The organism is Pseudomonas lijiangensis, assembly GCF_018968705.1.
GTDB classification, from domain to species: Bacteria; Pseudomonadota; Gammaproteobacteria; order Pseudomonadales; family Pseudomonadaceae; genus Aquipseudomonas; species Aquipseudomonas lijiangensis.
Window position 1 is genome coordinate 4,356,948 of the sequence record NZ_CP076668.1, and the last position, 56,551, is coordinate 4,413,498.

Annotated in this window: 56 protein-coding genes and 1 pseudogene (2 of these 57 only partly in view); 24 read left to right on the top strand and 33 right to left on the bottom strand. The window is 56.8% G+C overall.

The window, feature by feature from the left end:
- A protein-coding gene (locus tag KQP88_RS18140) for a ribonucleoside-diphosphate reductase subunit alpha (RefSeq protein ID WP_216703809.1) crosses the window boundary here: on the top strand, positions 1-1,540 show its 3' portion. The gene continues 1,373 nt to the left of window position 1, outside the view; only the last 1,540 of its 2,913 coding nucleotides appear in the window; its start codon lies off the left edge, out of view; it ends in the stop codon at positions 1,538-1,540.
- Positions 1,541-1,773: 233 nt separating this feature from the next.
- Here KQP88_RS18140 and KQP88_RS18145 read toward each other — a convergent pair whose 3' ends face one another.
- Positions 1,774-2,652 carry a LysR family transcriptional regulator gene (locus tag KQP88_RS18145; protein ID WP_216703810.1) on the bottom strand — a complete coding sequence of 293 codons (879 nt, stop codon included), beginning with the start codon at positions 2,650-2,652 and terminating at the stop codon, positions 1,774-1,776.
- Between the two features lie 99 nt (positions 2,653-2,751).
- Here KQP88_RS18145 and KQP88_RS18150 point away from each other — a divergent pair, with 99 nt between their 5' ends.
- Together KQP88_RS18150 and dctA are read left to right on the top strand one after the other, a co-directional pair.
- Entirely contained in the window at positions 2,752-3,921 is a 1,170-nt protein-coding gene (locus KQP88_RS18150; protein WP_216703811.1) for a mandelate racemase/muconate lactonizing enzyme family protein, read from the top strand.
- A gap of 93 nt (positions 3,922-4,014) precedes the next feature.
- On the top strand, positions 4,015-5,322 hold the full coding sequence (dctA, locus tag KQP88_RS18155) for a C4-dicarboxylate transporter DctA (protein WP_216703812.1): 1,308 nt from the start codon (positions 4,015-4,017) through the stop codon (positions 5,320-5,322).
- Between the two features lie 146 nt (positions 5,323-5,468).
- On the opposite strand, the gene KQP88_RS18160 is transcribed toward dctA, so the two are convergent.
- Entirely contained in the window at positions 5,469-6,059 is a 591-nt protein-coding gene (locus KQP88_RS18160) for a TetR/AcrR family transcriptional regulator (protein WP_025261367.1), read from the bottom strand.
- Between the two features lie 100 nt (positions 6,060-6,159).
- Here KQP88_RS18160 and KQP88_RS18165 point away from each other — a divergent pair, with 100 nt between their 5' ends.
- Both KQP88_RS18165 and KQP88_RS18170 read left to right on the top strand, forming a co-directional pair.
- Positions 6,160-6,918 (top strand): SDR family oxidoreductase, encoded by a 759-nt coding sequence (locus KQP88_RS18165; protein WP_025261368.1) that lies wholly within the window; start codon positions 6,160-6,162, stop codon positions 6,916-6,918.
- A gap of 695 nt (positions 6,919-7,613) precedes the next feature.
- Positions 7,614-8,861, top strand: coding sequence for a ribonucleotide-diphosphate reductase subunit beta (locus KQP88_RS18170; RefSeq protein ID WP_025261369.1), 1,248 nt, complete (start codon positions 7,614-7,616; stop codon positions 8,859-8,861).
- Positions 8,862-9,770: 909 nt separating this feature from the next.
- Here KQP88_RS18170 and KQP88_RS18175 read toward each other — a convergent pair.
- From KQP88_RS18175 to speB, 6 genes are all read right to left on the bottom strand, one after another.
- A complete protein-coding gene (locus KQP88_RS18175) occupies positions 9,771-11,372 on the bottom strand; it encodes a 5-guanidino-2-oxopentanoate decarboxylase (RefSeq protein ID WP_216703813.1) in 1,602 nt (533 codons plus the stop codon).
- Positions 11,369-12,886 (bottom strand): amino acid ABC transporter permease/ATP-binding protein, encoded by a 1,518-nt coding sequence (locus tag KQP88_RS18180; protein WP_216703814.1) that lies wholly within the window; start codon positions 12,884-12,886, stop codon positions 11,369-11,371. Before KQP88_RS18180 ends, KQP88_RS18175 begins: the two co-directional genes overlap by 4 nt.
- Positions 12,887-13,040: 154 nt before the next feature.
- Positions 13,041-13,838: a transporter substrate-binding domain-containing protein gene (locus KQP88_RS18185; protein WP_200992666.1), complete on the bottom strand. Its 798-nt coding sequence runs from the start codon at positions 13,836-13,838 to the stop codon at positions 13,041-13,043.
- Between the two features lie 32 nt (positions 13,839-13,870).
- Entirely contained in the window at positions 13,871-14,908 is a 1,038-nt protein-coding gene (locus KQP88_RS18190; RefSeq protein ID WP_200986155.1) for an isopenicillin N synthase family dioxygenase, read from the bottom strand.
- Positions 14,905-15,765, bottom strand: a complete 861-nt coding sequence (locus KQP88_RS18195) for a sugar phosphate isomerase/epimerase family protein (RefSeq protein ID WP_216703815.1) — start codon at positions 15,763-15,765, stop codon at positions 14,905-14,907. The genes KQP88_RS18190 and KQP88_RS18195 overlap by 4 nt, the downstream gene beginning before the upstream one ends.
- Before the next feature lie 85 nt (positions 15,766-15,850).
- Positions 15,851-16,810, bottom strand: coding sequence for an agmatinase (gene speB / locus KQP88_RS18200; RefSeq protein WP_216703816.1), 960 nt, complete (start codon positions 16,808-16,810; stop codon positions 15,851-15,853).
- A 190-nt stretch (positions 16,811-17,000) separates the two neighbouring features.
- Here speB and KQP88_RS18205 point away from each other — a divergent pair, with 190 nt between their 5' ends.
- From KQP88_RS18205 to KQP88_RS18215, 3 genes are all read left to right on the top strand, one after another.
- Entirely contained in the window at positions 17,001-17,891 is an 891-nt protein-coding gene (locus KQP88_RS18205; RefSeq protein WP_216703817.1) for a LysR family transcriptional regulator, read from the top strand.
- A gap of 538 nt (positions 17,892-18,429) precedes the next feature.
- Entirely contained in the window at positions 18,430-19,383 is a 954-nt protein-coding gene (locus KQP88_RS18210; RefSeq protein ID WP_253950500.1) for a DNA cytosine methyltransferase, read from the top strand.
- Positions 19,384-19,620: 237 nt separating this feature from the next.
- Positions 19,621-20,427, top strand: a complete 807-nt coding sequence (locus KQP88_RS18215) for a NaeI family type II restriction endonuclease (RefSeq protein WP_216703818.1) — start codon at positions 19,621-19,623, stop codon at positions 20,425-20,427.
- 277 nt (positions 20,428-20,704) lie between these two features.
- Here KQP88_RS18215 and KQP88_RS18220 read toward each other — a convergent pair whose 3' ends face one another.
- Positions 20,705-21,967 carry an McrC family protein gene (locus KQP88_RS18220; protein ID WP_216703819.1) on the bottom strand — a complete coding sequence of 421 codons (1,263 nt, stop codon included), beginning with the start codon at positions 21,965-21,967 and terminating at the stop codon, positions 20,705-20,707.
- Positions 21,964-23,517, bottom strand: a complete 1,554-nt coding sequence (locus tag KQP88_RS18225) for an McrB family protein (protein ID WP_216703820.1) — start codon at positions 23,515-23,517, stop codon at positions 21,964-21,966. The genes KQP88_RS18220 and KQP88_RS18225 overlap by 4 nt, the downstream gene beginning before the upstream one ends.
- A 352-nt stretch (positions 23,518-23,869) precedes the next feature.
- Here KQP88_RS18225 and KQP88_RS18230 point away from each other — a divergent pair, with 352 nt between their 5' ends.
- The 5 genes from KQP88_RS18230 to KQP88_RS18250 all read left to right on the top strand — a co-directional run bounded on the left by KQP88_RS18230 (position 23,870) and on the right by KQP88_RS18250 (position 26,460).
- Positions 23,870-24,442 carry a BRO-N domain-containing protein gene (locus tag KQP88_RS18230; RefSeq protein WP_216703821.1) on the top strand — a complete coding sequence of 191 codons (573 nt, stop codon included), beginning with the start codon at positions 23,870-23,872 and terminating at the stop codon, positions 24,440-24,442.
- A gap of 173 nt (positions 24,443-24,615) precedes the next feature.
- The gene (locus tag KQP88_RS18235) at positions 24,616-25,098 is read left to right on the top strand and encodes an Hcp family type VI secretion system effector (RefSeq protein ID WP_216703822.1); all 483 of its coding nucleotides are present in this window, start codon (positions 24,616-24,618) and stop codon (positions 25,096-25,098) included.
- A gap of 4 nt (positions 25,099-25,102) precedes the next feature.
- Positions 25,103-25,813 carry a DUF4225 domain-containing protein gene (locus KQP88_RS18240; protein WP_216703823.1) on the top strand — a complete coding sequence of 237 codons (711 nt, stop codon included), beginning with the start codon at positions 25,103-25,105 and terminating at the stop codon, positions 25,811-25,813.
- Positions 25,810-26,115 carry a hypothetical protein gene (locus KQP88_RS18245; RefSeq protein WP_216703824.1) on the top strand — a complete coding sequence of 102 codons (306 nt, stop codon included), beginning with the start codon at positions 25,810-25,812 and terminating at the stop codon, positions 26,113-26,115. Before KQP88_RS18240 ends, KQP88_RS18245 begins: the two co-directional genes overlap by 4 nt.
- A gap of 24 nt (positions 26,116-26,139) precedes the next feature.
- Positions 26,140-26,460 carry a hypothetical protein gene (locus KQP88_RS18250; protein ID WP_216703825.1) on the top strand — a complete coding sequence of 107 codons (321 nt, stop codon included), beginning with the start codon at positions 26,140-26,142 and terminating at the stop codon, positions 26,458-26,460.
- Positions 26,461-27,009: 549 nt separating this feature from the next.
- Here the strand turns inward: KQP88_RS18250 and KQP88_RS18255 are convergent.
- Together KQP88_RS18255 and KQP88_RS25645 are read right to left on the bottom strand one after the other, a co-directional pair.
- The gene (locus KQP88_RS18255; RefSeq protein ID WP_407681841.1) at positions 27,010-28,044 is read right to left on the bottom strand and encodes a methyl-accepting chemotaxis protein; all 1,035 of its coding nucleotides are present in this window, start codon (positions 28,042-28,044) and stop codon (positions 27,010-27,012) included.
- A 249-nt stretch (positions 28,045-28,293) separates the two neighbouring features.
- Positions 28,294-28,575: pseudogene (locus KQP88_RS25645) on the bottom strand (PAS domain-containing protein); the annotation flags it as partial.
- Positions 28,576-29,434: 859 nt separating this feature from the next.
- Between KQP88_RS25645 and KQP88_RS18265 the strand changes: the two are divergent.
- Entirely contained in the window at positions 29,435-30,022 is a 588-nt protein-coding gene (locus KQP88_RS18265) for a DcrB/PsbP domain-containing protein (protein ID WP_216703828.1), read from the top strand.
- A gap of 80 nt (positions 30,023-30,102) precedes the next feature.
- Here KQP88_RS18265 and KQP88_RS18270 read toward each other — a convergent pair whose 3' ends face one another.
- The gene (locus KQP88_RS18270; RefSeq protein WP_216703829.1) at positions 30,103-31,008 is read right to left on the bottom strand and encodes a LysR family transcriptional regulator; all 906 of its coding nucleotides are present in this window, start codon (positions 31,006-31,008) and stop codon (positions 30,103-30,105) included.
- Positions 31,009-31,119: 111 nt separating this feature from the next.
- Between KQP88_RS18270 and KQP88_RS18275 the strand changes: the two genes are divergently transcribed.
- Both KQP88_RS18275 and KQP88_RS18280 read left to right on the top strand, forming a co-directional pair.
- A complete protein-coding gene (locus KQP88_RS18275) occupies positions 31,120-32,325 on the top strand; it encodes an MFS transporter (protein ID WP_216703830.1) in 1,206 nt (401 codons plus the stop codon).
- A 325-nt stretch (positions 32,326-32,650) separates the two neighbouring features.
- Positions 32,651-33,727 carry a diguanylate cyclase gene (locus tag KQP88_RS18280; protein ID WP_216703831.1) on the top strand — a complete coding sequence of 359 codons (1,077 nt, stop codon included), beginning with the start codon at positions 32,651-32,653 and terminating at the stop codon, positions 33,725-33,727.
- An 18-nt stretch (positions 33,728-33,745) separates the two neighbouring features.
- On the opposite strand, the gene KQP88_RS18285 is transcribed toward KQP88_RS18280, so the two are convergent.
- The 5 genes from KQP88_RS18285 to KQP88_RS18305 form a co-directional block, all read right to left on the bottom strand.
- On the bottom strand, positions 33,746-34,465 hold the full coding sequence (locus KQP88_RS18285; RefSeq protein ID WP_216703832.1) for a hypothetical protein: 720 nt from the start codon (positions 34,463-34,465) through the stop codon (positions 33,746-33,748).
- 267 nt (positions 34,466-34,732) lie between these two features.
- The gene (locus KQP88_RS18290; protein ID WP_200992682.1) at positions 34,733-34,981 is read right to left on the bottom strand and encodes a helix-turn-helix domain-containing protein; all 249 of its coding nucleotides are present in this window, start codon (positions 34,979-34,981) and stop codon (positions 34,733-34,735) included.
- A gap of 465 nt (positions 34,982-35,446) precedes the next feature.
- On the bottom strand, positions 35,447-35,887 hold the full coding sequence (locus KQP88_RS18295; protein WP_200992683.1) for a YybH family protein: 441 nt from the start codon (positions 35,885-35,887) through the stop codon (positions 35,447-35,449).
- Positions 35,888-36,165: 278 nt separating this feature from the next.
- Entirely contained in the window at positions 36,166-37,479 is a 1,314-nt protein-coding gene (locus KQP88_RS18300) for an MFS transporter (protein WP_216703833.1), read from the bottom strand.
- 199 nt (positions 37,480-37,678) lie between these two features.
- Positions 37,679-39,850, bottom strand: coding sequence for a TonB-dependent siderophore receptor (locus tag KQP88_RS18305; RefSeq protein ID WP_216703834.1), 2,172 nt, complete (start codon positions 39,848-39,850; stop codon positions 37,679-37,681).
- Positions 39,851-40,113: 263 nt separating this feature from the next.
- Here KQP88_RS18305 and KQP88_RS18310 point away from each other — a divergent pair, with 263 nt between their 5' ends.
- Complete coding sequence (locus tag KQP88_RS18310) at positions 40,114-40,419, top strand: PepSY domain-containing protein (protein ID WP_117166122.1); 306 nt, start codon at positions 40,114-40,116, stop codon at positions 40,417-40,419.
- 67 nt (positions 40,420-40,486) lie between these two features.
- On the opposite strand, the gene KQP88_RS18315 is transcribed toward KQP88_RS18310, so the two are convergent.
- From KQP88_RS18315 to KQP88_RS18340, 6 genes are all read right to left on the bottom strand, one after another.
- Positions 40,487-41,659, bottom strand: a complete 1,173-nt coding sequence (locus KQP88_RS18315; protein WP_200992686.1) for a PQQ-dependent sugar dehydrogenase — start codon at positions 41,657-41,659, stop codon at positions 40,487-40,489.
- Positions 41,660-41,709: 50 nt separating this feature from the next.
- Complete coding sequence (locus KQP88_RS18320) at positions 41,710-42,024, bottom strand: hypothetical protein (protein ID WP_216703835.1); 315 nt, start codon at positions 42,022-42,024, stop codon at positions 41,710-41,712.
- Between the two features lie 298 nt (positions 42,025-42,322).
- Positions 42,323-43,492 (bottom strand): PAS domain-containing sensor histidine kinase, encoded by a 1,170-nt coding sequence (locus KQP88_RS18325; protein WP_216703836.1) that lies wholly within the window; start codon positions 43,490-43,492, stop codon positions 42,323-42,325.
- Positions 43,482-44,303, bottom strand: a complete 822-nt coding sequence (locus tag KQP88_RS18330; protein ID WP_200992689.1) for an alpha/beta fold hydrolase — start codon at positions 44,301-44,303, stop codon at positions 43,482-43,484. Before KQP88_RS18330 ends, KQP88_RS18325 begins: the two co-directional genes overlap by 11 nt.
- An 82-nt stretch (positions 44,304-44,385) precedes the next feature.
- The gene (locus tag KQP88_RS18335) at positions 44,386-44,823 is read right to left on the bottom strand and encodes a nucleoside deaminase (RefSeq protein WP_200992690.1); all 438 of its coding nucleotides are present in this window, start codon (positions 44,821-44,823) and stop codon (positions 44,386-44,388) included.
- A gap of 35 nt (positions 44,824-44,858) precedes the next feature.
- Positions 44,859-45,365 (bottom strand): hypothetical protein, encoded by a 507-nt coding sequence (locus KQP88_RS18340; protein WP_374011474.1) that lies wholly within the window; start codon positions 45,363-45,365, stop codon positions 44,859-44,861.
- Between the two features lie 162 nt (positions 45,366-45,527).
- Between KQP88_RS18340 and KQP88_RS18345 the strand changes: the two genes are divergently transcribed.
- Entirely contained in the window at positions 45,528-45,941 is a 414-nt protein-coding gene (locus tag KQP88_RS18345) for a GNAT family N-acetyltransferase (protein WP_216705993.1), read from the top strand.
- 1 nt (position 45,942) lies between these two features.
- On the opposite strand, the gene def is transcribed toward KQP88_RS18345, so the two are convergent.
- The 3 genes from def to KQP88_RS18360 all read right to left on the bottom strand — a co-directional run bounded on the left by def (position 45,943) and on the right by KQP88_RS18360 (position 47,867).
- A complete protein-coding gene (gene def / locus KQP88_RS18350) occupies positions 45,943-46,482 on the bottom strand; it encodes a peptide deformylase (protein WP_095067525.1) in 540 nt (179 codons plus the stop codon).
- 46 nt (positions 46,483-46,528) lie between these two features.
- Positions 46,529-47,491 carry a YihY/virulence factor BrkB family protein gene (locus KQP88_RS18355; protein WP_095067526.1) on the bottom strand — a complete coding sequence of 321 codons (963 nt, stop codon included), beginning with the start codon at positions 47,489-47,491 and terminating at the stop codon, positions 46,529-46,531.
- 184 nt (positions 47,492-47,675) lie between these two features.
- Complete coding sequence (locus KQP88_RS18360; RefSeq protein ID WP_198727421.1) at positions 47,676-47,867, bottom strand: CsbD family protein; 192 nt, start codon at positions 47,865-47,867, stop codon at positions 47,676-47,678.
- Between the two features lie 220 nt (positions 47,868-48,087).
- Here KQP88_RS18360 and KQP88_RS18365 point away from each other — a divergent pair, with 220 nt between their 5' ends.
- Positions 48,088-48,468 carry a hypothetical protein gene (locus KQP88_RS18365; RefSeq protein ID WP_025261414.1) on the top strand — a complete coding sequence of 127 codons (381 nt, stop codon included), beginning with the start codon at positions 48,088-48,090 and terminating at the stop codon, positions 48,466-48,468.
- Between the two features lie 5 nt (positions 48,469-48,473).
- On the opposite strand, the gene KQP88_RS18370 is transcribed toward KQP88_RS18365, so the two are convergent.
- Together KQP88_RS18370 and KQP88_RS18375 are read right to left on the bottom strand one after the other, a co-directional pair.
- Positions 48,474-48,875 carry a DUF2177 family protein gene (locus tag KQP88_RS18370; protein ID WP_216703837.1) on the bottom strand — a complete coding sequence of 134 codons (402 nt, stop codon included), beginning with the start codon at positions 48,873-48,875 and terminating at the stop codon, positions 48,474-48,476.
- Between the two features lie 14 nt (positions 48,876-48,889).
- On the bottom strand, positions 48,890-49,726 hold the full coding sequence (locus KQP88_RS18375; RefSeq protein WP_216703838.1) for a CvfB family protein: 837 nt from the start codon (positions 49,724-49,726) through the stop codon (positions 48,890-48,892).
- Positions 49,727-50,023: 297 nt separating this feature from the next.
- Here KQP88_RS18375 and KQP88_RS18380 point away from each other — a divergent pair, with 297 nt between their 5' ends.
- The 4 genes from KQP88_RS18380 (at position 50,024) to KQP88_RS18395 (ending at position 52,746) form a co-directional block, all read left to right on the top strand.
- Entirely contained in the window at positions 50,024-50,212 is a 189-nt protein-coding gene (locus KQP88_RS18380; RefSeq protein ID WP_025261417.1) for a hypothetical protein, read from the top strand.
- Positions 50,213-50,364: 152 nt separating this feature from the next.
- Positions 50,365-50,880, top strand: a complete 516-nt coding sequence (locus KQP88_RS18385; protein ID WP_216703839.1) for a hypothetical protein — start codon at positions 50,365-50,367, stop codon at positions 50,878-50,880.
- Between the two features lie 144 nt (positions 50,881-51,024).
- On the top strand, positions 51,025-51,753 hold the full coding sequence (locus KQP88_RS18390; protein WP_216703840.1) for a TorF family putative porin: 729 nt from the start codon (positions 51,025-51,027) through the stop codon (positions 51,751-51,753).
- 108 nt (positions 51,754-51,861) lie between these two features.
- A complete protein-coding gene (locus KQP88_RS18395; protein ID WP_200992694.1) occupies positions 51,862-52,746 on the top strand; it encodes a DUF6279 family lipoprotein in 885 nt (294 codons plus the stop codon).
- Here KQP88_RS18395 and KQP88_RS18400 read toward each other — a convergent pair.
- Both KQP88_RS18400 and KQP88_RS18405 read right to left on the bottom strand, forming a co-directional pair.
- Complete coding sequence (locus tag KQP88_RS18400) at positions 52,734-53,123, bottom strand: transcriptional regulator (protein WP_216703841.1); 390 nt, start codon at positions 53,121-53,123, stop codon at positions 52,734-52,736. The two genes, KQP88_RS18395 and KQP88_RS18400, sit on opposite strands and share 13 nt — an antisense overlap.
- 186 nt (positions 53,124-53,309) lie before the next feature.
- Positions 53,310-54,650, bottom strand: a complete 1,341-nt coding sequence (locus KQP88_RS18405; protein ID WP_216703842.1) for a DEAD/DEAH box helicase — start codon at positions 54,648-54,650, stop codon at positions 53,310-53,312.
- A gap of 199 nt (positions 54,651-54,849) precedes the next feature.
- Between KQP88_RS18405 and KQP88_RS18410 the strand changes: the two genes are divergently transcribed.
- Positions 54,850-54,993 carry a DUF2256 domain-containing protein gene (locus tag KQP88_RS18410; RefSeq protein ID WP_216703843.1) on the top strand — a complete coding sequence of 48 codons (144 nt, stop codon included), beginning with the start codon at positions 54,850-54,852 and terminating at the stop codon, positions 54,991-54,993.
- 38 nt (positions 54,994-55,031) lie between these two features.
- Here the strand turns inward: KQP88_RS18410 and KQP88_RS18415 are convergent, their stop codons facing one another.
- The gene (locus KQP88_RS18415) at positions 55,032-55,907 is read right to left on the bottom strand and encodes a carboxylate/amino acid/amine transporter (RefSeq protein ID WP_216703844.1); all 876 of its coding nucleotides are present in this window, start codon (positions 55,905-55,907) and stop codon (positions 55,032-55,034) included.
- A 190-nt stretch (positions 55,908-56,097) separates the two neighbouring features.
- Positions 56,098-56,551, bottom strand: partial view of an FMN-dependent NADH-azoreductase gene (locus tag KQP88_RS18420; protein WP_200992698.1) — the 3' portion only. Its footprint extends 146 nt past the window's final position; only the last 454 of its 600 coding nucleotides appear in the window; its start codon lies beyond the right edge, outside the window; its stop codon occupies positions 56,098-56,100.

Here is a 56,551-nt window from a genome sequence, read left to right on the forward strand (position 1 = left end):
GGACATTGAAGAGTTCATCGAGCTGCGCAAGAACACCGGTGATGACCGTCGTCGTACCCACGACATGAACACCGCCAACTGGATCCCTGACCTGTTCATGAAGCGCGTCTTCGATGACGGCAAGTGGACCCTGTTCTCGCCATCGGAAGTGCCGGACCTGCACGACCTGACCGGCAAGGCCTTCGAAGAGCGCTACGAGTACTACGAAGCCCTGACCGAGTACCCAGGCAAGATCAAACTGTTCAAGACCATCCAGGCCAAGGATCTGTGGCGCAAGATGCTCTCGATGCTGTTCGAGACCGGCCACCCGTGGCTGACCTTCAAGGACCCGTGCAACCTGCGCAGCCCGCAGCAGCACGTGGGCGTGGTCCACAGCTCGAACCTGTGCACCGAGATCACCCTGAACACCAACAAGGACGAGATCGCGGTCTGCAACCTGGGCTCGATCAACCTGCCGAACCACATCGTCAACGGCAAGCTGGACACCGACAAGCTCAAGCGCACTGTCGACGTCGCGGTTCGCATGCTCGACAACGTGATCGACATCAACTACTACTCCGTGCCGCAGGCCAGAAACTCCAACCTGCGCCACCGTCCGGTCGGCCTGGGCATCATGGGCTTCCAGGACGCGCTGTACCTGCAACACATCCCGTACGGTTCCGATGCGGCCGTGCAGTTTGCCGACACGTCCATGGAAGCGGTCAGCTACTACGCCATCCAGGCTTCCTGTGACCTGGCCGACGAGCGCGGTGCCTACGAGACGTTCCAGGGTTCGCTGTGGTCCAAAGGCATCCTGCCGCTGGATTCGCAACAGATCCTGATCGAAGCCCGTGGCCAGAAGTACATCGATGTCGACCTGAAGGAAACCCTGGACTGGGCGCCGGTACGTGCCCGCGTGCAGAAAGGTATCCGTAACTCGAACATCATGGCCATCGCACCGACCGCAACCATCGCCAACATCACCGGCGTATCGCAGTCGATCGAACCGACCTATCAGAACCTATACGTGAAATCTAACCTGTCGGGCGAATTCACCGTGATCAACCCGTACCTGGTTCGCGACCTCAAGGCTCGCGACCTGTGGGACTCGGTCATGATCAACGACCTGAAGTACTACGACGGTTCCGTACAACAGATCGAGCGCATTCCGCAGGAGCTCAAAGAGCTTTACGCCACCGCGTTCGAAGTGGAAACCAAGTGGATCGTCGACGCCGCCAGCCGCCGTCAGAAGTGGATCGATCAGGCTCAGTCCCTGAACCTGTACATCGCTGGCGCTTCGGGCAAGAAGCTGGACGTGACCTACCGCATGGCCTGGTACCGTGGTCTGAAAACCACTTACTACCTCCGTGCCCTGGCCGCGACCAGCACCGAGAAGTCGACCATCAACACCGGCAAGCTCAACGCCGTATCGAGCGGCGGCCACGGCCCGGACGACTCCGCGATCACCGCGCCACGTCCAGCCGAAGCAGCACCTGCCGGCCCGGCCCCAGTGCCAAAAGCCTGCGCCATTGACGAGCCGGATTGCGAAGCTTGCCAATAACACTCAGGTAACAAAGCACTGAAACACCATCAACCCTCTGCTCATGCAGGGGGTTTTTGGTTTATGGCAGCCTGAAAAACGCGATCCGTCAGGGTCATAAATCACTTTGTGGGAGGCAGCTTGCTGGCGACGCTTCTGTGTACAGACGCAGAGTTTCTGCCGGCTCACAGGCCCTTTCGCCAGCAAGCTGCCTCCAACAAGTTTTGTTTGGACCTTAATTGATCGGTGTTAAATCAGTTGCTGCCGATCCGTGCCCAGAACTCTTCGGCAGATTGGCTGAGTGGCGCTGCCGGGCGGGTCAGATGGATTTCCAGAGGTATATCCCAGCTTTCGTCGAGGGCTCTGACCAGACGCCCATCGAGTATTTCCTGCTCGGTAAGGCTTTTGGGCAACCACGCCACGCCTTTGCTTTCCAGGGCCATGGACATCAGCACCGCCGCGAGGTGGGTGCTGAAAAGCGGTTTGAGGTGCAGGTAATCTTCCTTGCCACGCAGGCGGTGAGCGACGATGCGCCCCAGACCCGACTCATGGGTGTAAGCAAGGTAAGGTAACGCCGCTGGAGATGTACCGAAATTGGCAGAAGCACTCGCCAGCGGCACGAGCACGTCCTCACCCACTTTCTTGCCGATGAACTGATCAGGTGCCAGCAAAGGCGGTACATCGGGGTGGCGATGGCAGAGCAGAAACTGCACCTGTCCATGTATCAGCATCTGCTCACAGACCGCCATGCTGTCGGAGTGCAGTTGCACCGACTCGATGGGGGCACCGTTTTCCGAGCTGCGAAGCCACTTGGGGAAAAATGTAAACGACAGGGAGTGAGTGGCCGCAAATTGCAGGGACCTGGCGGCCACACCCGCTAGCTCTTGAGCCTCGTTGCGTATCCGGTACAAACGCCTGGCAGCCTCCTGGACAGCGGGCAGAATCTGCCTTCCCGCCTCTGTCAGAAACGCTCCCTGAGGTGTGCGCACGAACAGCTCAACCCCCATCCAGTTTTCCAGCGAACGAACTCTGCGGCTGAAAGCCGGCTGAGTGACGTGGCGTGCTTCAGCGGCACGGACAAAGCTGCCGTACTCCGCAAGCGCTGAAAAGTCTTCGAGCCAGACGAGTTCCAAGGGCAATGCCTCCTGTGCATAGGGCGCGGCATTAATAGCATTGGGCGGGTGTCATCGCAAAGCATAACGTGGGGTCATCAACAACAAGAGGAACCCGCCATGCGTATCGTGGACATTCGTGAAAAAACTGTCTCTATTGCTTCCCCTATCGCCAACGCCTACATCGATTTCTCGAAGATGACCTGCTCGGTTGTCGCCGTGGTCACGGATGTGATCCGCGATGGCAAGCCTGTCATTGGTTACGGTTTCAACTCCAATGGCCGTTATGGCCAGGGTGCCCTGATGCGCGACCGGTTCCTGGCGCGTATCACGGAGGCGGATCCCGACACCCTCATCGATCATGAGAACAACAACCTGGACCCGTTCGCCATCTGGAAAACCCTGATGACCAACGAAAAGCCAGGCGGCCACGGCGAACGTTCGGTTGCCGTGGGCACCATCGACATGGCGGTATGGGATGCCGTCGCCAAGATTGAAGGCAAACCGCTGTATCGCCTTCTGGCCGACCGCTACCGTAACGGCGTGGCCGATGACAAGGTCTGGGTCTATGCAGCGGGCGGCTACTACTATCCCGGCAAAGACCAGAGCAAGCTCAAGGCAGAAATGCAGAGCTATCTGGATCGTGGCTACGACGTCGTCAAGATGAAGATTGGTGCAGTGCCACTGGACGAAGATATCCGTCGTATCGAAGCGGTGCTTGAAGTGGTTGGGGACGGTCGTCGACTGGCGGTCGATGCCAATGGCCGCTTCGATCTGCAGACCGGTATTGCGTACGCCGAAGCCATCAAGAAGTACAACCTCTTCTGGTACGAAGAGATTGGCGATCCGCTGGACTATGCACTGCAGGCCGAGCTTGCCAATCACTACGAACTGCCCATGGCGACGGGTGAAAACCTCTTCTCCCACCAGGATGCCCGCAACCTTCTGCGCCACGGCGGCATGCGCCCGGATCGCGATTACCTCCAGTTCGACTGCGCCCTGTCGTACGGGCTGGTGGAATACATGCGTACCCTGAAAGTGATGGAAGACATGGGATGGTCGTCGCGCCGCGTGGTGCCCCACGGTGGTCACCAGATGTCCCTGAACATCGCAGCGGGCCTTCACCTGGGCGGTAACGAATCGTATCCGGACGTGTTCCAGCCTTTCGGCGGCTTCGCTGACGGAATCCGCGTGGAAAACAGCTTTGTAGGCCTGCCGGATATTCCAGGTGTCGGCTTCGAAGCGAAGTCCGCCTTGTATGCCGTCATGCGCGAGCTGGGCGAAGGCTGATCCCTCTATCTGCGGCCCCTGTCCAAGAGGCCGCGGATCAATCTCCAGACCTCAAGCCACATGCCCATCACAACAATAAAATGAGGTGCTTCCGTGGAAATCTCCAAGTCCCGCTGGTACAGCCAGCTGTATGTGCAGGTGCTGATCGGCATCGTGATCGGTGCCGCAATCGGTTACTTCGTGCCCGATATCGGAGCCAAGCTCCAACCCTTCGCCGATGGTTTCATCAAGCTGATCAAGATGCTGTTGGCGCCCATCATTTTCGGTACGGTCGTCGTGGGTATCGCAAAGATGGGCAGCATCAAGGAAGTCGGACGCATTGGCGTGAAAGCGCTGATCTACTTCGAGATTCTTTCGACCATTGCCCTTGTTCTCGGCCTTGTTGTAGTCAACATCGTGAAACCTGGCGTCGGGATGAACATCAACGCCAGCGCGCTGGATGGAAGTGCGATCAGCAAGTACAGCCAGGCGGCAAGCGAGCAAGGCGGCACCATTGAATTCTTCCTCAACATCATCCCCCATACCTTCCTGGGCGCATTCTCCAACGGGGTCATGCTTCAGGTCATTCTGCTCTCGGTCCTGATGGGGGTAGCTCTGGTTCAGATGGGCGAAACCAGCAAGCCGCTGATCAACACCATTGATCTGTTCCTGCAAGGCCTGTTCAGGATCGTTGCAATGGTCATGCGCCTGGCTCCGCTCGGTGCCGGTGCCGGCATGGCGTTCACCATTGGCAAGTACGGGATTGGTACCCTGCTTTCACTGGGCCAGTTGCTGGTCGCGCTCTACATCACGACCCTGATTTTCATCGTGGTCATACTGGGTGCGGTTGCACGGTGGTCGGGCATGCCCCTCATGCAGTTTCTGCGTTATTTCAAGGATGAAATCCTCATCACCCTCGGAACCTGCTCCACTGAAGCCGTGCTGCCGCGAATGATGGTGAAACTTGAAAAGCTCGGCTGCAAGAAATCCGTGGTGGGGATGGTGCTGCCAACGGGGTACACCTTCAATGCCGACGGCACCTGCATCTATCTCACCATGGCCGCCATCTTCATCGCCCAGGCGACCAACACGCCCCTGACCTTCATGGATCAGATGATTCTGCTGGGGGTATTCCTGCTGACCTCAAAAGGCTCGGCCGGCGTGGCGGGTGCGGGCTTCGTGACACTGGCGGCAACGCTCACCACCATCCACTCCATTCCTCTGGTAGGCCTGGTCTTGCTCCTGGGCATTGACCGGTTCCTCAACGAAGCCCGAGCCGTGACCAACCTGATCGGCAATGGCATCGGCACCCTCGCCATTGCCAAGTGGGACAACTCGTTCGACGTAGAGGCCTGCGAGCGTGAAATCGCTGCCATGAAGCACGACAAGGCAGCAAGAAAGGCATTACTGACGCAAAAGTAATCGGCAAGGCACACACAAACGTGTAGGAGGCAGCTTGCTGGCGAAAAAGACTTCAAAACCGACAGATATTCTGTGTCTGTACTGAAGTCGCCAGCAAGCTGCCTCCCACACAGTGATGTATGGCCTTAACTGATCGGCATTAAAGGCTACGCATCGTCCTTTTTCAGGCTTTGAGGGCTGCCGGCGCATAGACCATCCATCACCAGATTCATCAATCTGGCCAGGCGTGGGCGCCATTCGCTCTGGGAATCTATCTGCCATATGCCGGCAATGGCCAGGAAGAAGTCGTCATTGGTCACCCCGCAACGAATCGTTCCGGCCTTTTCATTCGCCTTCAAAAGCAATTCGGCTGCTGACTGGATTGGCGCGTACCCCGACTTCCCCGGAAATTCATATGCAGAGGCGGCCTGTCGTATCGCGGTCGCAAGCCCGGCCTTTGTCATTGCGTATTCAGCGAGGCAGCCCATCCATTCCCGCAGGGCCTCCTCAGGTTTTTTTGTCGCGAGCAGCTGTTCTGCCAACGCGGCCACCTGCTGCATTTCGAATTGATAGACCTCGAATACCAGGCTCTCCCTGGTCGCGAAATGACGATAGAACGTGCCCTGCCCTACCCCGGCCTTTTTCGCAATCGCGCTCAGCGCAACTGCAGGATCGAGTGTCAGCTCGACCACCGCGACCTCCAGGATCCGCTCCCGGTTTTTCCGGGCGTCAGAACGCATCACCAATTCGTCACTCATGAACAAAGTTTTTCCTTCATCGCCTTGCAAAGCGGACAACTGTCCGATAGCTTCCACAAGTGGACAATCGTCCGAATAAACACCATCATTGGATTTTACTATGAACAGCACTGGCAATACGATTCTGGTCACCGGCAGCACCTCAGGCATAGGCCTCGGCCTGGCGCTCGGGCTTCACAAGGCGGGCAACACCGTCATCATCGCGGGACGTCGCAAAGCGCTGCTCGACAAGATCGTATCGGAACATCCGGGCATCGAATCCGTAGTGCTGGACGTCTGCGATCCGCAGTCCATTCAGCGCACCAGCGAAGCGCTTGCGATCAGTCACCCGAACCTCAACGTCCTCATAAACAACGCTGGCATCATGCACTGGGAGGATCTGACCGCCCCGCAAGACCTGAGCACTGCCGAAGACATCGTGACGACAAACCTGCTGGGCACGATCCGCATGGTGTACGCATTCATCCCTCAACTGATCAAACAGCCCAAGGCAACGATCATCAATGTCAGTTCGGCCCTGGCATTCGTCCCGCTGCCTGCCACACCGACCTACAGCGCAACCAAAGCAGCCGTTCATTCGTTCACTCAAAGCCTGCGGGTTCAACTGGAAAGCTCGTCGGTCGAAGTGATCGAGCTTGCGCCGCCGGGTGTGCGCACCACGTTACTCGGCCAGGAAAACGACGAACACGCCATGCCCCTGGACGAGTTTCTGAATGAGATATTCGACCTGCTCAAGGTCACTCCGACCCCGAGCGAACTGGTCGTCGAGCGCGCCAAGCCGTTACGGTTTGCTGAAGCAAGCGGCTCACATGCTGATGTACTGAAAATGCTTTCGGGATACAAACCACCGGCAGAATGATGCTGACCCGCACCTGATGCCATCGGTGGTCGGGCGACATCGCCTTGATGTAAACCGATGGCACTCGCTAGTCTGAATACTGGCCATTCGTCGATTTACCGACAGCAAAACCGACAGCATTCAGGCGCCTGAAATTTTCGCATTCCTCTGAGAGCCACTGTCTACGGGCAGGTGCAACTCTTGACCCAGGTCATGCTCTAACCAAACGCTCGAACATCGTTGCCAATGAGCCATTGCCGGAAAAGCCGAGGCACTATATCCTGCGTTTCTGATTGTAAAAAACACTACATAAGGGATTTCCGCTTCGTTTGCCGCCCATTTTCGGTGCAATGAAAATGAACGTGCAAACCTGAAAAAAAGCGCGAAATCACACAGCAAATTCAATGACGGATGAACAAGCTGCGGAGAAAAATCTGTATACTCCCGCGCTTGCTCCAGGGCACTCAAATGACCATTTGCAAATGCAAAGCTGGCTCACCTGAAAGCAACCCCGAAAACCCGTATTGCTCGCGTGTGAGCCGACCTCACAAGCGCACTGAACGACCGACAATTTCATAGATCGGCGATCACTAAAGACTCCGAGTAAACCTCGAACATTCACTGCCAGCGTGCACCTGTCGCAACGCTGGCGATCCACAATTGAAAATCCAACCGCGGTTGCCGCAGGCACCCTCACGCACAGGAGCTTTACCACCATGCTGAGCTGGGACGAATTCGACAAAGACGAAGGCGAAGTAGCCTCCAAACCCAACCAGGCTGCACAGGCTCACGAAGCCACGATGGATCGCCTGGACAGCGCCGGTGGCGCTGCCGCACTGGAAGCCCGCGCAATTACCGCCAGCGACTCTGCCGCCCTGATCCGCGCCAAGAAAGCACTGGACGCTCTGGACGTTGCCGAAGGTCTGGCTGAACTGGAAGGTGCTTCGGCCCGTGTCGCTGTCGATGAAAAGCGCATGATCAACTGCCGCGCCGACCTCAACCAGCTCGTGCCTTTCAAATATGACTGGGCCTGGCAGAAGTACCTGGACGGTTGCGCAAACCACTGGATGCCGCAAGAAGTCAACATGACCGCCGACATCGCCCTCTGGAAAAACCCGGAAGGCCTGACCGACGACGAGCGCCGCATCGTGATGCGCAACCTGGGCTTCTTCTCCACCGCCGACTCGCTGGTTGCCAACAACCTCGTGCTGGCCGTGTACCGCCTGATCACCAACCCCGAGTGCCGCCAGTACATCCTGCGCCAGGCCTTCGAGGAAGCGATCCACACCCACGCTTACCAGTACTGCATCGAATCGCTGGCCATGGATGAAGGCGAGATCTTCAACATGTACCACGAGATTCCATCGGTCGCCAAAAAGGCAGCCTGGGGCCTGAAATACACCCGCTCGATCTCCGATCCGAAGTTCGAGACCGGCACCGTCGAAACCGACAAGGAACTGCTGCGCAACCTGATCGCCTACTACTGCGTTCTGGAAGGCATCTTCTTCTATTGCGGCTTCACCCAGATCCTCTCCATGGGTCGCCGCAACAAGATGACCGGCGTTGCCGAGCAGTTCCAGTACATCCTGCGCGACGAATCCATGCACCTGAACTTCGGTATCGACGTGATCAACCAGATCAAGATCGAAAACCCGCACCTGTGGGATGCCGAGATGAAGGAAGAAGCCACGCAGATGATCCTGCAAGGCACCCAGCTGGAAATCGAATACGCCCGCGACACCATGCCTCGCGGCGTACTGGGCATGAACGCTGCGATGATGGAGGACTACCTCAAATTCATCGCCAACCGTCGCCTGTCGCAGATCGGCCTGAAAGAAGAATACCCGGGCACCAACAACCCGTTCCCATGGATGAGCGAAATCATGGACTTGAAGAAAGAGAAGAACTTCTTCGAGACTCGGGTTATCGAGTATCAGACTGGCGGTGCGTTGAGCTGGGATTGATCGGTTCTTCTTCTCCCCCTCTTCGCGAATGAATTCGTTCCCACTTCATGTGTGCACAGTGTGTGTATGTGTGGGAGCGAATTTATTCGCGAAAACCCAGGAACATCCATCACCCGCGGATAAAGCCGCACCTCTCCCTGAATTTGATGTACGCCTTACGTGGCTGAGATCAGGGCAGCTCCCCTCCCAGATAACTGCGATGCGTTTTACCGATACGCTCAATAGACGCTTGAGCGACCCCGGCTTGCGCCGCATACAAGGGCCATTGCATTACGGCATCGTGTACCTGCCGGATGACCTTACTAGCATCCATACCTCGAACCAGCCTTGCGACAGACAATAGATCGTCGAGGGTGAAGGCATCGCGCTTCCCGTTAATGGTCATTTGGTGAACATTCCAGTTCAAAGCGCCAACATAGACGTCCCTTTGCCATCTGGATCGGACTCGCCCGAAGTACAGCTATCACATTCTATTAGGAGATCACCCGGTGCCGCGCTGTCGCGCTCCTACATTAAGCTTGCAATTCATGATGTTGCGTTATTTTTGATGAGAGCAATCCATAAAAATGTATAGCGCCTGCATTTCTAGGCACAAACACCAATTCACGACTATAACGCCTATAAATCTATGCATTAAACACCGCAAACCCGAGACAGCAGGATTTACGATTCCGACTCCCTGAAAAATTGAGTCAAGCTGCCCGATCTACATGGGGCAGTTTGGTGATGAGTTACTGATTCACCTTTGAATACTCACCAGTCGTGGTGAGTGAAAGATTGCCCAACAGCTTCACGCCGTCGAGAAAGCGGTGTGTCAGGCAAAGTGAGGCTGAAAATGTGTTGCCTGTCACTGGGTCGTCGCGGCCAAGGCCCCTCCCACAAGTGACAGTTATGACTTAACTGATCAGCTCACGGCACAAACGGCGGCGCCTCGTTGATTTCGATGATCAGCGGGCGGTCATTCGGGGCTTGGCGTAGCAGGGTTTTCAGGTGGGTATGGTCGCGGGCGCGTTCTGCGGCGCAGCCGAAACCTCGGGCCAGGGTGATGAAGTCCGGGGTGTAGATGTCCACGCCCAGCGGCGTGATGTCACGACGTTCCATGTAGCGCTTGATCTCGCCATATCCCTGGTTGTTCCACAACAGCACGATGATCGCGATTCCCGCTTCCACGGCGCTGGCCAGTTCCGGCAGGGTGAACTGGATGCCGCCATCCCCCATCAAGCTGATGACCGTTCGTTCAGGCTCTGCCAGTTTTGCGCCCAGGGCAGCAGGCAGGCCGTAGCCCAGCGTGCCGTAGCCGGTGGACGCGTTGAACCAGCGGCGCGGGCTGTCCAGTTCGACCAGATGATTGCCGCTGTATACGGTCTGGGTCGAATCACCGACAAAACGCGCATCGGGCAACACCTCCAGCACGCACTCGAACAGCCGCCGGTAATGCGCCCAGCCGCTGAAGTCTTCGCTCAATTGTTCGCGCACCGCTGCCGCCCGTTTTGCCCCAGGGCTGTCGGCGCTTGCCGCACGAACGGGCAACTCGGCCAACAAAGCGCGCATCGCCTGACGGGCATCGCTGAGGATGGCCAGGCTCGGCGCATGGTTGCGGGTCAGTTGTTCGGCATCGATATCGATACGGATCAACTCGCCGCCCATCCGGAAATTACCATCGAACACCACGTCATAATCGGTTTCACCCAATTCAGTGCCAATCGCCAATACCACATCAGCCTCCAGCGCCAGTTGCCGCACCGGCACCAGCGATTGGTTGCTGCCCAGCAATAACGGATGATCCCCCGGCAACAGGCCTTTGGCATTGATGGTCAGGGCCGTGGGCGCGTCGAGACGTGCAGCCAGCTCACGGGCCTCGTCCATGGCCGCGACGCAACCGCCGCCCAGCAGCAAGAGCGGGCGCTTGGCAGCGCGCAAGCGTTCTGCCGCTTGATGAATGGCCGCCAGATCCGGCGACGGTCGAGCGATGACCTGACGAGGCATCAGCGCCAGGTGGTCGGCAGACGCGGTGATGATATCCAGCGGCAACTCGATGTGTACCGGCCTCGGGCGCTGGCTGTCGAACACTGCAAAAGCACGGAGCAGCACCGCGGGCAGTTCATCAACGCTCATCAGTGTATGACTGAAAGCACTGACCCCGGCGACCATCGCACGCTGGTTCGGCAGTTCATGCAGATAACCGTTGCCCTGCCCCAGCCGCGCCCGCTCGTTGACACTGGAAATCACCAGCATCGGAATCGAGTCGGCGTAGGCCTGACCCATGGCGGTGAGTATATTGGTCATCCCTGGCCCGGTAATGATGAAACAGACACCCGGCTTGCCGCTGACCCGCGCATAGCCGTCCGCCATGAAACCCGCGCCCTGCTCATGACGCGGCGTGACATGGCGAATGCCGCTGCCCGGCAGGCCGCGATACAGCTCGATGGTGTGTACGCCAGGAATGCCGAATACCGTATCGACACCCCAGGCCTGCAATTGCTTTACGAGGAATTCGCCACAGGTACTCATGCAGTCACCTCCTGCTCCAGACCAATGAAGCGGCGTACACGCGGATCACCTTCACTGCGGATCGATGCAGGCGAAGCGTCGGTCACTACATGGCCGTTTTCCATGAATACGATACGGTCGGAAATCGACAGTGCAAAATCCATTTCATGGGTCACGATCAACATGGTCATGCCTTCCCCGGCCAGACCACGAATCACATTGAGCACCTCGCCCACCAGCTCCGGGTCCAACGCCGAAGTGGGTTCATCGAACAGCATGATGTCCGGCTCCATGGCCAGAGCACGAGCAATCGCCACCCGTTGTTGCTGACCGCCGGACAACTGATGCGGGTACTTGTCGGCATGAGCCAGCAGTCCGACCCGATCCAGCAGCGCATGCCCCTTGCGACGCAACTCGGCGGAACCGGCCAGCCCGTGATAACGCGGCGCGAGGATGACGTTGTCGAGAATGGTGCGATGCGGGAACAGGTTGAAGTTCTGGAACACCATGCCAATGCGCCGGATGCCCTGGCGGATGACCGGTGCATCGTCACGCTTGCCAGCCTTGATGAAGTCATTGCCGAACAGCACGATCTCGCCACGATCAATGCTTTCCAGGCTGTTGATGGTGCGGATCAGCGACGTCTTGCCCGAGCCGGACGGGCCGATGATGGAAATCACCTCACCGGGTTTGACCGCAAGGTCGATGCCCTTGAGGACTTCGTGATTGCCATAGCGCTTATGGATGTCGCGCAACAACAAGGCATCGGGTTGTCCGGGCGCTGACTCGTTACGTTTCTTGCCGGCACTCGCCGGTTGGCGCAAGGCCTGAGCCTGGGTGTCATCGAGGGTCCGGGCGTTCTTGCGTGACAGGTCCAGATGACGCTCGGCCCACTGCAGCAGCCAGCCGAACAGCGTGACGATCAACACGTAATAAATGGCCACGGCTGCCAGGGTTTCCAGCACCAGGAAGTTCTGCGCATAGAGGCGCTGGCCGACCAGCAGCAACTCGCTCAGGGAAATCACCGACACCAGCGAAGTGAGCTTGACGATGGTCACGTATTCGTTGGTCAGCGTCGGCAAGGAAATACGAATGGCCTGGGGAATGATCACCAGCCGCTGCGCGCCAACCCCGCGAATGCCCAGCGCCTTGGCGGCTTCCCGCTGGCCCTTGAGCACCGACAGCAAGCCGCCGCGATGGATCTCGGCCATATAGGCGGTTTCGGTCAGCACCAGGGCGATAAGCCCGGAATAGAACGGCTGCGACAGCACGCTGCCGGTCACGGGAAACAGTTGCGGCAGGTTGTAGACGAACACCAGCAGCACCAGTAACGGGATGCTGCGAAACAGCCAGATATACAGACTCGCCGGCATGCGCAACCAGGCATGAACGGACAGTTTGGCGCTGGCCAGCAGAAAGCCCAGCACCAGACCGATAAACCAGGACAGAGTGCTCAACTGAACCACGGTAAGGCAGGCTTTCCAGAAGGCGGAGACAGAAAACAGCGAGAAGAAATAGGCCCAATCGAATGCCATGATGACCTCGGTGAATCAGGTGAATACAAAGACGCAGAACGGAAGTGGGAGGCAGCTTGCTGGCGACTGCCACTGAAGTCGCCAGCAAGCTGCCTCCCACAGGGCCAGTGAAGCCGACATATCGATGTCGTCTGGCCCGGTAGAAACAGGCGTGTTACGCCGGATCCAGGTTGTACTTCTTGAGCAACTGGGTGTACTCGTCGCTCTTCTTGTAGGTTTCAACCGCGCTGCGCATTTTTTCCAGCAGCTCGGTGTTGCCCTTCTTCACGTAAACGCCCAGGGTCTGGGCATACAGCGACTTCTGCGAACTGATAACGATGCGGCCACGGGCCTTGTCGATGATCATCTGTGCGGCAGCGGAGATTTCCAGGTGGGCCTGGATATTGCCGGACATCAGCGCCTGGGACGCTTCAGCCGTGGTCGGGAATTCGCTGATCAGGATCTCGCCCTTGTTCTGCTTGGCGCAGTAATCGCTGGACACCGCCTTGAGCTGGTTGATCCAGTTGGTGCCCTGCTGCAGACCGACTTTCAGGCCGCACAAATCTTCAGGCTGCTGCGGTTTGGCGGTGCTGTCGCTGCGCACCATGATCGCTGCGCCCACCTGCGCGTAAGGAATGGCTTCCGCCTGTTTGGTGCGCTCCTCGGTGATGTACATGCCCGAAATGATGGTGTCGAAGCGGTTGGCATTCAGGCCCAGAATCAGGTTCGGGAAGCGTGTGTCGACGAACTCGACCTTCAGGCCACCGATCTGCTTGGCCAGCGCGGCGGACACTTCGGGGTCGAAGCCCACAACCTTGTCGCCGTCATAGGACTCGAACGGCGGATAGGAGATTTCCATACCGACCTTGAGCGTGCCGGGCGTGGCAGTCGGTGCCGCCTGGGCGCTGCCCGCGAACAACAGAGACAGGCCGAGCACAGAAGTGGCAAGACGCGAAAGCGTGGAGTTTTGCATAGTCGTCATTCCAGGTTGAGGGAAAAGGCAGATCACAAAGTCACGCTCTGGTTTTTCAGGTGCCCGAAGCTTGAAGGCTTTCTGGCGCGTTCCGGCAAGGCAATCTGCCCACTGGCCACGCGCTGGCGAAGGTATTGATACGTCTGCAAGGCCTGGGCCCACATGTGCTCACCAATGGCGATGGGCTCATAACTCTGTTCAGCAGCCGCGAACTGCGGTAACGGTTTGATAAGGGTGTGGTAGTCGCAGGCATAGAACAGCGGGAACGAATAGCGCTCCTGCCTGACCTTGCGCACTCGATGGGCCGTGGCGACAAAAGCACCGGCGGTCATCACTTCCAGCATGTCGCCGATGTTCACCACAAAGGCATCGCCCAACGGTGGTGCGTCGATCCACTCGCCCTGCTCGTTCATCACCTCCAGGCCCGGCTGATCAGCCTTGAGAATGGTGAAGCACTCGTAATCGGTGTGAGCGCCAATGCCCGGAGCATCCTGCGCTTCGCCGTCGTAGGGGTAATGGATCAGGCGCAGCTTCGAGGGCGGGAAACAGGCCATGTCATCAAAGGCATGCTCATCCAGCCCGAGGGCCAGGGCAAAGCCGCGAAACAACTGATGCCCCAACGCGAACACGGCCTTGTAATACGCCTGCACCGACGCCTGAAAACCCGGCAGGCTCGGCCAGTCATTGGGCCCCAGCAGCGGCGTACCGGCGAGCACCAGCGGGTTGTCGGCGGGGACTTCAAAACCGATATCGAAGGCTTCCTTGTGATCCGGCTTGCCGGTGCCATACACCTCTTCGCCTTCAGGCACGAAACCCTTGTGGCTCTGGGACGTACCGATGTAATGACGCATCTTGGCGTCCAGCGGCTGGGCGAAATACTGCTCGGCGGCGCGGTGCAGGTTGTCGACCAACTCGGGGGCGATGCCATGGCCGGTGATGTAGAGAAACCCCACATGCCGGGCCGCTTCGCCAAGGGCCTGAGCCACGGCCTGGCGGTCCTCCAGGCGCTCGCTGAACAGGCCGTGAATATCGACCACGGGAATCCGGGTGAAAGCTGAACGTTCACTCATGGCTGCTGGTTCTCTGGACGGTTGGAAAAGGCATTGAAATGGTCGCGCTCGGTGCGGCCCATCCAGGCATTGAGGCCCCACAGATCGGCCACCGGCACATCGGTGAAAGGCAGATGATGCAGATAACCATCGGGACCGAACTCGGGCGTCAGGGTGGTCCCGGTAAAACCGCGGGCCTGCTGCGAACGCCAGATCGCTTCCCAATGCTGCTGATGAAACGCCAGCGCCGCAGCGTATTCCGGTGCCGCCGGGTGCGGCACCTGCGGGCCCTGGTCGTAACCCACCCGTGCCTGAATGTGATGCACGCGCTCGACAAAGGCACTCAAATCATCGGCCGGGTCGTTCAGCAGCCGCTCGCAGGTCACCACCCAATGGCTGATATCGCTGGTGAAACGCAGGTCCGGCACTTGCTCGATCAGTTGCAGGGTCAGCCACGGATTGAACAGCGAACGCGCCCGATGCGTCTCGAAACTGCACATCAAACCGCTGCGCGCCCCAATCTCCAGCGCCTCGCCAAAAAAGTCCACCTGCTGCGCCAGCGGCCAGCGGTCGTTACCGGCCAGCACGTTGACAAAGCGCGGCTCCAGCTCGGCGGCCAGCTGCAACTTGTGCCTGAAATCCGCCAGATGCTCAGCCGGGGTAGCCGACTGCAAAGGCAGCACCGGCGTGGAGGTGAACAGAATCGCGATATAGGGCACCCGGTTGTCACGCAAGAACGCCGCAAACGCCGCCCGCTCGGCAGGCTGCTCGGGGATACGCGCCTCGAAGCCATCGAAACCGGCGACATGCGCCTCATCCAGCGCCTGCTGCCAGGTGCCGCGATAGCCCCACAAGGTACGAAAGATTTCCAGCTTCATGGGCTGCTCCAGCGCCTGTCACGGTTGGTCAGTAGAGTTAATGCCGATCAGCTGAGGCCCACAAAGTCATTCATGACCCTCGGCGTTACCGACGCACCACACCCGGCAACACACACAGCATTTCGTACAACAGATTGGCCCCCAGCAACGAGGTATTGCCGGTGGTGTCATAAGGCGGCGACACCTCCACCAGATCGCAGCCAATCAGATCCAGCCCCTGGCACCCGCGAATGATCTCCAGCGCCTGAATCGTGGTCAGTCCGCCGACTTCCGGCGTGCCGGTGCCCGGCGCCCAGGCCGGATCGATGCCGTCGATATCGAACGACAGGTACACCGGCCCGCCGCCCACCTTCTCGCGCACTTCGGCCATCAGCGGCGTCAGCGACTGGTGCCAGCACTCCTCGGCCTGCACCACACGAAAACCCTGCTTGCGACTCCAGTTGAAATCCTCGGCGGTATAACCCTGCGCACGCAGGCCGATCTGCACCACGCGGTCACTGTCCAGCAGGCCCTCTTCCTGAGCGCGGCGGAACGTGGTGCCGTGGGCGATCTTCTCGCCGAACATGTGATCGTTGACGTCGGCATGGGCATCGATATGCACCAGCCCGACCTTGCCGTGCTTCTTGTGAATGGCGCGCAAAATCGGCAGCGTCAGGGTGTGGTCGCCGCCTAGGGTCAGCGGGACGATGCCGTGCCCGAGAATCCGGTCGTAGGCCTCTTCGATGATCCGCACCGCATCGAGCAGGTTGAAGGTATTGATTGCCACATCGCCAATGTCTGCCACGTTCAACGAATCGAACGGCGCTGCGCCCGTGGCCATGTTGTAAGGACGGATCATCACCGACTCGGCCCGAATCTCCCGCGGCCCGAAACGGGTACCGGAACGCAGCGACGTCCCGATATCCAGCGGAATACCCACAAACGCGGCATCCAGACGCTCAAGCTCTTCAGGGGCCTGCACATGAGGCAAGCGCAGCATCGTGGCGATACCACCGAAACGGGGCATCTCATTGCCGCCCAGGGGCTGGTGGAAAGTCTTGTCCACGGGAGGCCTCACCTTGTTCACATTGAAAGTGGGGCCATTCTGGAGAGCCGCGCCAACCGGACAAATCGCTGCCAGCAAATAATTACTTCAGAGATTTCTAAACTATCGCCAGATACATACACTGGCACACCAGCACGACTCACCCCTGTGGGAGGCAGCTTGCTGGCGACAGCCATCCACAGGAGCCCCCATGTCCTCAGCCCTGCCCGACCTGAAACTGCTGCGCATCTTCGCCAGCGTGGTACGCCATCAGGGCTTTGCTGCCGCCCAACAGGAACTCAACCTCTCCACCTCCGCCATCAGCACTTACATGAGCCAGCTCGAAACCCAGCTCGGCCTGATCCTGTGCCACCGAGGCCGCGGCGGCTTCAGCCTCACCAGCAAAGGCGACCTCTTCCACCAGGAAACCTTGCGCCTGCTGGCCGAACTCGAAGGCTTCGAGCGCTACAGTGCCGCCCTCAAAGGCGAACTGCGCGGCACCCTCAACCTCGGCGTGCTCGACACCACCGTCAGCGACCCGGCCCTGCCCCTGGCCGACGTCATCGGCGCCTACAGCAAAGAACACCCCGCCGTACACCTGCACCTCTCGGTACTCAGCCCCGCGCAACTGCAACTGGGCCTACAGGAAAACCGCATCGACCTCGCCATCGGCGCCTTCTCCATCCGCATGAACGGCCTCATGTACCAAGGCCTGTACCGCGAACAACACTGGCTCTACTGCAGCGACCGCCACGAACTCTTCGACCAGCGCCGCATCCCCGCCGAAGTCATCACCCGCCAGCGCATGGTCGGCCGCGGCTACTGGAGCCAGGCCGAACTCGCCCGCCACGGCTTCAAACACAGTGCAGCGACAGTCGAGTCGATGGAGGCGCAGTTGATACTCGTGCTGTCCGGCGCATACATCGGCTACTTGCCGGAGCACTACGCGCAATTCTGGGTGGATCAGAAACGCCTCAAAGTGTTGCTGCCAACGACCTTCGGCTATCAGGCCCCGTTTTCGTTGGCGTTGAGACGCGGGAGATCGAAGGAGCCGCTGATAAAGAGCTTTCGGGATCGGTTGAAGGGGTGTTTTGAGGAATAACGAACTCATCTCCCGTGGGAGGGGGCTTGCCCGCGACAACGGAAATCCAGGCAACAAATTCCTCACTCAAAATCCCGCAGCAGCCAGCACACCAGAATTAATCAGCGCTTTTGATACACCTCTAACGTCTCAAGCTAGCCGCGGCTGCCAAAGCACATGTCATTTCGCCTGAAACTCGCCTTAAGACTGGCTTTCATTGGGGTAGAGTCAAAACATCAACACACGCTTCGCAGTGACCAGAGCGGCTGATCCACAACCCCAAACAGACCTTGGTTACCGGACAGGACTTAGGCTGTAATTGACGCACCAACTGGTGGATACGCAGCATCAGCGCCGTCCTCGCACCCTCATGCGGGGGAGACAGGTCGAAGAGCTCCTTGCGCCTCAGGGATTTCTACCAAATCAGATGATTTTTTGCTCGAAAGGGCTCTCAGCTACGCCAGACGATTTTTTCTTCAAGCTGGTATTATGTTATCTGTTTTGAACATGAAAATAGCACATACTGTACATCCATACAGAGGGCTACAGAGGTATCACCTTGGATTCGATCGAAATTTGCGCCGGTGCAGGTGGTCAAGCTTTAGGCCTTGAACAAGCGGGCTTTGACCATCTCAATTTGGTGGAAATAGAACCGTCGGCATGCGCAACCCTCCAGTTAAATCGCCCTAACTGGGTTGTTAAAGAATGTGATGTTAGGGAATACAGTGCTATTGCTTTTCATGGTATCGATTTGCTAGCAGGCGGAGTGCCATGTCCTCCATTTTCCAAGGCAGGAAAGCAGCTAGGGGATGCAGATGAGCGTGATTTGTTTCCAGATGCCTTGCGACTTGTTGACGAGTGTCGGCCAAGAGCCGTAATGCTGGAAAATGTCAAAGGATTACTGGATCCAAAATTTGCAGAGTATCGTCAAAAAATCGTTGAAGAGCTTAAAAAGCACGGCTACTTTGCTGAGTGGAAGTTGTTAAACGCTAAAGATTATGGTGTTCCACAACTTCGTCCAAGGGCTATTTTGATAGCACTTCAACCAGACTTAATAGATTTTTTTGAATGGCCAACACCACATCCAGAAGCAGCACCGACAGTAGGAGAGGCACTCTATGATCTTATGGCTCTACATGGATGGAAAGATGTAGACCATTGGAAAGAGCTAGCTTGTCAAATTGCGCCAACTCTGGTGGGAGGAAGCAAAAAGCACGGTGGTCCAGATCTGGGACCAACAAGAGCTAAAAAAGCATGGGCGACTCTTGGCGTTAATGGTATGGGAATTGCCAACTCTGAGCCCGAAATGGATTTCGTAGGCTTTCCAAAACTCACCGTCAGAATGGCGGCACGAATTCAAGGCTTTCCAGATAGTTGGCAATTCAGCGGAAAAAAAACCGCTTCATATAGGCAAGTTGGAAACGCATTCCCACCACCAGTTGCTCGTGCTATAGGAGAGCAAATAAATCTTGCACTTACAGCATCAGCAAAATCAAAACTCAAACGAGCTTAATAAAATATTCACTATAACAAGTATAAATTTTAAATATTCTACGCCCTAATATAGCCCTCATAAAGAATCACAGGGGGCTTTACATAAAAGATACTCCTTCCTGTTACGAACAGCCAAGATCACCAAACCAAAAGTCTACCTCATTAGGCTGCTAATATCCTTTAACAGCCAACCAGCAAATCTTGCATTCCTCCTAGCATGGCCTCATGATATCAAAAAAATCATGAGGGCAGTACCTTGACAGAACAGACTTTTTTTGAGCCTGATGTTGCACTTGAATCCGTTGCTGACTTTCTCATAAAGAAAAAGGATCTACACAAGGTTATCTCGCAAGGGCTTCGTCAATCTTTTGACGAAGTAATAGATGGAGCACGCACCGGTAGATACAGCATCGCACAACTAGAAAAAACAGAAAAAACTTATATAGGAACAAAAGTAGAAATAATTATAAGAGACAAACTATCGCTTGAACGAGGCCGTATTCTAGATAATCTAATATGTAACTATGAAGTTGACACAAAATTCTCACTAACCGGCAACTGGATGATTCCAAGAGAAGCGATAGGTCATCTATGCATTCTTGTAAGTGGCAGTGATGATAGTGAGAAATTTAGCATGGGGTTACTAAGAATGACTCCAGAAAACCTCACAGCTGGCTCAAATCAAGACGGGAAAAAAAGTGTTTCATCGGCTGGGAAAAACAGAATCTTTTGGTTAATCAATAATGCACCAATGATTCCAAACTTTCTAATGAAACTCCCTCCAGAAATACGCCAATCAATCATGTCCAAAGAAAGTGGCGTACAAAGAATAAGGGCGTTATTTACCAACGTAACAAGCCAAATAATTCCTCGAACAGCCATAGAGCAAGTCGCACAACAAAAAGATCCTCTTAAACGAGCAAGAGAGGCAAAGGATATTCTTGCACCAGAAGGATATAAAGTACTGTGTGCAACTTACGATGTAGATCGGCAACACTTTATCAACAATGGGTTCACAAACTTTAAGGAAGGTGATTGGCTTTCACTAAAGACTCAACATTAAAGCCGACAACCAAAACACTGCACTTACTGCGCCCGAACATGTTACCAGAGCATGGCAAGAAGCTAGCCGCAGCCCACTCTTGAGAAAATAAGCCAACACAACCGCAGCAATACATCAGATAGAAATCTGGTGTATTGCACCCTGGCCCTAACAAACAAAATAAACACCAACTACCACCACCAAACAACCAAAATACTGGCCAACTTTTCAAACATAGAATATTAAAAGGAAATATTAATAATTAAAAACTTAAAACTTAAAACTTAAAACTTAAAACTTAAAAACTCAGCCTGAGAAAGCCACATAACACCCCCGCATTCAAATCAAAAGGTACAACATATAATTTCATTCCTGCCGAATACTCAAATTTTGCCAACTCCTCCTGAAACCCTTCCCGCTTCGGATAAATCAACACCAAATCCCCCTGCCCACCAAGATATTTATGGCCATACGCAAAAAGCTGATAAAAATCCTCCTGGCTCAGCCCATAATTTTTAACTCCAGGTCCAGTATCCAAACACTTCCATTTAGTATCCAAAACCCAGCGTTTATCCCCTTGAGTGATCATCAGGTCAGGCCGGAGCTGAAAGACTTTCCTACCTTTATGCTCGCAGAGGTATTCGTTTTTGACCTCAATATCCAAGGTTGCGTCCGATGGCAGAGAATCCCGCAAGCATGCTGCGACGTAACGCTCGAATAGCTTTTCCATTGGGAACAGCAAGCTCATGCCTTTCCATTCACCCAAAATCGCCAAAGGTGTCTGTTGCTGAATGATCAGCTCGCACCAAGGTTTGACCGGTTGGTAATGGGCCATAAGCCGGTCGTTTCGCCATTGTTTGAAGTCGGCAATGGTGTCGCGGCTAGGTGAGACTTCCAGCAGCATTGATCGCAATTCATGGGATAAGCGCCAATTGCTAGGGTCTTGAGTGGTTTTGCAGACGATATCCAATGCCGTTTTGAGAAGACGATTCTCAGGGCGATCAGGGAGGAAGATATCGTGACGAATCTGGAAGTGGTGTTGTCGCCCAGGCGGCTGGCGCATTTGTCGTGCAGTGTTGAGTTGGCCGCGTAGATAGCGTTGTTCTTCTTCAACCCGTTGGTAGTCGAAACGCAGGCCACGCTTGATCAAATGGTCGAGCGTTTCGAGAAAGCTACCCATCACCCATTCAGTCAGTGGTGCATCAAAACGTTGCAGTGCGGTGACGCCAACCTCACGGGTGGGAAGATTCAATGACTTTTGAATCATGCGTCGGAGCAATGCACGGCTCTGCTGAATGCAGTCACCTTTATCAAAATGCTTAGGAAGAATTTCGATGCGAGTGCCACAAGGGGTTTCCAAAACGCCCACATAGTTATCGAGCTTGAGCCAACGACGATCCTCGATCTGGACCAGTGCTGCGCCGACTTTGCTGAACTTTGAGCTCTGCTCGCATAACCAATCGAAAGCCGAAGCTGAAACTTGCGCCCTATCAAGGCTTGGGTTCAGGACATGACTCGTTGTGAGTCGGGCATACTCACGAACTGTAAGGGTGGTTTTCACCTTTTTCTCTCATCGAGAGCTTTGATGACTCTTCTGCCCAGATGACGCGTATTGAGTTTTGAGCCAGAACCGAACTCAACAGAAATATTGTATTTTTCTGCGAATTCCCGCAGCACTGGCAAAACTGGACTAACACGAACACCTTCACGAAGAACCACGATCGAACCACTGGCTAAAAGCTGCACGGTGACCCCATCTTCACTGGCTTCCTTTACCACCAGCGGCTGCGATATTTGAGAGGTATGGTCGATAATTCCAAGATAAGCCTCAACCAGCCCAAATGCCTCAACGTTCAGCTCCCAACCCTCGTTACTCTGGTTGATCGCAACCGAATCTCCAAATAAAGCACTAAGGTCTTGATTAGGCTGAAGGAGAAAACGATTTTCGACGGCCTTACGTTGGTCATTCAAAACCCATTGAATTCTCTGCCAATCCTCAAAGAAGTACTCTTGAAGCAGCGGGAGAATTTGCTGCCGGAATATATCCTCCAAGCGCTCCAACGTGGGTTCAGATTTGAGGGGCATGAAGTATGCGTGACCGAGGCAATGGTCCCGATCAAGCAATACTGCGATTCGCTGGTTCATAACGTCTAGGAGTCTGTCGATAGCGATGCCTTCAACCATGACGTTATGAAGTAATTCAGGATTCGGCGGGACTTCGGTGAAGGTGAAGCGTCGACGAAGAGCGATGTCCAAAGCAGCCAGCGAACGGTCAGCGGTGTTCATGGTGCCAATCAGATAGACGTTATCAGGAACACTGAAACGCTTTTTCGAGTAGGGCAAGGTGACCTCTAGCGCTTCAGACGCACCAGCACGCTTAGATGGCTCGATAAGCGTAATCAGTTCGCCAAAGATGCGAGAGATATTGCCGCGATTGATCTCGTCAATGATGAGGACTTTAGCGCTGTTGCTTGAGGTAGAACCCGGTTCAAAAGAAAGCTGGTCAGCGTCGTGACCTGCAGCGTCCACAATATGAGCAACCAAAGAGGGAATCAGGTTTTTATAACCATTGACTAAGAAAGGTTCGAGTGTCGAACCAACTGCTTTCTTGTCCCATTCGCCATTTCGAAGATCATCCACCGTAAACGTGCCCGCTTTGACGTGGTCAGCAAGGTCGTTAAGCAGGCTCATGCCAATCGGCAGGTACTTACCCTGAGGCTTTTCAAGCTCAACAACATCCACTGTCGAACGAAGGACTTTGTAGCCCGTGCCGTACTTATCCCCGATCTTGAAAGGTCCAGGAGCATCCAACTGCTGTGAACACAGTCTCTTGAAAATACCCGGCACTACCGCATAGCGCAGTTGACCATAATCATCACTTTCAGCTCGCAAACCTTCCACAAAGTCTTCGTAGCTGAAGCTTTGGTGAAACGTCACAAAATGAACGTCCCCTGACTCAGCGAGCTCATCAAATCGTTTTTTCAACGCACTGCGCTGGCCTTGATGAGCAGCCAAGTAAGCAGGATCAAGAATCTCCAACGTCGCCTCAATGGTCGCGTAGGTTTTCCCCGTTCCGGGTGGGCCGAAGAAAATCTGGTTGAGCGAAGGCATTGCTGAACATCCATGTAGGAAAATTCCCTCAACAGTATCTAGATTGCCAGCATGGGTAAAGTCGGGCTTGTGTTGCTGATGACAGAGGTGCTGCTCTTCTGACGAATACGCCATCGAAACGTCTGACAAAAACGCTAGCCCTCCTCTGATATCGGCAGCACAGCAATGCCCGTATCGTTCACGCCGGTGCCTAAGAAACACCCAACGTAAAGTCGTCACCCCAAGCAAAAGCTGAGTTTCATGCTGCTCGAAGGAGCAGGTGATTCTCTAGCTATCGGGTTGGCTAGTTGGGGTTTCTTGCCCCACCTCTACGTTGGTCCGAAACATTTCAGCTAACCGGTAGAGGCCAATAATGCTAAACGAATCACAAACAGTCAGTAATCCAAAGCGCCATATAGAAACCTTCCACCCCACCACCTTCCTCCGCTACAACCGCCAACTCCGCGCCCTCCTCCTTGAAACCCAGGCCTGGTTCTCTGCCCGTGACCTGAGCAAGCTCATTGCCTGGCCGCTCAACGAGCGCACCACGAGCAAGCTTGATGCGGACCAGCGCCGCACGCTCTGGCTGGAGAGTCATGGGCGGACTGAGGAGGCGTTGATGATCAGTGAGTCGGGGTTGTATGCGTTGCTGGTTCATCACCATCATCCCGAGCATCGCAGCTTGCGGCACTGGATTACCAATGAGGTGGTCGCGGCGTTGCGGGATGCGCAGGAGCCGCCGGTGGAGAGTATGCCGAGTCTGAGTCTGCTGCAGTGGCCGGGGATGTCGTTGAGCATGTTGCACTGGCAGAACGAGCCGTGGATCCGGTTGCGGGATGTGCCGCAGGTGTTGCCGTGGCCTGGGCCGGGGTTTGAGGAGCCTGCGGGGCGGTTGGGTGGGTCGTGGTTTCAGGGGGCTGCGAGGTTTTTTTCGGGGGCGTCATGAAGTGACGCCGGTAGCCGGTTGATTGCATGGTCCGTTCATTATCATGGATGAACGGACCACGGCCCTCCCTATTGCACTTATATGCATGGACGAACTCAATCTCGGAATAGTCCTACATACTCATTAAAAACCCACCAATAAACTGGCTAGCCATTTATCAGGTTGATCGTTATATGGCTAACCACGGTTACATGACCATCCAGGGGAAGATCCAGGGTTCTATCTCTGCTGGTTGTTCCAGTGAGGAATCCATTGGCAAAAAATGCCAGATGGGGCATCGGGATGAAATCATGGTGCTGTCCTTTGCTCATCATATGAGTAATGTCGGAAACATACGGCACGCTACCCATCGCCCGGTTGTCATCGTCAAGAATGTTGATAAATCCTCACCTTTGCTGGCTCAAGCCTTGGCCAATCGAGAGCCTGTTGACTGCATCATCGACTTCTATCGTACGTCCTCCAATGGCCTTCAGGAGAAGTTTTATACGGTAGAAATAAAAGACGGGCTTATTTGCGACTTAATGCTGGATATACCGCACTCTATCTTGCAGAGCGGCGCAGAAGCTCAAGAGCATATGTCCATTCGTTACAGCGAAATCATCTGGACTCACCACTTGGCAAGAACCCGCGGCAGCGCTTTCTGGAGCGGGGAGTAAACCGTTGAGTACAAAGGAAACCTCAAAGAATCATGAGCTTTGGGAAGTCAGTCAGGCCGCAACACTTTTAGCAGGACAAGCCTGCACCGTAGCGGCGCGGCATATCAACGACGGCATACTCCGGCTTCAATTCAATCGGGAAGTGGCTTATTACGCCAGGAGCATTGTCAGGGATGTGGAACAGGGAAACAAAACTTCTGAGCAAGGCTTGAAGGCAATAGAGGATGAGCAGAAAAGCTTGCTTAGCCAGTCTTTTGAAATTGGCCAAAAAGGAATCGGCGTAATCGCGGGTGGATTTCAGGTAGCAGGAGGCGCGGGGGTTTGTTATGTATCAATGGGTGCGTTATGTTTATTCTTCGGATTTCCACTGATGGCTCATGGGACGAATAACGTTTACGAAAACGGGCGTAATCTCGTAACGGGACGTTCTGATACAGAGGGCCCCTTACGCAAGGGATATCAGAAACTTGCAAGAATCAGCGGGTATGATGACTGCATAGGGAATGTAGGTTACGGATTAAGTGACTTGATGCTTTCTGGCTACGGTCTTGGAAGATTAGTATTAAAGCCTGACTCATGGCGACTTTTCAAATATATCCACACAGACTACATAAGGGCTTACCAAATAACCCCACCCAAAGTCTTTGCCATTGAAAGAATAGCAGACAGCATTACACTAGAAAGTACAATAGAACAGTGGAAGTGCAAGAAATGATTGAGCTGCTTATCTATCCAGCATTTTTAATCTGCTCCCTATTACTTTACGCACTTTCACTCTTGGCTAAATATTATTTTTCGGGGAAAAATTTCTCATCTTTAAAATTTTGGCTTGTCATGGCATACAACATTACTTTAGGGAACCTACATTTTAAATTTGTAGCATTCAGCACCCTCCCCTTCGTCGGGGTGATAGACAACTCTATTCTTGGCTGGCTGTCCTATTTATTTGCTTTTGCTCATGCCTTTACATTGCCATCACCAAAAGAGAAAAACTCAAATCCCAACATAATAAAATGACGCCCCATACATGAAAGAATAATAATGAATGAAGCTATTATACTCACATCATTCACGCTACTCACCCTTGCAGCTTATGCGCTTTCGTTGTGGGCCAGCATCACCTTTTCCGGAAACGACTACTCCCCCACCAAAAACTGGATTTTAACCGTCTACAACGCTGTTATTATTTTTATACACATGTCTTTCATCATGACCAGCACACTTCCCTTTGTAGGAAAGCAAGATAACTCCATCTTTGGCTGGCTTTCTTTTGCCATGCTCTTTTCACACGCTTTTACCCACATCACACCACAGGCACATCGGATCAGGATCGTAAGAAAAAAACCATATAAACTGCATTAATCATCTATCCATTCCACCTCCTTTCATATGGACAACGCTATCCTTACTTAGCATCCATACTCATGAGCCTTGCATTTTATTTGCCTTCACTTTGAGAACAATCTGCGTTCTCTGGAAAAACTTCTAAAGGATAAAGCTCTGGGCAATCATGGCATAAAACATTTTCTTCACTTTTCTTCATATGCGCTTTATAGAAAAAGGAAAGCTCCCTTTTTACGGTACTCAAGACAACTCAACACTGTCAGCGTTGAAGATCATTACTTGTGAATCAGAGTTATTTTTTCGCGAATGAATTCGCTCCTACGGGGTAGGCTGGCATTTATATTCAGGCGCTGAAAATGTGTTGCCCTCAAGCAGGTCGTCGCGGCCAAGGCCCCTCCCACAAGTGACAGGTGTGACCTGACTGATCGGCATTACCCTGTAAAGAGTCTGGTATCTGGTTAATCAGTGGCGGCTGGGGTGTTGCTGTCGCGGGCAAGCGCGCTCCTGCATGGTTCTGCGTCTGGTCGGTATTCCGTTCACGCAGTGGTGAACGGAATACCGTTGCTGCTATCGGTTGAAACGCTCCGCAAGACTGTGCAGGTATTCGGCCATTTCTTCCAGCTCTTTGCTGATCTGTGAGCCTTGTTGGGCCTGGCCGGCGCTCTGGTCGCAGAGTTGGGCGATGCGGGTGATTTGCTGGCTGATATTTTCTGCCACGTGGGTCTGTTCTTCCGAGGCGGAGGCCATTTGTTGGCTCATGCCGGTAATCCGGGTGACGGACTGGCTGATGCCGTCGAGGGCCTTTTGTACGGCTTCGACGCTGGCGACGCTTTCCTGGGAGATCTGTTCGCCCTTGCTGGCGGTTTGTACGGCCCGGTCGGCACCGTCGCGCAGGGAGGTGATGATTTGCTGGATCTGCTCGGTCGAGGACTGGGTGCGAGAAGCCAGCGAGCGAACTTCATCGGCGACCACGGCAAAACCGCGACCCTGTTCGCCAGCACGGGCGGCTTCGATGGCGGCGTTGAGGGCCAGCAGGTTGGTTTGCTGGGCGATGGCGGTGATCACGTCCACGACGCTGCCGATGGATTGGGTGGCGCTGGCCAGGTCACCAACGGCGGTGCCGATTTCGGTCACCGAGTTGGCCATGTGACGAATCGCCAGCAGGCTGTCATCGGCCAGGTTGCGACCTTCCTGTGCCAGTTTGTCGGCCTCTGCGGCGGCATGGGCTGTGCTCTGGACGTTGTGGGTGACTTCCTGAATGGTCGCCGCCATCTGGTTGATGGCCGTCGCCGACTGGTCGGTTTCACTGCGCTGCTGATCGAGGGAGCGCGCCTGCTGAAGCGACAACTGCGCCGACTGCCCGGCGTGCTTTCTGACGCTTTCGCCAGTGTCCACCAATCGGGTCAAGGCGGTTTGCAGGCGGGCTTCTTCGCTGAGCAAGGCCAGGTCGAGTTGCGCCTGAGGGCCGCGGTTGTCGCTGTAGGTCAGGGCCACCAGGGCGCTGGTAAAGGCCTTGGGGTGAGCGTCGAGGGTTTTCTGGATGCTGCTCCGCTGACGGACTTCCAGGTAACCACCCAAGGCGACCAATACCACCAGGATCATGGCGAAGGATGCATTGTCGTCCAGCAGGTACACGCCCACCATCAAGGCCAGTGCACAGAGCACCATCGGCAGTTGCCGCAGCAGGTGATACCGGGCGCTGCTCGCTTGGGAAACGGCGGATTTGCCGGCACGCAGCCGCGCATAGAGGGCTTCGGCACGGCGTACCTGATCGCGGGACGGGAGCGAGCGCACCGACTCATAGCCGACAATGCGACCGTTTTCGTATACGGCGGTCACATAGGCGCTGACCCAGTAGAAGTCGCCCTGCTTGGAGCGGTTCTTGACCACGCCCATCCAGGGTTTGCCCTGTTTGATGGTCTCCCACATATGGGCGAAGACCGAAGCGGGCATGTCGGGGTGACGAACCAGATTATGTGGCTGGCCGATAAGCTCTTCACGGGTGAAGCCGCTGAGCTCCACGAAGGCGTCGTTGCAGTAGGTGATACGGCTATCGAGATCAGTGGTAGAAATCAAACGCTCAGAAGCGGGAAAGGTTCTCTCGTTCTGGGTGACAGGCATGTTTACACGCATCTAGAAGACCTCTCCCTGATAAAATCTTCACAAATACCGGGTACCTTGGAAGGTTTAGCACAGTCTTCAAAAGTGACAACCGGAATCGCATTGGCATATATATCGACCCTCTCGTGGGGGTCGTTAATGAGTGTTTTGCAGTTTTTTCAATCGCTTGCTGCATCCATGGCTTTATAGGGCTTTGCAAGCGTGAACAAGTAGAAGCTTGGGCGTGCGAAAGAGTCACTACTTGCCTGCTCCGTTTGTTTGCACACCTCCTGCGTCATTGTTTAGCCGCACTGGCAGTGCCGCTTGCCCGCACGCTTGAGAGGCCAAAAATCCTTTGCGTCATCTCCGTGTTCTCTGCACCATGAGCGTCCATTTCCAAGCGAATCGCCCCGGCAACGCCATGTCACGCAAACCCTCTTCACGCCTTGAAGCCCTTGTCCATATGGCTTCGAAGCTACCCGGCTGGCTGAGCAAGCCCCTGATTTCGTGGCTGGCCAGGCGCAAACCCCGCGACGTGCCAGAATCCCCTGCGACTGCAAAACCTCATGTGCAGCAACCCGTTGAGCCGGTGGAAAAAACACCCACTGCTCCGGTTATTGCAGTACGTGAATCTGTTAAAAAACCAGCGCCTCCCAAGCCGGTCATAGAGCCTGTAGCGCCCAAATGCCCGCACTGTAAAAAGACCATGATCATGAAAGTAGCCCGTACCGGTGGTAATGCCGGTGGAGACTTCTGGGGATGTAAGGATTATCCAAAGTGCCGGGGAATGCGGGGTATATTCAGGACATCATGAATACGCTCCACCTTTAACTTTGTGTATGTTTTTAAACAGCTTTTTAAACTTTCAGCCATTGATCAACGAGGACATCCCATGCAGTCGTTCAGCCTTAAAGCCGTGATGTTGTGCGTTGCATTGGCCAGTTGCCAAGGCATTGTGAGTGCTCAGGCAGCGACAAAGCCCACTGCCGAAAAGCAGGCTGCTGCCAGCCAGAAAGCTTCGCTGCTCGATGGCAAGCTGGCGTTCACTCTGCCAGCCGGTTACGTGAAGGGCGAGATGCCTGAGATCGATGCGAAGGCCATTACGCAAGGCGTGAGTGGCGCGCTTTACACCAATCAGGCGCAGAAGCGGGTGTTGATCGTCACGGAAACCCCGATCCCGATGGATATGCAGGCCAGCGATAACGACCGTCTGGTGCTGGATGGCTTGGTGGCCGGGACATTGACCCAGCAGCGTTCCAGTTACAAGGATTTCAAGGAGCTGGGCGAGAAGACGATCGTCAAGAAGAACGGCCTGGGCGTTCGCCAGATCGATGCCTCTGCGACCATGAGCGGCGCGAAGGTGTTGAGCACGACCGTGGTGGCCGCTTCCGGGAGCCGGTCGGCGATTCTGAATGTGATTTCCAATGCGAAGAATGCGGCGGAGCATGAGCAGATGGTGAAGACGGTTGTGGGGCAGTAGGAGTTTTAAGCTACAAGCTGCAAGCTTTAAGCGGTAAGTCAAAAGCTTGCGGCTTGTAACTTGCCGCTTGCAGCTATTTCCTACACCCGCAGGGATTGCGCAAGCAGCTCGATCAACGCCTGCACTTTGGGCAATGCCTCTCGGCTGCGGGGCCAGGCGAGGTGCAGGGGCAGGCCTTCGGTGCTGAGGTGCGGGAGGATTTCTACCAGTTCGCCGCGCTGCAGTTGGTCTTCAATCAGCCAGGTTGCCAGTTGGGCGATGCCGCAGGCTGAGGTCGCGGCGGCCACCAGTGCTTCGCCGTTGCCCACCACGATGCGGCCTTCGATGGCGCGGGTTTCGGGTTGGCCCTGGGCATCGACAAACAGCCATGGGCTGGTGCTGCCATCGCCTCTGCCGAACTGGATGCAGTCATGCCCGGCCAGTTCTTCGGCGCTGTGGGGGGTGCCGTGGCGTTTGAGGTAGGCCGGCGCGGCGCAGAAGATCACTCGCTCGGTGCCCAGACAACGATGCCCCACGCCCGCTGGCCAGACGTTCGGCCCGCCAATGCGCACCGCCAGGTCGATGCCCTCTTCCAGCAGGTCGACGAAGCGATCCGTGAACGTGACGCGAGGGCGCAATCTGGGGTGCTGCTCGGCAAATTTCAGAATCAGAGGCAGCACGTTCAGTCGCCCGAATGTGGCTGGCAGGTCGATGCGTAATTGCCCTGCCGGTTCGGAGCGTTGCGCCAGCAGTGCGGTTTCCGCCTCTTCCAGTTCCGCAAGAATGCGCAGACAGACGCCGTGATAGGCAACGCCCTCCTCCGTCAACGCCAGGGTGCGGGTGGTGCGCTCGAACAGGCGCATGCCCAGGCGGCTCTCCAGTCGGGCCACGCTTTTGCTGACGGCAGAATTGGTCAGGTTCAGACGCTCGGCAGCGGCGGTAAAGCTGCCTGCATTGGCAACGGCGACAAAGGTGGTGATGCCTTTGAGTCGATCGGGAGAGAACACGCTGAGCTTCCAATTGTGGAAATAATTTCAATAGTGCCTCGAAAAACCGCCAAAGATAAGAACTCTTTTCCGTAATAAAATGACACACTCCTTGAATTCCGGTTGGGTGTCATGTCGTATTCAGAATCTGCTTCCAGTGCCGCTGCCAGCGGCGAACGTTCCACGGGCACGGGTGTGTCCATTGCCATTCTGGCGCTTGCGGGCTTTGTGATTGTCACCACCGAGTTTCTGATTATCGGCCTGTTGCCTGCTCTGGCGCGGGATCTGGGTATTTCGATCTCGGTGGCGGGCTTGTTGGTCACGCTGTTTGCCTTCACGGTGATGCTCTTCGGCCCGCCGCTGACGGCGATGCTTTCGCACCTGGACCGCAAACGCACGTTCATCGCGATTCTGCTGATCTTTGCCGCTTCCAATGCCCTGGCAGCGGTGTCGAGCACTATCTGGGTGCTGGCCGTCGCTCGTTTCATCCCGGCGCTGGCGTTGCCTGTGTTCTGGGGAACGGCCAGTGAAACCGCCAGTCTGCTGGCAGGCCCCAAAAACGCTGGCAAGGCCGTGGCGCAGGTTTATCTGGGGATTTCCGCCGCCATGCTGCTGGGTATTCCGTTGGGCACGGTGTTTGCCGATGCCGTGGGCTGGCGCGGTGCGTTCTGGGCGCTGACGGTGCTTTCCGGGTTGATGGCCTTGCTGCTGGCACTGTCGATGCCGCACCTGGCGCCTACCGAGAAGGTCGGCCTGGCCCAACAGGCCAGAATCCTGCGCGACCGGTATTTCATGATGAACCTGCTGCTGTCGATTCTGCTGTTCACGGCGATGTTCGCGGCCTACACCTATCTGGCCGACACGCTTGAGCGTATCGCCCACGTGGCGCCAGCTCAGGTCGGGTGGTGGTTGATGGGCTTTGGTGCCGTGGGTTTGATCGGTAATGGCCTGGGTGGACGTTATGTCGATCGCAGCCCGCTGGGCTCGACCATGGTGTTTGCCTTGCTGCTGGCGCTGGGCATGAGTGCCAGTGTGCCGATGGCCGGTTCATTGCCATTGCTGGCGGTGGTGCTGATGGTGTGGGGCATCGCGCACACGGCGCTGTTCCCGATCTGCCAGATCCGAGTGATGAAGGCCGCCCCTCAGGCCCAGGCGCTGGCTGGCACCTTGAATGTGTCGGCAGCCAATGCCGGGATCGGGCTGGGCTCGATCATCGGCGGCGCGACCATCGAGCATCTCGGGCTTGAATCGGTGGGTCATGTGGCAGCCGGGGTTGCGGTGCTTGCCATTGCGGTGGCGTGGTTGACGCTGCTTCAGGGGCGTCGGGCAAAGGGCTGAGGCTTGTTCGCGAATGAATTCGCTCCCACAGAAGTGGTTATGGCCAAGTAGGAGTGAATTTATTCACGAAAAGGCCAGCAGTGATATGTCGTTTTCACCGCTTGTTCGCGAATAAATTCCCACACAAATCACAATCAGAATTGGTTTATGGCGGGGTAGGAGTGAATTCATTCACGAAAAGGCGACAGCAATATGTCGTTTCTACCCTAATTTGAGAATTACGGGCAAAAGGCTCTTCCCATGGTGCCGCCATCAGGGGAAACTCTTGCCCTTCGGTCAAACACAAGGGTTGCTGGCCGGGTCTTACAACAGTCCGGTAAGCGCTATGAGCACACGACAAGGCAAAGGTCTTTCATTTGCCAAGAGAATTTATGCACCACGCACCCTCGGCGTGGGCATAGGTTTCTTCACTGTGATCGTGTCGCTGTACCAATTGAACGCTGCGCAGTGGTTATGGTGGCTGGCACTGGCCAATGCCTTTATCTGGCCGCACATCGCGTATCAACTCGCAAAACGCTCACCTCAGCCCTACAAGACGGAATGGCGCAACCTGCTGACCGATTCCCTTGCGGGCGGTTTCTGGGTCGGTGCGATGGGGTTCAGTCTGCTGCCCAGCGTCACGGTGCTGGCGATGATGGCCATGCACAATATTTCGGCATGTGGCCCGCGGCTGATGCTTCAGGGGTTTGTGGCGCAGTTACTGGGGGCGATACTTGCGCTGGTGCTGGTGTCACCGGTGATCAATACCGAAAGCACCACGATGCAGATCTACGCCTGCCTGCCGGTGCTGCTGATTTACCCGATTTTCATTGGCTGGATGAGCCATCAGCTTGCACTCAAGCTGTGGGAACACCGCAATGTCCTGAGCGAGCTCAGCCGCACCGACAGCCTGACAGGCCTCATCAATCACGGTTCCTGGAAAGACCTGCTCGAAGCCCAGTTCATCAGGAGCCGCAAGCAAGAGCTGCCCTGCGCCATCGCGCTGATCGACATCGATCATTTCAAGTCCATCAATGACACCTATGGCCACATCATGGGCGACACGGCGCTCAAGAACATCAGCGAAGCATTGTCTGAAAACCTGCGCGATACCGACCTGGCAGGCCGTTATGGCGGCGATGAGTTCTGCATCATCCTGCCTGCCACCGGCGCCAGACAGGCCAGCGAGATCCTTGAGCGCCTGCGCAGAGTGGTCAAGGAAAACATCGATACCTTGCTTCCTGACCTCAATATCAGCCTGAGCATCGGCATTGCGGCCTATCAGCCGCATATCACGGATGCCGCCATGTGGCTGAACGAGGCGGACAAGGCACTCTACATGGCCAAGGCCAATGGCCGTAACCGGGTGGTCAGCATTCAGGATCAGTCACCGGACCTGATGCGCCTGACAGTACAAAGCTGACACCCCGGCATTGGCCGCTCAGTGAGAATTCCCCGCCAGCCCGCACAGGTTTTCCAGCAGCCATTCGGGGGTGCGGGTTTCCAGAATCACGCTCAGTGGCTGAGTCAGGTTGAGCTTGCCGTAAATGCCCTCCTCATGATCGAGATGACGCTGCTGGACCGCCCGATAGTTGATCGGGTAGATGCTCTGTTCGACGGGCAGCAGGCCATCGAAATGCTCCAACAGACCGTGGAAAACAATCCGCCGCTCGACCGTGTCACGGGTGGTGGCAATGAGCTTGGCGAAATACTCGCTGTCGCGCTGGCGCAGCGCCTCGCCTGCGGCATAGCGCTCGGCCTGGGTATAAGGCGCCGCTTCGTCATAGACGACGCAGCACAGAAACTCCCGGGACATGCCAGTGAAAGGGTTCTGCTCAACCTGTCGCCGACGGTAGCGCCCAAGGATGAAACGCACGGTCTTTTCTGCCAGCAACTGGTGCTCGCGATCATTGATCTCATAGAGGTCTTCAAAGACCGTGGCCTGCCTGCCCAACAGCGGCACTTCCCGGGAAAACCTGGCGAACAGTCCTCTGGGGCCCAGCAGGTTGGCCTGCTGCTCACTGAGTTGCGCCATGGACAGGGCTGACTGCCTGGCCGCAAGGTGTTGAAAGTCCATCAGGACAGTGATGCCTGACGCATGAGGGTCCAGCCGCATCGGTGGGTGGGGCTGGTCCTCATTCTGAATAAAACAGACCGTCATGGAATAACTCCTTTTTATTGTTTGCTCTTTCGTTGTGCCCAAGTGTTCAAAGCCGGTGTTGGTCGTCTTTGCGCACACGTGAAGGAGCGCCGAAGTTCAGTTGCTGGTTCCGCGCTCAAGTTTCATCCGGCAAAGTAAAGCCACGACAGTCTCCCCAACTGTCATGCCCTGACTTCAAGGCCGCCGGACACTTTATTTTTGATTGAATAAACCGAACGCAGCCAGCGGCCTGATCACACTAACCCGCCACATTCCGTATAAAACGAATTATGTGCAGTCTGCCTCGTTGCACAACCCGACAGATGTAGGGGGTTGTGCGTTTCTTCTTGTCATCAGCCGGGCCACGTAACGTGCAATAAGCTCGGTACGGGTCTTCACCTGCCCTTTTCTGAGCAGCGAGGAAACGTGATCGCGTACGGTATAGCCGCTGATACAGAGCTGCTGTGCTATTTCCTTGTTGGTGCAGCCTTGCAATAGCAGCCCCAACACCTCTCGTTCTCTGATTGTCACCCACATGTTGTTTCTCCTTGTGATTAGCTTGCCTACACAAAAACTGTAGGAAGTGTCTTACGCGCACCGTCCGTGGCATCAGTAACAAATCGGCACACTGGCAAATTCATCTGGAACTATTTCTAACACCGCGCGCCGTACAAAAAATAAATAAAACCCAAATAAAGGAAACCGCTCAAAAACTTTAACTTCAAAGAAAATTCCTACACTACTGCCAGAACACTCCCAACTAAATCATTTAAAACCCCCATAGAGAAAACGTTCCACCCGGAATTTCACTACTGGGTAAATAGAGTTAACGGCATGAGTAACGGATTGCATGCAGGAAGCGAAAGATAAACTTGCCCAATGAGAATTACAATCAGTTGTTACAATTGGATCCACTGACTGACACATATTCAAACACACGTCACAACAATGTATGTCACACCCCCTCAACCCGTCTGCCAACGGAGCAGACGGGTTGAATATTCAGGGTTTGAGGTCGAACAGCGCCTTGCCGCTCTGCATGTCGAAAGGTGCGGAAAAGTGCTCATGGATAGCTTTCCAGCCTTCGGCAGTCATCAGGTAGCCGGCGCTGGCCCTCATCCATGAGCCTTTCATCTCGCCGCTTTCATCGGCGGCGCCGCAATGATTCAGCCAATGGGCAAAGGCCACATCGCCATCGGCATGGATGGTGAGGTCCTGCATTTCAAACAGCATGGGGCCCTGGCACATGCCCAGGCAGTGTTGCCAGTGCTCGCGATAGGCTTCGATGCCTTTGAACTGCAACTGAATGATCGCATCGTAAGCGACCACTTGCGGGTGGTAATAAGCGGTGATTGCGTCCAGGTCCTTGTTGCGCACAGCCATGGCCCATCTTTGCAGCGATGCCTGAATCTGCTCTCTGGCATTGTCGTCATAGGTGCTCATGAAAACGCTCCTGGCCGTTGTCGGCCCGGTTTCGTCAGATGCGGCACGTGCAGGCTGTTGCAGGTTCAAGGTCTTGGCACAACCGACACATGCTGCAGGAATATGGGTCTCCGCCTGTAGGGCTTCTGGTGGAATGCCCGGTTTCTTCAGGTAGAAACCCGCCCGTTGCTCCCGCGCCTGTCACGACGCTCCCGCAGAAGGGTTGCGCAATGCCGGGAGGCATTAGCAAGCGTAGCTTCCCGGCAGAGAAATGAAGGATCTGGCGACTGAATGCAGGCTCAACCCCGGCAGGTAAGCCCGTCATCCACGGCCATGCCCTTGTGCAGGCCGAAGACCGCAGCGGTGAGCAAGCCGACACAGCCCATGACCACGCCATAGGCGACGCAGACCCACGGGCTCCAGGGCATCAGGGCGATCAGCATCAGCGGCGTGGTGCTGGCCCAGAGTGCGTAGGCGATGTTGTAGGTGAAGGAGATGCCCGATACCCGGATGCCGGGCGGGAACAATCCCACCATGACCGACGGCACGACCCCGACAATGCCGCAGGCCAGACCGGCCATGGCATAGGCGACCGTCAGCGGCAGCCATTGCAGGACAAGGCTGGCGTACAACACGCCGATGCCCAGCGGCAGCAACAGGCTATAGACGATCACGCCCCGCCAGGCACCGATGCGATCCACCAGCATGCCGGCCAGCACACAGCCGATATTGAGAAAGACAATGCCGACAGCGCTCAGGGCAAAGGTATCGCTGGCGCTGATGCCAAAGCTTTTCTGCATGACGGTCGGGGTAATCACCACCAGCACCACCACGGCGGAGGTCAGCACACAGGTGAGCAAGGCCGCAGGCAGCAGCGACTGGCGATGTTCACGCAATACCTGGCCCAACGGCAGGCCCTGCCTGTTTTCGCGCTGTGCCTGCATGGCAACGAATACCGGGGTTTCGCTGAGCCAGCGACGCAGCCAGACACCCACCACGCCAAATACACCGCCCAGCAGGAACGGAATGCGCCAGGCGTAATCCAGGACTTCCGCAGGTGTGAACACCCGGGCCAGCCAAGTGGCGGTCAGCGCGCCCAGCAGATACCCGAACGTCAGTCCGGCCTGCAAAACCCCGAGGGCATAGCCGCGATGCCCCGCAGGTGCATGTTCGGCGACGAACACCCAGGCGCTCGGCACCTCCCCGCCCACGGCGGCACCTTGCAGGATGCGCAGCGCCAGCAGGGTCAGCGGCGCCCAGTAACCGATCTGCTCGTAGGTGGGCATGATGCCGATCAGCAGGCAGGGTAACGCCATCATCAGGATGCTCAGGCTGAACATCCTCTTGCGGCCCAGACGATCGGCAAAATGCGCCATCAGGATGCCGCCCAGCGGACGGGCCAGATAGCCGGTCACGAAGATGCCGAAGCTTTGCAGCAGGCGCAGCCATTCAGGCATGTCTGGCGGGAAAAACAGCTGGCTGAGGGTCAGGGCGAAGAAAACGAAGATGATGAAGTCGTAGATCTCAAGAGCGCCGCCCAGAGCGGCAAGGCTCAAGGTCTTGTAGTCGGCCCTGGAGAATGGCTGAGGGCGTGGTTTAACAATGGCTGTCATGAAGCCCCCGTAAACATGTCTGAAAAGAACGCCTGCGCGCGCAGGGCGCGAAGGATAGCAAAGCTGGCATTTGTGGGAGGGGCCTTGGCCGCGACGACTTGCTTACAGGCAACACATTTTCAGCGCCTGAAAGCTGGCTGTCGCGGCCAAGGCCCCTCCCACGGATTGTGATCCAGCCCCTGTTTTTTGATGTCCGGCTCTAGAAATTGACCGACGCCGACAGCGTCGCTGTTCTCGGTGCGCCCATGAACAGGTAGTCGTCGCCCAGGTATTCCCCGGCATCGCGCCAGTAGCGCTTGTCGAACAGGTTGTCCACGGTCAGGCGGAACACGGTGTCGTAGTCGCCCAGTCGGGTGCTGTAGCGGCTGCCGATATTGAACAGAGCGTAGTCGTTGACCTTCACCGTGCCCTCGCGGTTCGCATATTTGCTGGCGCTGTATTGCATGCCACCCAGCAACGCCAGGCCACGGATCGGCAGGCTGTAGTCCGCCTGAACACTGGCGCGGTATTTCGGGACATTGAGCGCCTGATGGTCTTCATAAGCCGCCGTGCCACTGTCTTCAACCCGCGCCCGGATCGCCGCTGCACTGGCCGATATTTGCAGACGCTCAGTCACCCAGCCATTGGCGCCCAGTTCCAGGCCCGTATTCTTCTGCTCGCCCTGCTGAACGTAGGTAAAGGTGCCATCGTCGTTGGGCTTCGAATACTGATAAGCCTGACGTGCCTGAAACAGAGCCGCGGTGAAGCTCATGCGCTGCCAGTCGTACTTGATGCCCGCTTCCAGTTGCCGCGAGACGGTGGGCGCAAGAATTTCGCTGGCATTGGTGGTGAACCAGGCCGCCGTACCGCCCAGCGACAGGCCTTTGCTGTAGCTGGTGTAGAGCGAGATGTTTTCCACCGGTTTGTAGATCAGTGCCGCCTGGGGCAGGAAGATCGAGCGCTGGGTATGGCGCTGTTCGCTGCCATCTTCGGCGTAGGCGTACTCGTCGAGACGTACCTGACGCCCGCCCAGAACGGTCTGCCAGTGTTCGTTGAAGCTGATCCGGTCCGTCACGAACAGCCCGTACTGGCGGCTGTCCAGGCGGCGCTCGCTATCCGGCAGCGGCAAGTTCGAAGGCGAGACAGCGTCAGGGGTTGAATCGATGTTGCCCGAGCCGACCATCTCGTTGAAGGTGCCACGGGTATCGACGGTACGACGAAACGCGCTGGTGCCGAAGGTCAGCTCATGTTTGAGCGAGCCGGTGTCGAAGGTGCCGGTCATGGCCGCTTCGACTTCATCGTTGCGGCGGGTATCGTCAGGGCTGCGGAAATCGTAGATGTCGTAGCCACCTTCAGCGCTGAAATGATTGGGCACCGCCTCGGCAGCGCAACTGGCCGAGCCGTAACAGCCCCAGGCGAAGGCGCTGTAGTCGTCGATCACCACACGACTGCGCGAAGCACTGAGGCTGCCCTTCCAGGCGTCGTTGAACCGGTACTCGAAGCGGCCATTCATGTTCAGCGAGTCGATGCCCACCGGGTTCGACCAGCTCTGATAGCCCAGCAGCCTGCGCGGCGAGGCGTTATGAGGCAATGCAGTGCCGCCAAGCAATTGATAACCCGGCACCGAACGCTGCTCTTTGGTCTGGTATTCGACGTCCAGTTGCAGCAGGGCGCGGTCACTGATGTTCCAGTCGAACGCCAGGGAAGCGAAATCACGCTGGCCATCGGCATGGTCGACGTAGGAGCGCAGGTCTTCATGGGCAAGGTTGGCGCGCAGACCGAACTGATTTTCGCTGCCGAACCAGCCGCCGACGTCGGTCGCGATATAGCGCCCGCCGTGCTCATTGGTGGAGACCGTCACAGAGCGCACATCCTGGGCACGTTTGGTCTGGTAGTTGATCAGACCGCCCGGCGAGGCGACACCGCTCTGCAGCCCGGACAGGCCTTTGAGCAGTTCCACCTGCTGTTTGTTTTCCAGCGCCACGTTCTGCTCGCCCGCGATGGTGCGCCCGTTGATGCGATAGCTGTTGGCGGCATTCAGGGAAAAGCCGCGCACCACGAAGTTCTCGTAATAGCCCACCGGGGCATAGCCCTCGCCCACCGAGGCGTCATTGCGCAGGATTTCGCTGAGCAATCTGGCCTGACGGTCCTTGATCAGGGCATCGGTGAATACCGAGACCGACGCTGGGTTGTCCAGCAGAGCCGTCTCGCCAAAGCCGCCGACCGACGCTTCGCGGGCCTGATAATCCGGGCTGGACGCTTCGGCAGTACCCGACACTTTCACAGCCTCCAGATTCACCGTTTCTGCAGCCAGCAGCGGTGAAGTGACAGCCATGCCAAAAGGCAACAGACACGAAACCAGACGCGCAGCAGGTCGGCGTGACGTACTCATCGATGAACTCCAGGGTAACGGGAACCAGGGCAGAGGCGAGCACCATCTGGCCGGGGCAACCTTTTACGTTCACCGCCGTTTTTTTACAACCTCTGCCTGCTCGCGCCGCGCAATGACCCGCAGACCGTTTTCAGGCAAAACAAGCCGTTTCGCATATTTAAGGATGAATTAAGTAAGGCGCATTAATCTGGCTTCAACAAAACAGTTGAACGAACCAACTGGTCAAGCATCCATTTAAGCAGTCCCATCAGAAGGAATACACCATGAAACTTATGCCTGCTCTTTTTACCGCTTTTGCCCTGACCACTGCTGCCGGTATGGCACAGGCTGATATTGGTCCTGACGAAGTGATTCGTCTGCAGAAGTCCGGCGCGGTCGGAGACTTTGAACAGTTCAACAAACAGGCTCTGGCCAAACACCCAGGCTTCCAGATCCACGACACCGAGCTTGAAAGACAAGCTGGCCGTTACGTGTATCAGATCGAGCTGAAAGACGCCAAGGGCGTGGAGTGGGACTTCGAAGTCGACGCCAAGACAGGCGAAGTGCTGCGCGACGCTCAAGACCGCTAAGGGCTCTTCCCAAGCGTTCCAGGCTTGAAAAAACTCCCGCATGACGCGTTCATGCGGGAGTTTTTATTTACTGTTGCAAACCGACTTTAAGCAACTTTCCTTTATCGTCATCGGTCAGCAGATACAAGTAACCATCCGGGCCCTGACGTACATCGCGAATACGCTGTTTCATATCGCCCAGAAAGCGTTCTTCATGAACAATGCGGTCGCCTTCAAACTGCAAGCGGATCAACTCTTCGGTGGCCAGTGCCCCGATAAACACGTTGTGGTCCCAGGCTTTGAAAAGGCCATTGCTGTAAAACGCCATGCCGCTGATACCCGGCGATTTTTCCCACACATGGAACGGCACTTTGGTGCCTTCGACAAACTTGCCCTTGGCTTCCGGGATCGGTTGACCGGAATAGTTGATGCCATGGGTCGCCAGTGGCCAGCCATAGTTCTGGGCACGTTCGATGATATTCAGTTCATCGCCACCCTTGGGACCATGCTCGTTGGTCCACACGGTTCCACTCCAGGGGTTGAGGGCCGCGCCCTGCTGGTTGCGGTGGCCGTAAGACCAGATTTCCGGACGCACGTTGTTCTGCCCGACAAAGGGGTTGTCTTTGGGGACATTGCCATCGGGGTAGATACGCACGACCTTGCCCTGCAGCTTGTCCAGATCCTGGGAGGTGGCGCGGTCGTTGTTTTCACCCAGGGCGATAAACAGGTAGCCGTCGCGGTCAAAGACCATCCGCGAGCCGAAGTGGTTACCCACCGACAGTTTTGGCTGCTGGCGGAAAATCACGGTGAAATCTTCCAGTTTGGTCAGGTCGGCCGACAGACGACCACGGCCGGCAGCGGTGCCTGCGGTTTCGCCTTCGGCAGCCGTCTTGCCACTGCCTTCGGAGTAGGTCAGGTAGACCATACGGTCCTTGGCGAAATCAGGGGACAGCACCACGTCCAGCAAGCCGCCCTGCCCTTTGGCCCAGACTTGCGGAACACCCGAGATCGGGCCGGAGAGCTTGCCGTCCGGCGAAACGACGCGCAGATTGCCTGAGCGCTCGGTCACCAGAATGCCTTTCTTGTCCGGCAGGAACGCCAGCGCCCAAGGATGATCCAGCCCGCCTGCCACTTCGCTGACACTGACAGTGCCCAGTTCGCTCTTGTATTGCTTCACGGCCTCGTCGGCCGCGCTGGCAGTCAACGGCAGGCTCGACATCGCCGTGGCACACATTGCCGCGATCAGGGTTTTTCTAAACATGGGCGATTCCTTATGCATTGAGTAGAGGTCCCGACTACTGCGGGGATGGGTTATGGGCGTTTGGGAGTCGTGTTCTGGTTGTTCTGGATGGTCGGGCTGGGCTGTGGCTGCCGGGTTGGATAGCCATTGCGGATCCCGCCGTTTTCCAGTGTAGGTTGGCGAGGTGCGGGGACGATGTTGGGTTGCACCTGCGGCGTGCTGGGCTGGGTGCCCTGGCGACTGTTGGGGTTGGAGCGGTGGATCGGGCTGTTATAGGGGTTGCTGGTAGCCCCGTTGCGGCCCGGCTGATCCTGCGCCTGGGCAACGCCGATACCTGAAAGGCCCACCAGCATCACCATTGCGAGGTTTCGCACAAAACTGTTCATCACTTGCCCTCAAGGGAAATGGTTAGGCTTTGATAGCGATTGGGTTATCAGGTTCGGCCTTGCATGGCAGATGAGCAAGTTTATAAGGAGGGAGTTTGTAACAAGGATGGTCTGAATGCGGTGTCTGAGGGCCTTCGCGAATGAATTCGCTTAGGCATACGCATCACTTGTGGGAGGGGCCTTGGCCGCGACGACCCAGCTTACAGACAACGCATTTTTCAGTACTTCATGAAGCTGTCGCGGCCAAGGCCCCTCCCACGGATTACCTTGCCACCTCTCATTTCCCCTACCAAACGAATCAGGCTCGCTGCGGAATACTCGCGGTAAAGGTCGTGCCATGTTCGGGGTTGGAGAGGACGATCACTTCACCCAGGTGCGCCCGGACAATTTCCCGGACAATGAACAACCCCAGCCCGACACTGCGACTTTCGGTGTCACTGGCGCTATGCACAGCGGGCTCGAACAGGCTCTCGATCTGCTCGGGCGGTATCGGCTCACCGAAGTTATGCACCGAGAGGCGCATCAGGTGTGGCTCCAGAGTCGAGGTCACCACGATTTCGCCATCTGCCGAACCGTAGTTGTTGGCGTTGACCACCAGATTGCCGATGACCTGCCCCAGGCGATCAGCATCGGCATGGCATGGGCCTTCGCCTTCACGGCGATGAGTGATGACATGGCCGGGGAATGACTGGCGCAACTCTTCGACACTGCGCTCCGTCACGGCATGCAGATCAATGGCCTGAGGCGTGACCGAAATCCCGCGTCCGACCCTGGCATCGGTGAAGTCCAGCAGGTCGACGATCATGCGCTGGGCGCGGTCGGTCGCATGGTTGATATGGCCCAGCATGCGTTCCTGTCTTGGCTCCAGTGCGCTGCGACCCAGCAGACCGGAGGCCATCTTGATCGCCGCCAGCGGGTTGCGCAGGTCGTGACTGAAAATGCTCACCATCTGCTCGGCAAAGATTGCCCGGATTTCCGCCTCGACATGGGCCAGACGCAAGCGGTTGCGGGCCGACGTCAGTTCGGTCTGGACGCTCATCTGTTGCAGCAGCAGCTCTTCGGCAAGCTTTTGCGCCGACAGCAGCTCACGCTCGTATTTGTTGCGTTCTTCGGCGATAAAAACCGCCAGCTCATGAAAAAAGGCGCCGTCATGTTCCCGGCGTATGCCGTTGAGCATCATCGGGATGGAGCGACCGTCCGCATGAATCAGCTCAAGTTTGACTTCGGCAACCGAACCCCGGGCATGGAGCAATGGCGCCCAGTGGGTCTGATGGAAAATCTTGCCCGCCATGTTCAGCAGGTCTTGAAACCGCCGCCCCAGCAACGCCTCACGCTCCACACCCAGCCAGACGCAGAAGGTCTGGTTGACCCGCTCGATGGTGCCGTTTTCCCGGGTCAGCAATAAACCACAGGGAGCGCCCTCGAACAGGTCGTTGCCGTCAGGCACGGCAAGCGCATCAGATGACATGTTCTGCATATCCAAAAGGTTGCAGAAACTCACTCATTGCTGCGACACAGGCCTTCGGAGCACTCATATGAGGGTAATGACCCACGTTCTCGATCACGCGCAATGTACTGTTCTCAATGACACGGTTGAGGTATTCCCCCACCTGAACGGGAACGATCATGTCATCACTGCATTGCAGAATCAGGGTCTGGCTGGAAAAACCCTCAACGTCCTTGCGGTGGTCAGACATGAAGGTCACACGGGCAAACTGCTTGGCAATATCGGCATTGGTGCTACAGAAACTGTCAGCCAGTTCCTCGCCCAGTTCAGGCCGGTCGGCAGAGCCCATGAGCGTCGGCGCCATGGTGCTGGACCAGCCCAGGTAGTTGCTTTCCAGGGTATGGAGCAATGAGTCGATGTCCGTACGGCTGAAACCGCCGACGTAGCCTTCATCATCAAGGTAGCGCGGCGACGGGCCGACCATGATGTGCGCGGCAAAACGACCGGGCTCCTGAAGCTCGGCCAGCACGGCGATCATGGCGCTGACCGAGTGCCCGACATGAATCACCGGGCCGGAATTGGCGAAATCACGGACCACTTCCAGCAGATCGCTGGCATAGCCGCGCAGGGAGGCGTATTTATGCGGGATGTAAGCCGATAGCTCAGACTTGCCGCTGCCTACCAGGTCGAACAGCACGACCTTGAAATGCTTGGCAAATACAGGCGCAATAAAGCGCCACATGTTCTGGTTGCAGCCAAAACCGTGAGCAAAAATCAATGTGGCCGGTCCGTCGCCCATGACGTTTACATTGTTGCGTCGCTGAACCGGCATTACGGGCTCCGAGCTTCATGAAGTACTGAGCCGAGATTATCACCCTTCAGAGAGCCCGCGAAGGACTGATATCACAAAGCCTTTATTCTCCGATATCTTCACTCCACAGTTCGGGCTTGCTGGCGATGAAACCGTGCATCATGTGCTGGCACGTCGCGTCGTGCAGCACATCGACTTGCACCCCGCGAGAGCGCAACAGTTCTTCCTCGCCCATGAATGTCTCGTTTTCGCCCACGATGACCTTGCCGATGCCGTAGAGCAGAATCGCCCCGCTGCACATCGCACAGGGCGACAAGGTGGTGTAGAGCACCGAATCCCGGTAGACGCTGGCAGGCTGGCGGCCGGCGTTTTCCAGTGCGTCCATCTCGCCATGCTTGATGGCGCTGCCCTCCTGAACCCGGCGATTGTGTCCACGGCCAATGATCTTGCCATCGTGAACGATGACCGAACCGATAGGAATCCCGCCCTCAGCCAATCCCTGTTGCGCCTCGTCAATGGCGGCCTGCATGAATAGGTCCATGGTGTTTTCCTCGCTTTCGCTGTTTCTTTCAATACCTAGCGGGCGAGCGACTTCTGCGCATTGCCCAGTGCTTGGGCAACGAAGGTCTTCAGCAGTTCGGACGAACGCTCCTTCATCCGGGCGCTGACTTCGTTGTTTCTGGCCTTGAGTTTGTTCATCAAGGGCAAGGAGCCGCTGCCTTCATTGAGGGACTGCAATTCCTGCGCCGAAAAGGACTGGGCGTAGGCGGACGCAAGGTTGCGGTCCCATTGCACCTGATAAGTGGGCTGCAGGCGTTGCAGTTCTTTCTGCACCAGATCCTGAGCCTGGATCTTGCCAATCGATTCCACGATGCTGCCAAAGGTGACGGTGCGTGAAGCGACCTGATACCCCAGCCAGCCCAGACTGTCCCCCAGGCGACGCTCCTGAACGAACAGCAGCGCCGTCTCGTCCGCTTCATCGGCATGAGCGTTCTGGGCCAGCGCCCAACTCAACAGCAGGATGCATCCCAGGAACATCAGGCGTGTCCTGGATACAACGGGCAGACCGCGATGGTCGTTCATGGCCTCCTCCTGAGATGAATTGACAGCACTTTTGAACTTAACAGTTAATCCGCGCTTTACCAGAGTCGGCGTCGTATCCCGGCGATTCATGCCGCTATCAGGAATATCTGTCTGCCAGGGCGATGATTTATGCTTGCCCGCCTCGAAGACCAGAGCCCGATCATGTCCGACATTCAGTTCAGCACCCTGCCCGACACCTGCCGCCCTTTGCTGGACAAGTTCTACCGCGAACACAAGTCCTCCATGCGCGCTGTGCCTCGCGGAACGCTGTGGGTGGCGAAGCAAACGCAGATCGTCGGCGCTCTTTGCCTGAGCGAAGTCGCTGACGGGCATTGGCTGACGGGGCTGTTCGTGGACCCGCAACAGCGTAGCCAAGCGATTGCTCGCCGTTTGATCGGCCATGCAGTGGAACCATTGAACGGTCCGGTCTGGCTGTTCTGCCATCCGGACCTTCAGGCGTTCTATGCAGTGAGCGGTTTCGAGACGGCCCAGAGGCTGCCGCATTCACTGGGGGAAAAGTTCATGCGCTTCAGCCGCAGCAAGGCGCTGGTTGCCTTGTGCCGGACCGGCGCCTGAGTCATTCGTCGGCGTTGGGGTCCATGTCCGGGAACATGACCTCGATAAAGCCGAACTTGCTGAAATCCGTGATCCGCGAAGGGTACAGACGACCGATCAGGTGATCGCATTCGTGCTGAACCACGCGGGCATGAAACCCCTGGGCGGTGCGCTGGATCGGCTGGCCGTCCGGGTCGAAGCCTTCGTAGCGAATGCTCTGGTAACGATCGACCATGCCTCGCAGGCCGGGCACCGAAAGACAACCTTCCCAGCCTGCTTCAAGGGTCGGGCTCAAAGGCGTGATCAGCGGGTTGAGCAGGATGGTCTGGGGCACGGCTTCGGCCTGGGGATAGCGCTCGCTGCGCTCGAAACCGAATATCACCAGTTGCAGATCGACACCGATCTGCGGTGCCGCAAGGCCGACGCCGCCGACACTTTCCATAGTCTCGAACATGTCGGCAATCAGCGTCTTGAGTTCGCTGCTGCCGAACATCTCGCGGGGCACGGGAGGCGCGATGCGCAGCAAGCGCTCGTCGCCCATCTTCAGAATCTTGCGGATCATGATGAGTGTCGGTCTCTCGAACGAAAAGGCGATTCTGGACCCTGATTCAGGATTCGTCAGCCTTTAATGTGCTGTGTACCGAATGATCGCGCCCCAGCCCCGAAACATGCTGTTTGGCGGTGGAGTCCACGCCATTGTCGCCGGCTTCTTTTTCACCGGCATCCTTGCCTTCCTGGGACATGTGCTCGATCACCGCATTCATTTCCGCCCCCAGCAGCAACACCGCGGCCGAAATGTAGAAATACAGCAACAGCACAATGATTGCGCCGATGCTGCCGTACATGGCGTTGTAGTCGGCAAAGGTCTTGACGTAGAAACCGAACCCCAGGGAAGCGATGATCCACACCACCACGGCCAGCACGGAGCCTGGGGTAATGAAGCGGAATTCCTGTTTCACGTCGGGCATGACGTAGTAGATCAAGGCCACGGCAACCATCAGCAGCAGGATGATCATCGGCCAGCGCAATACGGTCCACAGTGTGACGATGAAGTCTTCCATGCCGATCTGCGAAGCGAACCAGCTCATGACCTGCGGGCCGACCACCATGAAACCGGCTGCGGCCAGCAGCATGCCGGCAATGCCCACGGTGTAGAGAATCGATAGCGGAAAACGCTTCCAGATGGGGCGCCCTTCGACCACGTCGTAGGCCGCATTCATGGCGCTCATCATCAGGCGTACGCCAGCTGAAGCGGTCCACAGCGCAATGACGATACCGATGGACAGCAGGCCGCCCTTGGATTGCTGCAACTGGTCGATCACCGGGTTGACCTGTTCCAGCGCCTGGGGCGGCAGAACCAGTTCCGATTGCAGGCGCAGCCAGGAAAAGAAATCCGGCAAGTGCAGGAAACCGATCAGGGCAATGAGGAACAGCAGGAACGGAAACAGCGAGAACAGCATCTGGTAGGCCAGTGCCGACGCGTAAGTAGACATCTCGTCATCGAGAAATTCGGTGACGGTACGAACCATCACTTTGCCCAGTGGCAATTGACGCATGTGAGGAAAGATCATGGCGTCTCCTTGCGCTAAACCCTTTTACATTATATCGCCGGGCCGACAGTTGCGATTATGCGGCTGCCCATGTGCCAACAGTGTTGCAGTGGCGTCAAATGGACTGAGCGCGCTGTAAAAGGTTTCAAGCCATGATGGATAAAGGCCATCTCGGCGATGACCTCTATCCGGTTTTCCTGTGAAACTACGCTTTGTCTACGCCCTTTTTCACGGCGTCCTTGGCTTTACCCTTGAGTTGCTGGGCTTCGCCCTTGAGCTCCTGGGCTTTGCCTTCGGCCTTCAAACTGGAGTTATCGGTTGCCTTGCCGATGCCTTGCTTCACGTTGCCGATTGCTTCGTTGGCCATGCCTTTGATTTTATCGCCAGTACTACTCATGAAGTATCTCCCGGGTCTTGAAGACCGTTCTGGAATCAAATGTCGTAACCTCGACACCATGATTGACCGGGGGCAATTGAGCAGAGTTTCAATTATTTTCTGACCAAAGCATGCCGTTCGTCCGCTGATGGGCAGGCCTTGTTTACGGTGTTTGTGCGAGAATGCGCGTCGCAGTCAGTCTGTGCCCGGCACACTGAACAAACCGATTCACAGGAACGTTATGAAACTCGATAAAAAGCTGGCCATCGCACGCAGGAACCAGGATCTGGGCGGCGCAGTGCTGGGCATCAACAACACCCATTTCGCCATTCTGGACACCAAGCGCAACATCTGGTGGTTCGACCTGCCTGTGACACGCCTGCAAGTGGGCCAGTACGAGTGGCTGCATCTGCTGCTGCACACGCCTGCGACCGATCAGTTGCTGCACCTGAAGGTGACCACCGTGTTCATGCGCGATCACATGGAAGGCCTGGAAGTACGCAACGCCGGCAAACGCAAGCCGACCGTGAGCCTGGAACTGAGCGCCGACAAGGACTCGTTCCTCAAAGACATGCGCCCCAAGGGCAGCAACCTGAGCTTTGCGGGTTTTCTGCAGAAGTAAGGCGTTCAGGCCAGGCGGCGTGTCGCCAGATACCCCGCCGTTGCGGCCAGGGCTGAAACCACGGTTCCCCAGGCCAGATCGACAAGGGCCAACTGTGCCGGCCAGCCTTGCAAGGTCGCCCAGTTGGTCAGATCGTAAGTGCCGTAGGCGATCAGCCCCAACAGCCCGCCATAGAGGCTGGCATGCCCAGTGCGTTGCACCTTGAGCGCGGGCAGGACCGCGAATATCACCAGCCCCGCCCCATACAACAGATAGAACACCAGCGCAGGCCCGAGCAGTGGCGTGGCCAGCATCAGCGACCCGAGCCAGTCCCGGTAGGTCGAGCCCATGAGCAATCCCAGCCAGACACCGTCCAGGATCAGAAAAGCCAGAAGCGTACCGAAGTAAGCCGTGAGGATTTTTTTCATGGGCGCACCCTGTATCAGGTCAGTTCGATACGGTCAGGGTGAATCACAATCTGACCTTGTTTATACAAGGCACCAATCGCTTTCTTGAAGTTCCCTTTACTGACACCGAACAAGCCGCTGATGACCTGCGGATCGCTCTTGTCGCTGACCGGCAGCACGCCGTTGCTCTCACGCAGCTTGGCGAGAATCTTGGAGTTCAGGCTGTCAGCGGCTTCAGCACCCACGGGTTGCAGGCTCAGGCTGATATTGCCATCGGAGCGGACTTCCTTGATGAAGCCTTTTTCCTGTTTGCCAGGGCGCAGGAACTTGAACACTTCGTTCTTGTGGATCAGGCCCCAGTGCTTGTTGTTGATGATCGCCTTGAAGCCCATGTCGGTGGCTTCGGCAACCAGCAGGTCGACTTCCTGCCCAGCGCTGTAATTGGCCGGTGTCTTGTCCAGGTAACGATCCAGGCGCGCAGTGGCGGTGATGCGGCGCGTTTTCTTGTCCAGATAGACATGCACCACACAATAATCACCGGCCTGCAGAGTGCGCTTTTCTTCGGAGTACGGCAGCAGCAGGTCCTTGGGCAGCCCCCAGTCCAGAAACACGCCGATGCTGTTGACCTCGACCACCTTGAGGCTGGCGAACTCACCGACCTGAACCTTGGGTTTTTCAGTGGTGGCGAGCAGCTTGTCCTCGCTGTCCAGATAGACGAAAACGTTGAGCCAGTCTTCATCTTCAGAAGGGATATCCTTGGGGATATACCGATTGGGCAGCAGGATTTCGCCATCCGGCCCACCGTCCAGGTACAGACCGAAGTTGGTGTGCTTGACCACTTGCAAGCTGTTGTAACGCCCGATTAAAGCCATTTGCAGATACCCTCATTACGTGGGCGGCATTCTACCCGACTTTGCGCCTGCATTCGCGCTGCACACCGCATGCGCTGCCCGTCCGGGCCCCGCTCGTCAGTTGCCATGGTCAGCAGAAACTTTCGGCAGCCATCGCGCCTCGCCCCAACTCTTCATTAAAAACAGCCAGTTAAGCGCGTAATGACACGTCTCGATGCGTGTCGAGCCTGTCCGCTCATGCCACTCAAGCCCCAGATAAGCCAGCAGGAACCCGCCCTTTCCTGTACGATGGCTGGCCGTACGAAGTTTATGAAGGTTATGGCAGTCATGCGTATCAAGGCATCCCACACCAAAGCAAAACCAGCTCCAGCCGTTGAAACGAGCGATTCGATCAATGCCCAGATCGCAGCTTTCCTCAAGTCCGGCGGCGAAATCCAGCAAATCGCCAAAGGCGTGAGCGGCCAGACCTTTACCCCGTCCAAGCACATCAACCTCGGCAAGAAGTAATTCTCCCCGACTGCTTTGCGGTTTCTATGCGCCTTGCCAAAACAGGGCGCTAGCTACACCTCCCGTCTCACTGCTAATCTCCTTCGGTATCTCCAAACCAAGAGCAGGAAACGCTCTGGTAGCAGACCCCTTTTGCTTTGCGGAATGCTTGAATGAAGAACTGGATGCTTTTCGGCGCTCTGATTTACCTCGGTGGTTGTGCCTCGCAGCATTGCGAAAACGGCCCCAATGAAAATCCCCACACTGACAGCCAGTGCCGTGCAGGCCACTTGCTGTATCAGCACGACATGCTTCAGGCCAAGCTGCTGATCAGCGAAGCGGATCGTGAAAACTATGAACTGGCAGAAGCCATGCTGCGACGCGCCGCCATCGACGATGCTTCCGGCGAAGCCGAGTTCTATCAGGCGATACTGCTGATTCGCGAACAGGCCGATCAGAAGCAGATCATCGATCTGTTGCAGACTGCGGCCGACAAATACAAGCATCCTCTGGCCATTGCCCTGCTCTCCCAGCAACTGAGCATGAGCGATCCGGAAAAGTCCGAACGCTATCGCGCCGAGTATGCCGAGCTGGATGTTGCCAAGAGCGGCTACCCCTCGTTCGAGCAGGCTCTGGTAGTGATTCGCGGGCTGGTCATCCCGCCCGGCGAGACAACGGCCAGCAACTGACGCTCCTGCGGATCGACGAACGGTCCGCATCCCCGGCATTTCATCGGTATGCTTGCGAGGCTCTAGCTCGCGGCTTGTGTCGGGCCCTGCGCCGATTTCGATACGCCATTATGACCACACTCCTCGACGCACAAGGAGTGAGCCATGCTCAACCCTCGATTACAGATACTCGCCCTCGGCACCGTTCTGGTGTGCCAGCAGGCCTCTGCCCAGGTCCTGGAACGCAGCCTTGGCGACTTCAATCTGAAACTGGCGACGACTCCCGCCCGCAGCATGGCCCAGGGGCTGGTGACACCCAGCGGCAGTTCCGGCTCTTTCCACGGCGGCCTGGACCTGACCCATGACAGCGGCTTCTACTTCGGCCAGTGGTCCCCGAACATGGGCATCAATGCCGATACCTCTCTTGAAGTCGACTCCTACATGGGTTTCAAGAAACCCTTCGACAACACCCTGGGTTACGAACTGGGGGTGATTCGCTACAGCTATCCCGATACCAGCCAGATCGACAGCCATGAGTTCTATGCCGGGTTGCGCGTGCTCAACAGCCGGGTTGGCGCGGCCTTCAGTAACGATGTCGGCACTCGCAACAGCACGGTCTTCATCGACCTGGGCGGGATTGAGCAACTGGGTCTCGGGGTTCGCATGCAATACGCCAATCACCAGTTCGACACGCCACAGGCCGGCGATGACGGTTCATTGATCAACGGCTTCAACGACTGGTCCCTGAACCTGTCGCGGCCATGGCTGGGGATCGACATGAACCTGATCTACAGCGGCTCAAGCCTCAGCGGCAGTGATTGCAGTGTCTACAGCGGCCACAATCCGTATTGCGAGGGGACGTTTACGATCAAGGCCGTTCGCTCATTCTTCTAGGCCCTGCACGACACTTCCCGTAACCGGTTTTTCCTGAAACGTCGCGAGTAAGTTGAACTGCCACCCCCTACACTCCTCTACAGTCACTCAGCCTGTCGAGGAGTTGTCATGCATCGCTTCAAAGCCTTCATTACGCTGTTGATGGCCTTGCCATTGCTTGTTGCATGCAACCAGGTGGGCCTGGCGTATCGCAATCTGGACGTGATCATTCCCTGGACGCTCAGCGACTATCTGGACATGAGCAGCCCCCAGAAAAGCTGGCTCGACGAACGCCTCAAACAGCATTTGAGCTGGCATTGCAGCACGCAACTGCCCGACTACCTGACGTGGTTCGACCGCCTTGAGCAAATGGTGAAGACCGATAAAGTCACCCAGGCCGAACTCGAAGCCCGCACCGAAGAAGCCAAGGAAGCCCTCGCTAAAATCTCCCGCCAGGTCACGCCTTCGGCCGTCGAGCTGCTGGCCCGCTTCGACGATAAACAGGTTCAGGAGATGCAGAACGCCTTCGCCAAGGACCAGCGCAAACAGGAAAAGAAATACCTGGACGACTCTCTGGAAAGACAGATCGCCGAACGCGCCGCCCGCATGGAAAAGCGCATGACACCCTGGCTGGGCAAACTGAACCCGGCGCAGAAGGCACGGGTACAGGCCTGGTCGGCATCACTGGGCGAACAGAGCCGGGGCTGGGTAGAAAACCGCGCCCGCTGGCAGAACCTGTTCCTGGCGACGGTACAACAGCGTCAGGCCAAGGACTTTCCAGAACGCATCGCCGCGCTGTTGCAGAATCGCGATACCTTCTGGACCCCGGAATACCGCGAGAACTACAACAAGGCCGAACACGCCGCGATTTCCCTCATCGTGGACGTGGTCGGCCAGAGCACACCTGACCAGCGCAAATTGCTGCTGGCCAGGATCGCTGACATGCGTGAGGACTTCGCGGATCTGGATTGCCTGAAGGCCTCACAGAAGGCTGACGGGCGTCAGGCCACCTGAGCCTTGGACGCCACCTCATCGAAGGTCGCTGGGTCGAGTGCATCGGCCTGTTCGTCCAGCACCTGACGCGGATGATCGTTGCCCGGAATGCTGCTGTCGATCATGGCCAGCAGGCTTGAGCCGCGAGGTGTCAGGATGAAGTTGGTGCCGGTACCGCCCTCGTCTTCAGGGCGCGGCTCGATGTAGCCGTGCTTGAGCAACAGCGCTTCCAGATCGGCCGCCTCGGTCTTGAGGTGATCCAGATTACCGACAGACTCGCCTTCGGCAGCCTTGGCAAGCGCATGATCCTCGGCGTATTTGCGCGGGGCAAAGGACTCGCCAGCGCTGTTCTGTACTTCATGAAGCAGACGTTCGATAAGGTCCCAGTTATAAGCCATTTTGTAAAACCTCCGTCCAGCATGGATGAATAGCCCATGACATCCGGCCACGGGCTTGCTACTCAGAGGGTGTGACCTGTTGCGAGGGTGGCCGTTCAGCCGGGGAGACGGGGGGTGAAGCATTCGCGAATGAATTCGCTCCCACACAGTTTTCAACCTGTGGGAGCGACTTCAGTCGCGAAAAAGTTACTCAGCCGCAGGTGCCGGAGTACTGCGTTTCTTCAACGGCGCCATGCCGTCCTTGCTCACCAGCGAATCCGACTTGGGACGGTTGACGCTCTTGCGCTTGGTCGGCCCCTTGGCGGCAACTTTTTTCTTGTCGCCCTTGGTATCGGTCTTTTTCTTCTTGGTGCCGACAGCCTTGCCCGACGCCTTGACCTTCTTCGGTCCGCCGTAGGTGCCTTTGACTTCCTTGACGGTGCGACGCTCGAAGCTTTGCTTGAGGTAGCGCTCGATGCTGGACATCAGGTTCCAGTCACCGTGACAGATCAGCGAGATCGCCAGACCTTCAGTACCTGCACGCCCGGTACGGCCCACGCGGTGAACATAATCATCGCCGCTGCGTGGCATGTCGAAGTTGATGACCAGATCCAGACCATCCACATCCAGACCACGAGCAGCCACGTCCGTAGCCACCAGGATCTTGGCCCCGCCCTGCTTCAGACGGTCGATGGCCGCCTTGCGGTCTTTCTGGTCCTTGTCGCCGTGCAGCACGAACGCCTTGTATTCCTGAGCGACCAGACGTCCGTACAGGCGGTCAGCCATGGCCTTGGTGTTGGTGAACACAATGGCTTTCTGGTAAGTCTCGTTGGCCAGCAGCCAGTTGAGGATCTGCTCTTTGTGGACATTGTGGTCAGCGGTGATGATCTGCTGACGGGTGCCGCTGGCCAACTCACTGACGTTATTGAGCTGCAGGTGCTGTGGATCTTTCAGCACTTTGCGGATCATGTCCCGCAGGCCCGAACCACCGGTAGTGGCCGAGAACAGCATGGTCTGCTGACGGTCGGCACATTCGCCCGCCAGACGCTCGACGTCTTCAGAGAAACCCATGTCCAGCATGCGGTCGGCTTCGTCGAGGACCAGCACTTCAACCAGCTTGAGGTCCAGGTTGCCAGCGTTGAGGTGTTCCAGCAGACGACCCGGAGTGCCGATCAGAATGTCCGGCACCTTGCGCAGCATCGCGGCCTGAACCTTGAAGTCTTCGCCACCGGTGATCAGGCCGGCCTTGATGAAGGTGAACTGCGAGAAACGCTCGACTTCCTTGAGGGTCTGCTGAGCCAGCTCGCGGGTCGGCAGCAGGATCACGGCGCGGATATCCACACGCACCCGAGCCGGGCCGATCAGGCGGTTGAGGATCGGCAATACAAAAGCCGCGGTCTTGCCGCTACCGGTTTGCGCAGTCACCCGCAGGTCACGCCCTTGCAATGCCAGCGGAATAGCGGCGGCCTGCACAGGCGTAGGCTCGACAAATTTAAGCTCGGCCACAGCTTTAAGCAGGCGTTCGTGCAGGGCGAATTCGGAAAACACGGGTGCTACCTCGACGAAAAACAAAAATACAGCTGCATAGCGTAACGGTTTCGAGCGCCGGGGCCGAGTTTCTTTACCACTATGGATGGATTTTATTGCTTGATATGGGACGCCAGCACAGGAAAACTGCGGTGAGACGCGCCTTTTTTCGCCTGCCCTCAAGGCTTCTCGGAGAAAACCCGGATGCGGAGAAACCGATTTGAAAAAAAGTGAGCTGCCAGTCAAAACCTGTGCGACTTGCGGACTGCCTTTCACCTGGCGCAAGAAATGGGCGCGCTGCTGGGATGAGGTTCGTTATTGCTCGGAGCGTTGTCGGCGGCATAAACGTGCTGCCTGTCCTTGAGTCGTCGCGGCCAAGGCCCCTCCCACAACGGGTCAGCGTCAGCCCTGCTGCCCCCGCACCAGCAAAGGCCTGGCCCCGAACCGGCTGATCCAGAGCGACACCACAATCAGCAACCCTCCAATGAACAGACGGCTCAGTGACTCGTGCTGGTTCCAGATCAACAGGTTGACCAGCAGGCCCACCGGCACATGCAGGACGTTGAACACGGCCAGGGTCGAACCTGATACCAGGCACGCGCCCTTGTTCCACCAGTACATACCCAATGCCGTGGAACACAGCCCCAGGAACAGCAGAACGCTCCATTGCCGGGCGTCGGTGGGCACATTCTGCGGGTTGCCGAACATCAGGAAGGCCGGCAGGACCACCGCCAGCGCACCGAGGTAGAAATAGCCGAAACGCCGATAATGCGGCAGGTCGCTCGGATGGCGCGCCACCAGATGCTTGTAGAGAACTTGCCCGGCGGCATAGGTGAAGTTGGCCAGTTGCAGCAGCAGGAAGCCACCGAGGAAGTCGCCGTCCAGCCCGTCGTAGCGAATCACCCCTGCGCCCAGCACCGCAACGCCGGCAGCCAGCAAGGCCCATGGGTTGAAGCGCCGGTTGAGGGCGTCTTCGATCAGGGTCACGTGCAGAGGCGTCAGGATGGTGAACAGCAGCACTTCCGGCACCGTCAGCACGCGGAAGCTCAGGTACAGGCAGACATAGGTGATGCCGAACTGCAGCGCGCCGATCAGCAGCATGCCGCGCATGAACCTTGGTTCGACCTTGCGCCAATGGGTCAGCGGAATGAACACCAGCCCCGCCAGCACCACGCGAATCAGCACGGCCAGGTAACTGTCGACATGGCCCGCCAGATAGACACCGATCAGGCTGAAAGAAAACGCCTGGATCAGCGTCACGATAAGTAGATAGCCCATGAGCGCCCCTTTTTTGAAGGTCGCGAACATAGCGGGTTGATGGTTTGGGTGTCCAGCTTGAATCGTGCAAAGAGGTGGCCGGGCCACAATCCGTGGGAGGGGCCTTGGCCGCGACAGACAGTTTCAGGCGCTGAAAATGTGTTGCCTGTCAGCTGGTCGTCGCGGCCAAGGCCCCTCCCACAAGTGAAAATCAGGCGACTTCAGCCACCTTGGCCAGGGCCTGCTTCAGGCCTTTTTCGCTGAATTCCGGCCCCATGTTCAGGCCTTCGGCATTGATGAAGGTGACATCGTGGATGCCCACGAACGCCAGCACCTGACGCAGGTAGGGTTCCTGGTGATCCTGACTGCTACCGGCATAAATGCCACCACGGGCGGTCAGCACGAAAGCGCGTTTGCCGGTCAACAGGCCTTGCGGGCCGGTGTCGCCGTACTTGAAGGTCACGCCGGCACGCAGCACATGGTCGAACCAGGCCTTGAGGGTGCTGGGGATCGCGAAGTTGTACATCGGTGCCGCCAGCACCAGCACGTCGGCAGCGATCAGTTCATCGGTCAACAGGTCAGAGCGCTCCAGCGCCGCCTGTTCGATGGCAGTGCGCTGCTCGGCAGGCTTCATCCAGCCGCCCAGCAGGGTTGCGTCCAGATGA

Excerpts from the sequence above, each read along its gene's own strand:
- KQP88_RS18150 (WP_216703811.1), top strand. The coding sequence starts at position 2,752 with ATGCGTATCGTGGACATTCGTGAAAAAACTGTCTCTATTGCTTCCCCT.
- KQP88_RS18160 (WP_025261367.1), bottom strand. The coding sequence starts at position 6,059 with ATGAGTGACGAATTGGTGATGCGTTCTGACGCCCGGAAAAACCGGGAG.
- KQP88_RS18165 (WP_025261368.1), top strand. The coding sequence starts at position 6,160 with ATGAACAGCACTGGCAATACGATTCTGGTCACCGGCAGCACCTCAGGC.
- KQP88_RS18170 (WP_025261369.1), top strand. The coding sequence starts at position 7,614 with ATGCTGAGCTGGGACGAATTCGACAAAGACGAAGGCGAAGTAGCCTCC.
- KQP88_RS18175 (WP_216703813.1), bottom strand. The coding sequence starts at position 11,372 with ATGAGTACCTGTGGCGAATTCCTCGTAAAGCAATTGCAGGCCTGGGGT.
- KQP88_RS18180 (WP_216703814.1), bottom strand. The coding sequence starts at position 12,886 with ATGGCATTCGATTGGGCCTATTTCTTCTCGCTGTTTTCTGTCTCCGCC.
- KQP88_RS18185 (WP_200992666.1), bottom strand. The coding sequence starts at position 13,838 with ATGCAAAACTCCACGCTTTCGCGTCTTGCCACTTCTGTGCTCGGCCTG.
- KQP88_RS18190 (WP_200986155.1), bottom strand. The coding sequence starts at position 14,908 with ATGAGTGAACGTTCAGCTTTCACCCGGATTCCCGTGGTCGATATTCAC.
- KQP88_RS18195 (WP_216703815.1), bottom strand. The coding sequence starts at position 15,765 with ATGAAGCTGGAAATCTTTCGTACCTTGTGGGGCTATCGCGGCACCTGG.
- KQP88_RS18205 (WP_216703817.1), top strand. The coding sequence starts at position 17,001 with ATGTCCTCAGCCCTGCCCGACCTGAAACTGCTGCGCATCTTCGCCAGC.
- KQP88_RS18225 (WP_216703820.1), bottom strand. The coding sequence starts at position 23,517 with ATGCCTTCGCTCAACCAGATTTTCTTCGGCCCACCCGGAACGGGGAAA.
- KQP88_RS18230 (WP_216703821.1), top strand. The coding sequence starts at position 23,870 with ATGCTAAACGAATCACAAACAGTCAGTAATCCAAAGCGCCATATAGAA.
- KQP88_RS18235 (WP_216703822.1), top strand. The coding sequence starts at position 24,616 with ATGGCTAACCACGGTTACATGACCATCCAGGGGAAGATCCAGGGTTCT.
- KQP88_RS18245 (WP_216703824.1), top strand. The coding sequence starts at position 25,810 with ATGATTGAGCTGCTTATCTATCCAGCATTTTTAATCTGCTCCCTATTA.
- KQP88_RS18250 (WP_216703825.1), top strand. The coding sequence starts at position 26,140 with ATGAATGAAGCTATTATACTCACATCATTCACGCTACTCACCCTTGCA.
- KQP88_RS18255 (WP_407681841.1), bottom strand. The coding sequence starts at position 28,044 with ATGATCCTGGTGGTATTGGTCGCCTTGGGTGGTTACCTGGAAGTCCGT.
- KQP88_RS18265 (WP_216703828.1), top strand. The coding sequence starts at position 29,435 with ATGCAGTCGTTCAGCCTTAAAGCCGTGATGTTGTGCGTTGCATTGGCC.
- KQP88_RS18275 (WP_216703830.1), top strand. The coding sequence starts at position 31,120 with ATGTCGTATTCAGAATCTGCTTCCAGTGCCGCTGCCAGCGGCGAACGT.
- KQP88_RS18280 (WP_216703831.1), top strand. The coding sequence starts at position 32,651 with ATGAGCACACGACAAGGCAAAGGTCTTTCATTTGCCAAGAGAATTTAT.
- KQP88_RS18285 (WP_216703832.1), bottom strand. The coding sequence starts at position 34,465 with ATGACGGTCTGTTTTATTCAGAATGAGGACCAGCCCCACCCACCGATG.
- KQP88_RS18290 (WP_200992682.1), bottom strand. The coding sequence starts at position 34,981 with ATGTGGGTGACAATCAGAGAACGAGAGGTGTTGGGGCTGCTATTGCAA.
- KQP88_RS18295 (WP_200992683.1), bottom strand. The coding sequence starts at position 35,887 with ATGAGCACCTATGACGACAATGCCAGAGAGCAGATTCAGGCATCGCTG.
- KQP88_RS18300 (WP_216703833.1), bottom strand. The coding sequence starts at position 37,479 with ATGACAGCCATTGTTAAACCACGCCCTCAGCCATTCTCCAGGGCCGAC.
- KQP88_RS18305 (WP_216703834.1), bottom strand. The coding sequence starts at position 39,850 with ATGAGTACGTCACGCCGACCTGCTGCGCGTCTGGTTTCGTGTCTGTTG.
- KQP88_RS18310 (WP_117166122.1), top strand. The coding sequence starts at position 40,114 with ATGAAACTTATGCCTGCTCTTTTTACCGCTTTTGCCCTGACCACTGCT.
- KQP88_RS18315 (WP_200992686.1), bottom strand. The coding sequence starts at position 41,659 with ATGTTTAGAAAAACCCTGATCGCGGCAATGTGTGCCACGGCGATGTCG.
- KQP88_RS18320 (WP_216703835.1), bottom strand. The coding sequence starts at position 42,024 with ATGAACAGTTTTGTGCGAAACCTCGCAATGGTGATGCTGGTGGGCCTT.
- KQP88_RS18325 (WP_216703836.1), bottom strand. The coding sequence starts at position 43,492 with ATGTCATCTGATGCGCTTGCCGTGCCTGACGGCAACGACCTGTTCGAG.
- KQP88_RS18330 (WP_200992689.1), bottom strand. The coding sequence starts at position 44,303 with ATGCCGGTTCAGCGACGCAACAATGTAAACGTCATGGGCGACGGACCG.
- KQP88_RS18335 (WP_200992690.1), bottom strand. The coding sequence starts at position 44,823 with ATGGACCTATTCATGCAGGCCGCCATTGACGAGGCGCAACAGGGATTG.
- KQP88_RS18340 (WP_374011474.1), bottom strand. The coding sequence starts at position 45,365 with ATGAACGACCATCGCGGTCTGCCCGTTGTATCCAGGACACGCCTGATG.
- KQP88_RS18345 (WP_216705993.1), top strand. The coding sequence starts at position 45,528 with ATGTCCGACATTCAGTTCAGCACCCTGCCCGACACCTGCCGCCCTTTG.
- def (WP_095067525.1), bottom strand. The coding sequence starts at position 46,482 with ATGATCCGCAAGATTCTGAAGATGGGCGACGAGCGCTTGCTGCGCATC.
- KQP88_RS18355 (WP_095067526.1), bottom strand. The coding sequence starts at position 47,491 with ATGATCTTTCCTCACATGCGTCAATTGCCACTGGGCAAAGTGATGGTT.
- KQP88_RS18360 (WP_198727421.1), bottom strand. The coding sequence starts at position 47,867 with ATGAGTAGTACTGGCGATAAAATCAAAGGCATGGCCAACGAAGCAATC.
- KQP88_RS18365 (WP_025261414.1), top strand. The coding sequence starts at position 48,088 with ATGAAACTCGATAAAAAGCTGGCCATCGCACGCAGGAACCAGGATCTG.
- KQP88_RS18370 (WP_216703837.1), bottom strand. The coding sequence starts at position 48,875 with ATGAAAAAAATCCTCACGGCTTACTTCGGTACGCTTCTGGCTTTTCTG.
- KQP88_RS18375 (WP_216703838.1), bottom strand. The coding sequence starts at position 49,726 with ATGGCTTTAATCGGGCGTTACAACAGCTTGCAAGTGGTCAAGCACACC.
- KQP88_RS18380 (WP_025261417.1), top strand. The coding sequence starts at position 50,024 with ATGGCAGTCATGCGTATCAAGGCATCCCACACCAAAGCAAAACCAGCT.
- KQP88_RS18385 (WP_216703839.1), top strand. The coding sequence starts at position 50,365 with ATGAAGAACTGGATGCTTTTCGGCGCTCTGATTTACCTCGGTGGTTGT.
- KQP88_RS18390 (WP_216703840.1), top strand. The coding sequence starts at position 51,025 with ATGCTCAACCCTCGATTACAGATACTCGCCCTCGGCACCGTTCTGGTG.
- KQP88_RS18395 (WP_200992694.1), top strand. The coding sequence starts at position 51,862 with ATGCATCGCTTCAAAGCCTTCATTACGCTGTTGATGGCCTTGCCATTG.
- KQP88_RS18400 (WP_216703841.1), bottom strand. The coding sequence starts at position 53,123 with ATGGCTTATAACTGGGACCTTATCGAACGTCTGCTTCATGAAGTACAG.
- KQP88_RS18415 (WP_216703844.1), bottom strand. The coding sequence starts at position 55,907 with ATGGGCTATCTACTTATCGTGACGCTGATCCAGGCGTTTTCTTTCAGC.